The sequence below is a fragment of the Candidatus Krumholzibacteriota bacterium genome (assembly GCA_016932415.1).
Classification (GTDB): Bacteria; Krumholzibacteriota; Krumholzibacteriia; order Krumholzibacteriales; family Krumholzibacteriaceae; genus Krumholzibacterium.
Genome location: JAFGCX010000026.1, coordinates 1 through 57,671 on the forward strand (window position 1 = coordinate 1; position 57,671 = coordinate 57,671).

47 protein-coding genes and 1 tRNA gene (1 of these 48 running past the window's edge) are annotated in these 57,671 nt (G+C 50.4%); 28 read left to right on the forward strand and 20 right to left on the reverse strand.

Annotated features, from left to right (window positions below):
* Both JW814_09320 and JW814_09325 read left to right on the forward strand, forming a co-directional pair.
* The coding region (locus tag JW814_09320) for a hypothetical protein (protein MBN2071642.1) at positions 1-353 on the forward strand (353 nt) is incomplete at its 5' end.
* 138 nt (positions 354-491) lie between these two features.
* Positions 492-2,021: a YifB family Mg chelatase-like AAA ATPase gene (locus JW814_09325; GenBank protein ID MBN2071643.1), complete on the forward strand. Its 1,530-nt coding sequence runs from the start codon at positions 492-494 to the stop codon at positions 2,019-2,021.
* A 15-nt stretch (positions 2,022-2,036) separates the two neighbouring features.
* On the opposite strand, the gene JW814_09330 is transcribed toward JW814_09325, so the two are convergent.
* Positions 2,037-3,188, reverse strand: a complete 1,152-nt coding sequence (locus tag JW814_09330; GenBank protein MBN2071644.1) for an acyl-CoA dehydrogenase family protein — start codon at positions 3,186-3,188, stop codon at positions 2,037-2,039.
* Positions 3,189-3,573: 385 nt separating this feature from the next.
* Between JW814_09330 and JW814_09335 the strand changes: the two genes are divergently transcribed.
* Together JW814_09335 and JW814_09340 are read left to right on the forward strand one after the other, a co-directional pair.
* On the forward strand, positions 3,574-4,206 hold the full coding sequence (locus JW814_09335; protein MBN2071645.1) for an endonuclease III: 633 nt from the start codon (positions 3,574-3,576) through the stop codon (positions 4,204-4,206).
* Between the two features lie 75 nt (positions 4,207-4,281).
* Positions 4,282-5,574: a peptidase M64 gene (locus JW814_09340; protein MBN2071646.1), complete on the forward strand. Its 1,293-nt coding sequence runs from the start codon at positions 4,282-4,284 to the stop codon at positions 5,572-5,574.
* Positions 5,575-5,690: 116 nt separating this feature from the next.
* Here JW814_09340 and JW814_09345 read toward each other — a convergent pair whose 3' ends face one another.
* The 3 genes from JW814_09345 to JW814_09355 form a co-directional block, all read right to left on the reverse strand.
* Positions 5,691-6,440, reverse strand: coding sequence for an SDR family oxidoreductase (locus JW814_09345; protein MBN2071647.1), 750 nt, complete (start codon positions 6,438-6,440; stop codon positions 5,691-5,693).
* Between the two features lie 37 nt (positions 6,441-6,477).
* Entirely contained in the window at positions 6,478-7,395 is a 918-nt protein-coding gene (gene trxB / locus JW814_09350) for a thioredoxin-disulfide reductase (protein ID MBN2071648.1), read from the reverse strand.
* A gap of 139 nt (positions 7,396-7,534) precedes the next feature.
* Positions 7,535-8,380, reverse strand: coding sequence for a deoxyribonuclease IV (locus JW814_09355; GenBank protein ID MBN2071649.1), 846 nt, complete (start codon positions 8,378-8,380; stop codon positions 7,535-7,537).
* A gap of 137 nt (positions 8,381-8,517) precedes the next feature.
* On the opposite strand from JW814_09355, the gene JW814_09360 reads away from it, so the two are divergent.
* From JW814_09360 to JW814_09385, 6 genes are all read left to right on the forward strand, one after another.
* On the forward strand, positions 8,518-8,763 hold the full coding sequence (locus JW814_09360; GenBank protein MBN2071650.1) for a DUF2007 domain-containing protein: 246 nt from the start codon (positions 8,518-8,520) through the stop codon (positions 8,761-8,763).
* A gap of 148 nt (positions 8,764-8,911) precedes the next feature.
* Positions 8,912-8,987, forward strand: a tRNA-Val gene (locus JW814_09365).
* 196 nt (positions 8,988-9,183) lie between these two features.
* Entirely contained in the window at positions 9,184-9,858 is a 675-nt protein-coding gene (locus JW814_09370; protein ID MBN2071651.1) for a hypothetical protein, read from the forward strand.
* Entirely contained in the window at positions 9,855-11,099 is a 1,245-nt protein-coding gene (locus tag JW814_09375) for a glycosyltransferase (protein MBN2071652.1), read from the forward strand. Before JW814_09370 ends, JW814_09375 begins: the two co-directional genes overlap by 4 nt.
* 28 nt (positions 11,100-11,127) lie before the next feature.
* Positions 11,128-11,922 (forward strand): trehalose-phosphatase, encoded by a 795-nt coding sequence (otsB, locus tag JW814_09380; GenBank protein MBN2071653.1) that lies wholly within the window; start codon positions 11,128-11,130, stop codon positions 11,920-11,922.
* Positions 11,919-13,397 (forward strand): trehalose-6-phosphate synthase, encoded by a 1,479-nt coding sequence (locus tag JW814_09385; GenBank protein MBN2071654.1) that lies wholly within the window; start codon positions 11,919-11,921, stop codon positions 13,395-13,397. Before otsB ends, JW814_09385 begins: the two co-directional genes overlap by 4 nt.
* A gap of 97 nt (positions 13,398-13,494) precedes the next feature.
* Here JW814_09385 and JW814_09390 read toward each other — a convergent pair whose 3' ends face one another.
* Positions 13,495-14,982, reverse strand: a complete 1,488-nt coding sequence (locus JW814_09390) for a DUF4070 domain-containing protein (GenBank protein MBN2071655.1) — start codon at positions 14,980-14,982, stop codon at positions 13,495-13,497.
* Positions 14,983-15,286: 304 nt separating this feature from the next.
* Between JW814_09390 and JW814_09395 the strand changes: the two genes are divergently transcribed.
* The gene (locus JW814_09395; GenBank protein MBN2071656.1) at positions 15,287-16,780 is read left to right on the forward strand and encodes a DASS family sodium-coupled anion symporter; all 1,494 of its coding nucleotides are present in this window, start codon (positions 15,287-15,289) and stop codon (positions 16,778-16,780) included.
* Between the two features lie 31 nt (positions 16,781-16,811).
* On the opposite strand, the gene JW814_09400 is transcribed toward JW814_09395, so the two are convergent.
* A complete protein-coding gene (locus JW814_09400) occupies positions 16,812-18,452 on the reverse strand; it encodes a Na/Pi cotransporter family protein (GenBank protein MBN2071657.1) in 1,641 nt (546 codons plus the stop codon).
* Between the two features lie 236 nt (positions 18,453-18,688).
* On the opposite strand from JW814_09400, the gene JW814_09405 reads away from it, so the two are divergent.
* Positions 18,689-20,071, forward strand: coding sequence for an alpha/beta fold hydrolase (locus JW814_09405; GenBank protein MBN2071658.1), 1,383 nt, complete (start codon positions 18,689-18,691; stop codon positions 20,069-20,071).
* A gap of 130 nt (positions 20,072-20,201) precedes the next feature.
* On the opposite strand, the gene JW814_09410 is transcribed toward JW814_09405, so the two are convergent.
* From JW814_09410 to JW814_09435, 6 genes are all read right to left on the reverse strand, one after another.
* Positions 20,202-20,504 (reverse strand): RNA-binding protein, encoded by a 303-nt coding sequence (locus JW814_09410; protein MBN2071659.1) that lies wholly within the window; start codon positions 20,502-20,504, stop codon positions 20,202-20,204.
* Positions 20,505-20,870: 366 nt separating this feature from the next.
* Positions 20,871-22,340 (reverse strand): ABC transporter permease subunit, encoded by a 1,470-nt coding sequence (locus JW814_09415; protein MBN2071660.1) that lies wholly within the window; start codon positions 22,338-22,340, stop codon positions 20,871-20,873.
* A 26-nt stretch (positions 22,341-22,366) separates the two neighbouring features.
* Complete coding sequence (locus JW814_09420) at positions 22,367-23,779, reverse strand: ABC transporter permease (GenBank protein MBN2071661.1); 1,413 nt, start codon at positions 23,777-23,779, stop codon at positions 22,367-22,369.
* Between the two features lie 24 nt (positions 23,780-23,803).
* Positions 23,804-24,532 (reverse strand): ABC transporter ATP-binding protein, encoded by a 729-nt coding sequence (locus JW814_09425; protein MBN2071662.1) that lies wholly within the window; start codon positions 24,530-24,532, stop codon positions 23,804-23,806.
* Positions 24,533-24,606: 74 nt separating this feature from the next.
* The gene (locus JW814_09430; GenBank protein ID MBN2071663.1) at positions 24,607-26,166 is read right to left on the reverse strand and encodes a hypothetical protein; all 1,560 of its coding nucleotides are present in this window, start codon (positions 26,164-26,166) and stop codon (positions 24,607-24,609) included.
* On the reverse strand, positions 26,135-26,587 hold the full coding sequence (locus JW814_09435; GenBank protein MBN2071664.1) for a hypothetical protein: 453 nt from the start codon (positions 26,585-26,587) through the stop codon (positions 26,135-26,137). Before JW814_09435 ends, JW814_09430 begins: the two co-directional genes overlap by 32 nt.
* A 218-nt stretch (positions 26,588-26,805) precedes the next feature.
* On the opposite strand from JW814_09435, the gene JW814_09440 reads away from it, so the two are divergent.
* The 3 genes from JW814_09440 to JW814_09450 all read left to right on the forward strand — a co-directional run bounded on the left by JW814_09440 (position 26,806) and on the right by JW814_09450 (position 30,441).
* Entirely contained in the window at positions 26,806-28,470 is a 1,665-nt protein-coding gene (locus tag JW814_09440; GenBank protein ID MBN2071665.1) for a HAMP domain-containing histidine kinase, read from the forward strand.
* Complete coding sequence (locus JW814_09445) at positions 28,467-29,162, forward strand: response regulator transcription factor (GenBank protein ID MBN2071666.1); 696 nt, start codon at positions 28,467-28,469, stop codon at positions 29,160-29,162. Before JW814_09440 ends, JW814_09445 begins: the two co-directional genes overlap by 4 nt.
* 124 nt (positions 29,163-29,286) lie before the next feature.
* Positions 29,287-30,441: a hypothetical protein gene (locus JW814_09450; GenBank protein MBN2071667.1), complete on the forward strand. Its 1,155-nt coding sequence runs from the start codon at positions 29,287-29,289 to the stop codon at positions 30,439-30,441.
* Between the two features lie 83 nt (positions 30,442-30,524).
* Here the strand turns inward: JW814_09450 and JW814_09455 are convergent, their stop codons facing one another.
* Positions 30,525-33,821 (reverse strand): CHAT domain-containing protein, encoded by a 3,297-nt coding sequence (locus JW814_09455; GenBank protein ID MBN2071668.1) that lies wholly within the window; start codon positions 33,819-33,821, stop codon positions 30,525-30,527.
* A gap of 457 nt (positions 33,822-34,278) precedes the next feature.
* Between JW814_09455 and JW814_09460 the strand changes: the two genes are divergently transcribed.
* On the forward strand, positions 34,279-37,815 hold the full coding sequence (locus JW814_09460; protein MBN2071669.1) for a response regulator: 3,537 nt from the start codon (positions 34,279-34,281) through the stop codon (positions 37,813-37,815).
* Between the two features lie 25 nt (positions 37,816-37,840).
* On the opposite strand, the gene JW814_09465 is transcribed toward JW814_09460, so the two are convergent.
* Entirely contained in the window at positions 37,841-39,934 is a 2,094-nt protein-coding gene (locus JW814_09465; GenBank protein MBN2071670.1) for a S9 family peptidase, read from the reverse strand.
* 256 nt (positions 39,935-40,190) lie between these two features.
* On the opposite strand from JW814_09465, the gene JW814_09470 reads away from it, so the two are divergent.
* The 4 genes from JW814_09470 (at position 40,191) to JW814_09485 (ending at position 42,499) form a co-directional block, all read left to right on the forward strand.
* Positions 40,191-40,541, forward strand: a complete 351-nt coding sequence (locus tag JW814_09470) for a hypothetical protein (GenBank protein ID MBN2071671.1) — start codon at positions 40,191-40,193, stop codon at positions 40,539-40,541.
* Between the two features lie 33 nt (positions 40,542-40,574).
* Complete coding sequence (locus JW814_09475) at positions 40,575-40,901, forward strand: hypothetical protein (GenBank protein MBN2071672.1); 327 nt, start codon at positions 40,575-40,577, stop codon at positions 40,899-40,901.
* A gap of 76 nt (positions 40,902-40,977) precedes the next feature.
* A complete protein-coding gene (locus JW814_09480) occupies positions 40,978-41,697 on the forward strand; it encodes a SagB/ThcOx family dehydrogenase (GenBank protein MBN2071673.1) in 720 nt (239 codons plus the stop codon).
* A 181-nt stretch (positions 41,698-41,878) separates the two neighbouring features.
* Positions 41,879-42,499, forward strand: a complete 621-nt coding sequence (locus JW814_09485) for a TonB family protein (GenBank protein ID MBN2071674.1) — start codon at positions 41,879-41,881, stop codon at positions 42,497-42,499.
* Positions 42,500-42,945: 446 nt separating this feature from the next.
* Here the strand turns inward: JW814_09485 and JW814_09490 are convergent, their stop codons facing one another.
* The 3 genes from JW814_09490 to JW814_09500 are packed head-to-tail and all read right to left on the reverse strand — an operon-like array spanning position 42,946 to position 46,305.
* The gene (locus JW814_09490) at positions 42,946-43,971 is read right to left on the reverse strand and encodes a flippase-like domain-containing protein (protein ID MBN2071675.1); all 1,026 of its coding nucleotides are present in this window, start codon (positions 43,969-43,971) and stop codon (positions 42,946-42,948) included.
* Positions 43,952-45,211: a polysaccharide pyruvyl transferase family protein gene (locus JW814_09495; protein ID MBN2071676.1), complete on the reverse strand. Its 1,260-nt coding sequence runs from the start codon at positions 45,209-45,211 to the stop codon at positions 43,952-43,954. The genes JW814_09490 and JW814_09495 overlap by 20 nt, the downstream gene beginning before the upstream one ends.
* A 17-nt stretch (positions 45,212-45,228) precedes the next feature.
* Positions 45,229-46,305 carry a Coenzyme F420 hydrogenase/dehydrogenase, beta subunit C-terminal domain gene (locus tag JW814_09500; GenBank protein MBN2071677.1) on the reverse strand — a complete coding sequence of 359 codons (1,077 nt, stop codon included), beginning with the start codon at positions 46,303-46,305 and terminating at the stop codon, positions 45,229-45,231.
* 231 nt (positions 46,306-46,536) lie between these two features.
* Between JW814_09500 and JW814_09505 the strand changes: the two genes are divergently transcribed.
* The 5 genes from JW814_09505 (at position 46,537) to JW814_09525 (ending at position 50,836) form a co-directional block, all read left to right on the forward strand.
* Positions 46,537-47,253: a hypothetical protein gene (locus JW814_09505; protein MBN2071678.1), complete on the forward strand. Its 717-nt coding sequence runs from the start codon at positions 46,537-46,539 to the stop codon at positions 47,251-47,253.
* Between the two features lie 201 nt (positions 47,254-47,454).
* Entirely contained in the window at positions 47,455-48,708 is a 1,254-nt protein-coding gene (locus JW814_09510; GenBank protein MBN2071679.1) for an aspartyl protease family protein, read from the forward strand.
* 148 nt (positions 48,709-48,856) lie between these two features.
* The gene (locus tag JW814_09515) at positions 48,857-49,780 is read left to right on the forward strand and encodes an energy transducer TonB (GenBank protein MBN2071680.1); all 924 of its coding nucleotides are present in this window, start codon (positions 48,857-48,859) and stop codon (positions 49,778-49,780) included.
* Positions 49,764-50,432 carry a MotA/TolQ/ExbB proton channel family protein gene (locus JW814_09520; protein MBN2071681.1) on the forward strand — a complete coding sequence of 223 codons (669 nt, stop codon included), beginning with the start codon at positions 49,764-49,766 and terminating at the stop codon, positions 50,430-50,432. Before JW814_09515 ends, JW814_09520 begins: the two co-directional genes overlap by 17 nt.
* Positions 50,423-50,836, forward strand: coding sequence for a biopolymer transporter ExbD (locus tag JW814_09525; GenBank protein ID MBN2071682.1), 414 nt, complete (start codon positions 50,423-50,425; stop codon positions 50,834-50,836). The genes JW814_09520 and JW814_09525 overlap by 10 nt, the downstream gene beginning before the upstream one ends.
* Before the next feature lie 95 nt (positions 50,837-50,931).
* On the opposite strand, the gene JW814_09530 is transcribed toward JW814_09525, so the two are convergent.
* The 3 genes from JW814_09530 to JW814_09540 all read right to left on the reverse strand — a co-directional run bounded on the left by JW814_09530 (position 50,932) and on the right by JW814_09540 (position 53,336).
* On the reverse strand, positions 50,932-51,522 hold the full coding sequence (locus JW814_09530) for a hypothetical protein (protein ID MBN2071683.1): 591 nt from the start codon (positions 51,520-51,522) through the stop codon (positions 50,932-50,934).
* Between the two features lie 34 nt (positions 51,523-51,556).
* Complete coding sequence (locus tag JW814_09535; GenBank protein ID MBN2071684.1) at positions 51,557-51,970, reverse strand: type II secretion system protein; 414 nt, start codon at positions 51,968-51,970, stop codon at positions 51,557-51,559.
* A 256-nt stretch (positions 51,971-52,226) separates the two neighbouring features.
* Complete coding sequence (locus tag JW814_09540) at positions 52,227-53,336, reverse strand: hypothetical protein (GenBank protein MBN2071685.1); 1,110 nt, start codon at positions 53,334-53,336, stop codon at positions 52,227-52,229.
* A gap of 229 nt (positions 53,337-53,565) precedes the next feature.
* On the opposite strand from JW814_09540, the gene JW814_09545 reads away from it, so the two are divergent.
* The 3 genes in view from JW814_09545 to JW814_09555 are tightly spaced (at most 29 nt apart) and all read left to right on the forward strand, a layout consistent with a single transcriptional unit that may run on beyond the window.
* Positions 53,566-55,575 (forward strand): hypothetical protein, encoded by a 2,010-nt coding sequence (locus JW814_09545; GenBank protein MBN2071686.1) that lies wholly within the window; start codon positions 53,566-53,568, stop codon positions 55,573-55,575.
* Positions 55,576-55,586: 11 nt separating this feature from the next.
* A complete protein-coding gene (locus JW814_09550; protein MBN2071687.1) occupies positions 55,587-57,104 on the forward strand; it encodes a C10 family peptidase in 1,518 nt (505 codons plus the stop codon).
* Positions 57,105-57,133: 29 nt separating this feature from the next.
* On the forward strand, positions 57,134-57,671 hold the beginning of the coding sequence (locus tag JW814_09555; GenBank protein MBN2071688.1) for a C10 family peptidase. Its footprint extends 989 nt past the window's final position; the window shows 538 of its 1,527 coding nt (coding positions 1-538); its start codon is at positions 57,134-57,136; the stop codon falls past the right edge of the window.

Genomic DNA, 57,671 nt, shown 5'->3' on the forward strand with positions numbered 1-57,671 from the left:
ATGTTCGATGGCGGGCTTTCAACTTTTTCAAAGGGGTGGGCAAGATGGCTACAAAGGCTAAAGCCAAAAAGAAAGCCAAAACCAAAGTGAAGGCGAAGACCAAGGCGAAGGCCAAGGTCAAAGCCAAAGCCAAGAAGAAGGTCAAGGCCAAGGCGAAGGTCAAGGTCAAGGCCAAAGCCAAAAAGAAGGTGAAAGCCAAGGCCAAGAAAACAGTAAAGGCCAAGGCTAAAAAGAAAGTAAAAGCCAAGGCCAAGAAAACAGTAAAGGCCAAAGCGAAGAAAAAGGTCAAAGCCAAACCTAAGACAAAGGCTAAAGCTAAAGCAAAGACGAAAGCGAAGACCAAGAAGAAATAATAATATCAGGAGTGAATGATATTATTTGCTTGGCTTGAATAAGCGGGGAGGGACATCCTTCCCCGCTTTTTTAAAAGACCGGGGTTTTCGCTGGAATCATTGTCTGGGGTCGTGTGAGGATACAGGCGGGAGGTAGTGATGACCACAGAGATATCTTCGGGTGCTGTGGAAGGGATCGACGGGTATGAAGTACATGTCGAAGTAGATCTTGCCAGAGGGCTTCCATCATTTACAATCGTCGGCCTGCCCAATGCCGCTGTTCGGGAAAGCAGGGAACGGGTCTGTGCCGCGTTGAGGAACTGCGGGTATAAGATCCCACAGAAGAAGATCACGATCAATCTCGCTCCTGCCGATGTCAGAAAAGAAGGAGCGGCTTTCGACATGCCGATAGCGGTCGCTATCCTTGTGGCGAGCGCTCAGGCCCGGGGGAAGAATATCAAGAGCTGTATTTTCCTCGGGGAGCTGACACTCGACGGAAGACTCAAACCGGTCAAGGGAGTTCTCCCGATAGTCTGTCACGCCAAAAAACGAGGGTACAGGTTCGTGATCCTTCCCGTTGAAAACGGAAAGGAAGCTTCATTCGTCAGCGGGATGGATATCGTCTGTTGCAGGGATATCAGCGATGTTCTGAATTTCATTGATCGATCCATAATCCGCAGACCGGTGATGGCAGCGGATGAATTTCCCATCAGGAATCGTTACCTTGATTTCAACCAGGTCATCGGGCAATCCGTGGCGAAGAGGGCGATGCAGGTAGCGGCAGCCGGAGGACACCATCTTCTGGTCGCCGGGCCTCCAGGAGCGGGGAAGACGATGCTGGTGAGAAGGATCGTTTCCATTCTTCCACCCCTCAGCGAGGATGAAGCTCTCGAGTGCGCGAAGATACGCAGTGTAGTAGAAGGGCCCGCGATGGGGGATCTAGATAATGAGAGGCCTTTTCGAGCGCCTCACCATTCCGCCAGTGACGCGGGACTGATAGGAGGAGGGAGGAACGCCGCTCCGGGAGAGATCACTCGCGCGCATAACGGCATCCTTTTTCTCGATGAGTTGACAGAGTTCAAGAGGAACGTCCTCGAGACGCTCAGGCAACCTGTCGAGGAGGGAACTGTACTCATATCGAGAGCGAACGCGACATTCAGGTATCCCGCGAAGTTTCAGCTCATAGCCGCGATGAACCCGTGTCCCTGCGGATTTTTCGGAAGTGGCAGCCGCCAGTGCCGCTGCAGCGAGATCCAGGTCAGAAGGTATCTTTCCAAGATCTCCGGACCGCTTCTCGACAGGATAGCTATCCATCTATCCGTGACAGCTGTTCCTCAAAATGAATTGAACAGGGCAGGTGAAAACGAGCTGACCGGTTCGGCCCAATTAAAGGAGGGTGTTATCATAGCGGCTGGCATCCAGAGGGAAAGGTACGCGAAAGAGACTGGAAGATACAGAAACGCCGATGTCGAGATGGAAAAGATAGATCATTACTGTCCCATGGCGCGCGGGGCGAAGGCATTTCTCTCAAACGCGCAGAAAAGGTTCCGTTTCAGTGTCAGGACGAGAAAGAAGATAATCCAGGTGGCAAGGACTATAGCAGATATCGACCAGGCCCGGATCATATGTGAAGAGCATATAGCTGAAGCGATCCAGTACAGATCGCTTCAGCTATTTTCCATGATTTAACAGAGAGACCTTCATCTACAGATCATTGGAGTGAAGGACGTCGCGCGCGATGATCATCTTCTGGATCTCGCTTGTTCCTTCGAAGATCCTGTTGATCCTGGAATCGCGATACATCCTTTCAATCGGGAATTCGCAGGTGAATCCATATCCTCCGAATATCTGCATTGCCCGGTCGACGATCCTGTCGAGAGCTTCCGAGCAGAAAAGTTTAACTATCGAAGATTCCTTGGTGATGTTCATTCCCTCGTCGTACATCCAGGCGGTGCGATAGAGGATAGATTCCATATTGTAGATATCGGTAGCCATCTCGGCGAGCATCCACTGGATCGCCTGGTTCTGGGAGATCTTCTTTCCGAACTGTACCCTTTCCTTCGAATAGGCCGCGCTGAGGGACAGAGCTTCCTTTGCAGCCCCGAGAGCTGCGGCACCGAGACCGAGGCGGCCGGTATTGAGGACTTTCATCCCCACAAGGAGTCCGCACCCTTCCCTTCCGAGGAGGTTCTCTTTCGGGACTTTTACGTCTTCGAAGATCAGCTCCGCTGTTTCAGAACCCCTTATTCCCATCTTTTCCTCGATCTTGCCGACCTTGAAACCCGGGAAATCCTTCTCGATGATCACGGCTGACATCTTACCGTCATTCTTTCCGCCGGACATCTTGACGAAAGTAGTGAAGTAATCGGCAAAACTTCCGTTCGTTATGAAAATCTTGCCGCCGTTGACGAGATAATGGTCTCCCTTGTCCTCTGCTGTCGTTTCCGGCTTGTACGCGTCAGAGCCCGCGTTAGTTTCGGTAAGCGCGTAAGCGCCGATCTTTTTCCCCTCGGCGAGGGGGACGAGATATTTCTGCTTCTGTTCTTCCGTGCCGAAGTGGTATATCCCGGACGACCCGATACTCTGGTGAGCTCCAACGAACGTCGCTGTTGATGCGCATCCGCGACCGATCTCTTCCTGCATTATGCAGTACCCGATCTCACCCATGCCGGCGCCACCGTATTCGGGAGGGAAGGAGATACCAAGAAATCCCAGTTCAGCCATCTTGTCGATCAGTCCGCGGGGTATTTTTTTCTCCTCATCGATCTTTGCCGCTATCGGTTTCAGTTCCTTGTCGACGAATTTTTTGACCATGTCTTTGAGCATCTTCTGTTCATCGGTAAAGGTCCAGTCCATTTCTTCCTCCTCAATCACCTCGGAACAGGTGGTATATATTTTCTTTAACGCACTGGACCGGTCTTTCCTGGTCTTCGATGATCAATTAATAACAGGATCGGTCCGGCTTCAGTCTCGCGCAGTAGACCGGGAAACGGTAGGATAAACATCGGGTCTCGGTGATGTCAAGGAAAAATCATTTGAAAGGATTATCGATATTGTAGTATATTCCATATTCTAAAGGCAGTTACAGATAACTGCCGGCAGGTGCCGGGGCTTTTGTTCCGGCATCGGTCCTCTTTTCAGTTTTCAGCGAGAAGGCAAGCGAGGCCTGATTTTGGGGAAAAAGTACGATCCGGACTGGTTTCCGCGTGGAGAAGAAACGGCTTCAAAACTTCTTCGATCGATAATAGTCCCGTTTAGAAGATCGGTCAAGGGGGAGAGAGATCCTTCGGTCTCTATCATCGCCAGGGAGACAAGATCCCCTTTCCGCGTACTCGTATCGACCGTTATAAGCGCCAGGACAAAGGACGAGGTGACGGGTAAAGCGAGTGAGAGGCTTTTCGGCCTGGCGGCTACTCCGGAGGATATGGCGCGTCTTGAAGTTCAACTGATCGAAAAGGCGATATACCCGGCCGGATTTTACAAGACGAAAGCTGTGGCAATAAGGGATCTCGCTTCAATGATAATTTCCAGGTTCGGCGGATCAGTGCCGGATAATATAGATGATCTGGTGACGCTTCCAGGCGTGGGAAGGAAGACGGCCAACCTTGTAGTAACCCTGGGGTTTGGAAAGCCGGGGATATGCGTCGATACCCATGTCCACAAGGTCTGCAACAGGCTCGGCGTCCTCAGGACGAGGAATCCGGAAGAGACGGAATACGCTCTGAGAAAGGTCCTCGACAGGAAACACTGGATAGAGATCAATGATCTGCTTGTGATGTACGGGAAAAAGGTATGCACCTCAGTCTCTCCGTGGTGTTCTCTGTGTCCAGTAAACGACAGATGTGATAAAACCGGAGTCACGAGATCAAGATGAATCGACATTGGAAAACAATCAGGAAGAAAGATCGATTTCAGAAAAGGAAAAGATACGTTTCAAAAGAAGGAGCCGATGATGATTAGGACCCTGCTGGTATTATTTTTGATGATCCCCGTTCAGATTGCCGCCTTCACCCAGCCCGAATTTGATAATTATTTCGAAGAAGGGGCGCTCCGCGTCGATCTCTACCATACCGGTGTGGGGGGTGAAGAGGTCTACGCGATAGATGAGATAATAAGAGAACCTTTCTGGGGCGGTAATCCACGTCATCTTGCCGATGACATGAATCTCGGGGGCAACATCTTCAGGGTCTTTGATCTGGAGACGAATGCCCTTATCTATTCAAGCGGGTACTGCACCCTCTTCAGCGAGTGGGCGACAGTCGACGAGGCTCTTGCCGGAATCGCCAGGACATTTCACGAATCTCTGATAATGCCTTTTCCAAAAAGACCTGTCCAGATAAGGATCGATCAGCGGGACAGGGAAAATATCTTCAGAACGGTCTATGATCTGATAGTCGATCCGGGCGACTATCATATAACGACCGAAACCAGGTATTCCGGTTTCAAGACAAGAAAGATGATCGACAATGGTCCGCCTGACAGAAAAGTCGACATAGCGATCCTCGCCGACGGATACAGGCAGGACGAACTGCATAAACTCAGGGACGATGTTGAAAGATTACTCGCGATACTCTTCGACGTCGAACCGTTCAGCAGCAGGAAAAGGGATTTCAACGTGACACTCATCGAGTCGGTATCGGCCGAGTCGAATGTTGACGATCCCAGGTCAGGCGTGTACAGGGACAATCTTCTCGGCCTTTCGTTCAACAGTCTCGATCTCGACAGGTATATGCTCTCTCTTTCCAACAGGACGATACGCGATGTGGCAGCGAAGGTTCCATACGACCAGATCATCATTCTGGCCAACGAGGAGAAATACGGGGGGGGAGGTATATTCAGATTGTACGCTACCTGCGTATCGGATAATCAGTTCGACGGGTATGTGTTTGTTCATGAGTTCGGACATAATTTTGCCGGTCTTGCCGATGAATATTTCTCGTCGAAAGTCAGCTATAACGATATCTACCCTTCCGGAGTGGAGCCATGGGAACCGAACATAACGGCTCTGCTTGATGCTGATAATGTAAAATGGGGGTATTTAATAGATGAAGGCACTCCCATTCCCACTCCTGATGATTCTCTTTATACCGGGGTTACCGGTGTTTTCGAGGGAGCCGGATACTCGGCGAAAGGCTTGTACCGATCAGCCCACGACTGCATCATGAAATCGAAGACGCTTGAGGGTTTTTGCCCTGCCTGCTCGACAGCGATCGAACGGATGATAGATTTTCACACAAAGTGAAAGTCATGTGTTTTTGATCAGCACGGTCAAAAGAGAGTGCCTCATCGCGACAGAGACCGGATCTGCTTCGGCATGAAGTCCGGCCCGGATCTGTCGATGGTAATATAATACGCCGGTCAGAGAGTCATCCCGCCATCGGCTATTATCGTCTGTCCCTGAATCCACGACGCTTCATCCGAGAGAAGGAATCCCGCCACGGAGGCGATCTCTTCGGGGCGCGCGATCCTGCCGGCCGGTGAGCGCGAAGCCCATTCTTCGACTGTCTTTTCCTTGTCGGGAAAGAAATCGAGAGCCGTCGTGTCGACCGGACCTCCCGAGACTGCGTTGACGTTGATTCCCCGCGGCGCGAGCTCCCTTGCGAAATATCTGACGAGAGTCTCAAGGGCGGCCTTGCTTGCTCCGACGGCGGCATATCCGGGCAGGCAGATCCTGTTGCCGATCGATGATATTGCCACGATCTTGCCGCCCGAAGCGGGGAAGAGTCTGAGCGCCTGCTGGGTGAGAAGCAGGAAGGAGCGGGCGTTGGTGTCGATTGCCCTGTCCCAGCCGAACCTGCCGATCCGTTCGGCCGGACCGATCACTCCCGAGACGGCGTTGGAGACGAGGAAATCAAGAGATCCGAACTTACTGCTGATCGTCGAGAATATCGATTTTATCTCTTTTGGTTCTGAGACGTCGGCCTTTATGGCCAGCGATCGGCATCCGAGTTTTTCAATCTCGGAAACTGTCGCAATCGCCGACTCTTCATCCTTGACGAAGTTGATGGCGACATCGGCTCCTCTTGAAGCGAGCATCAATGAAATCGCTTTTCCTATCCCTCTCGAACCGCCCGTGACGAGGGCTTTTTTCCCTTCGAATCCGTTCATGCAAGACCGCCTCGATTATTATTTCCAGAAGCCTTGATCATCCTTCGGTTATAAAGGCCAGGGCATCGATCGCCGCCATGCATCCCATGCCGGCAGCCGATATCGCCTGTTTGTATCTCGGGTCACTGACATCGCCAGCGGCGAAGATACCGGGTACTGATGTCCTGGTTCCCTTACGGACAACGACATAACCATTACCATCGAGATCTACCTTCCCCTCGAAAGGCTTCGTCGCCGGGGTATGGCCGATCGCGAGGAAGACTCCCTCTACCGGGAGCACTTTCTTTTCGCCGGTCTTCACGTTGCTGAGAGCAAGGCCGGTCACCCTGTCCTGGCCGACGTCGAGTATATCGTCTACCACCGAATCCCACTCGAATTCTATCTTGTCATTATCAAAAGCCCGTTTTTGCATCGCTTTCGATCCGCGGAGCTCGTCGCGGCGATGGACGATCGTCACCTTCGAGGCGAACCTGGTAAGGAAGGTCGCTTCCTCAAGGGCGGTATCTCCCCCGCCGATGACCGCGATCTCTTTACCGGTAAAGAAAAATCCATCGCATGTCGCGCAGGCAGAGACTCCCTTTCCTCGAAGCTTGACCTCGCTGGCCAGACCGAGCCATCTCGCCGATGATCCGGTTGCGATTATGACTGTCTTCGTCTCGATCTTCTCCTTGCCGATAGTGAGGGTAAAGGGTGAGGCAGTGCCTTCTACAGCCGAGAGTTCGCCCCCTTTATATTCCGCCCCGAATCGTCCGGCCTGTTTCCTCATCGCCGCCATCAGTTCGGGACCCTGGATACCCTCGGGGAATCCGGGAAAGTTATCGACTTCTGTCGTAATCATCAGCTGTCCACCCGGCGCCATCCCGTCGATGACCAGCGTCTTAAGATCCGCTCGGGTCGAATAGATCGCCGCTGTAAGTCCTGCGGGCCCCGATCCTATGATCGTAACGTCGTACATAGCGTTCCTCCATATTCGTATCTGTCCCGGTGGGGGGACGAAAAATCGTTGTTGAATTCAATCTGATCATTCAAGAGTGAAATGGATCAGTGAAAGATTATAGTCAAGGTACAAATGAATATCAAGTGAGTTCCCGATATTACTTTCTTAAAGCCCGCAGGATCGCGAGGTTCTCGACATCTTCCTTCAGGTCGGGTCCTTTCGGCGTCTCAAGGACCATCGGGATATTGCTGAACCTTCCGTCGTTGACAAGGAACCTGAACGGCTCGAGGCCCAGTTCTCCCTGGCCGATCCCGGCATGCCTGTCTTTGTGGCTTCCGATCGGGCCGACAGAATCGTTGAGGTGAAATGCTCTGAGGTTTCCCAGGCCGAGGATCTTGTCGAACGATTTGAAGAGAGCGTCGTATTTTGTCTTTGTTGAAAGGTCATAACCGGAGGCTAACGCGTGGCAAGTATCGAAGCAGATCCCGATACGGTTTTTGTCTTCGACCAGTTCCATCATCGCGGCGAGCTGCTCGAAGGAGCGGCCGAGGGTGTTTCCCTGACCCGCGGTGTTTTCGAGGAGAACGGCGCTTTTAAATTCCCTAGTGTTATCGAAAATTATGTTGAGGCTTTCAGCGATCGATTTTATGCCGGCTTCCTCACCGGCTCCCCTGTGGCTTCCCGGATGCAGGACGACCCATGGTATGCCGAGCGCTTCGCTTCTTTCGATCTCTATCTGCAGCGCCCCCCGGGATTTTTCGAGGAGTTCTTTTTCGGGCGATGCTATGTTGATGAGGTAGCTGGTGTGAGTCATTATATATTCAGTGTTATATTCTTCGGCGTTCTTCCTGAAAAGCATGATATCTTCTTCGCTGAGAGGTTTAGCTTTCCACTGGTTGGAACTTTTGACGAAGAGTTGAACGGCGTTGCACCCTATGCTTTTCCCTCTCTCGAGGGAGAGGTGGACGCCCCCTGATATCGACATATGCGCTCCGAGGTTCATCGGGTCTTCCTTTCGATCCTCCAGGGACAATTTCGGAAAACTGTTTTTTATATCTTCACCGATTATCCCTTATTGAAACTGCGGCAATAATAGTATTATCATAATATATGATTAAGGACCCGAGCGGCGAGGTTAAAATGGAGCCGAAACAGCATGATGAGGAAAAACTGGTGGAGCTTGTCTCAGTGCAGGGAGAGATCGAGGCTAAGATCATATACGGTATCCTTGAAGCGGAGGGAATAAGGACCCTTATCAAATCGAATATGGCAGGCGGCGCGCTTCCCTTTACCGCCGACGGAATGGGAAATATCAAGCTTTTTGTGACAGAGGACGACTTGGCGAAAGCCGGGGAGATCATAAGAGAATACAGGAAAACGACCTGAATCTTCTCCGGGCCGTATAGCCCCCGGCACAAACGGCGCGGGGAGCGGAACGGAATATCTGCCGTTCTTACCGCGACATCGCGAAACATTTCGAATCCCTTGCAACGCTTCGAAAAAAGTCTTATAGTATTTAAGCGTAATATCGGGTGGGAGCTTAACTCAGTGGTTAGAGTGCTACCTTCACACGGTAGAAGTCACAGGTTCAAATCCTGTAGTTCCCACCATTTCGATTCTGCCTGAGCCATAATCTCACGAATAGATGTTGCGAAATTATCTCTGATCATTTTACGACTGGTTATGCCCGATCACTATCTAATGGGGAGAGGCGCCATACGAGTCGTCGTACAACAAGGGATAAAGTTTATTAATTGGTTGACCATGCCCGCCTGAATAGTTAGACTGGTCCTTCCGGGAGTTGATATGTCGAAGAAAGCGACGAAACATCTGCCTTTTGAGATCAGAGATTGCGCGCTCGCAGCGATCGCGACCGGGGAAAAAGCGCAAAATCTAAAAGAACTTAAAGATATAATTGTAGACATAACTCCCGGGTGCATCTATTACCATTTCTGGGGGCAACTGCTTCGGCCCAGATTTGACGATCCCGAATATCATAATGACTTCGCTTCCTGGGCAAGACACGCTCTTCATGACAAGATTCTCGCTGAAAAGCTGGCAGTACTTGATCCGACGGAACTTCCGGATATCGAGATGCTTAGAGCGGAACTGATAGACATCATCGAAGAGAGGCTTGATGAAAATGAGCATGTTCCATGGTGCAAGCAGGACCAGCAGTTTCATTTCGTGACTTCTCAGATAGTGATATTCAATACGCGCCGAGTAATCAAAAAAGCTGAAGAGATGGTATCGATAATCCCCTCATTGACCTCAAGCAGCATATTTTACCATTTTATAGAAGCAAGAAGACGGACATTCGGAAATATTGACGATTTCAGCAGTTGGTTGTACGGATTCGATGGCAGGTACCGCGACCTGTGCGACATGTTTGCCAACGTGGATCCCTTTTTCTCGACACTTCCGGAACTTAAAAAGCAGATCGCGTCTCTCGTAAATAATTATTTCATGGAGAAAAAATGACCCATACTACCCTCGAAAAGTACGCCGAAATCGTGGGAAATGATGTTATCGATCAGTTGCATCAGCTCGTTACTTCCCTGAAAGATATAAAAGTCGTGCATATCAATTCGACCAAAAGTGGTGGTGGAGTGGCTGAGATCCTGAATAAGCTGATTCCATTGAAAAACGAACTGGGTATTGATGCCAGGTGGGAAGTGATAGAAGGGAATGATGATTTTTTCAAATGTACAAAGAATTTTCATAACGCCCTTCAAGGTAATAATGTTGAGATAACCCGCACTCTTCTGGAAGAATACGAAAAGGTGAATTCTGATAATGCTGATAGACTCAGGGATATTCTGACGGATGCTGATATCGTTTTTATCCACGATCCACAACCGGCACCCTTACTGAGAAACATACCTAAACGGCGGGGTAAGTGGATCTGGAGGTGTCACATAGACGCGAGCCATCCTTATCGGCCGATTTGGAAATACCTGCGGGAGTTTATAAAAGATTATGATGCCAGTATTTTTTCTCTTGCAGCTTTCGCCCAGCCTCTTCCGCACAAGCAATTTCTCATAGCGCCAAGCATTGATCCGTTAAGTGAAAAAAATATCGATATTGATCTCCCGGAAATTGAAGCGATCGTATCAGCCTTTGGGATAGATCTTTCCAGACCAATAATGACTCAGGTTTCCAGGTATGATTATTTCAAAGACCCTGTCGGAGTGATCCAGGCCTACAAACTTACAAAAAAGTTCGTACCTGATCTTCAGCTTGTACTTGCGGGAGGAGAGGCGACGGATGATCCGGAAGGACAGGCAGTGCTTGAAGAAGTAAATATAGCCGCGGAAGGTGACAGTGATATTCACATTCTTTTGCTTGCTTCCGATGCTCACAGAACGATCAACGCTCTTCAACGGGCATCAGATATTGTTCTTCAGAAATCAACGAAAGAAGGTTTCGGCCTGACTGTCACCGAGGCGATGTGGAAAGGAAAACCTGTTATCGGGGGGGATACTGGAGGAATACGCATGCAGGTCGTAAACCATCAAACAGGTTTTCTCGTCAGCACACCCGAAGGCGCCGCATTGAGGGCGAGATACCTGTTGTTCCACAGGGATCTGCTCGAGGAAATGGGACGAAAGGCAAGAAATTTTGTTAAGGAGAATTTTCTACTTACACGACATCTAAGGGAATATCTCACAACTATGGTTTCGATACTTCACTCAAAGGGGGATAGGATCGAACTCGAATAATCCATGTTTTATTCGAGTGTTTGATTTTATGAAAATCCTCAATTCCAAATTCGATCTTGATTTATTCTTCAGGCAACTTTCATCGGCGCCGGATAATCTCCTCCTTCTGGATTATGACGGAACCCTCGCCCCCTTTACCGAAAAAAGAATGATGGCTCATCCCTATCCAGGAATAGAAAAACTGATTTCAAGAATCATGAACGTACAGGCTGGCAGGGTCATTATTATAAGCGGCCGGACTATTGAAGATCTGATGAAACTGTTGAAATTCTCTTCAATGCCTGAACTATGGGGCTGTCATGGGTGGGAGAGGATGCTCCCCGGGGGGGAAATGATTTCCCGGGAACCTGATCACGAAGTAACATTGTTTCTGGATAAAGCGTCAGAATGGGCTTGCAGCAACAATTTAAAAACCAGGGTTGAGAGAAAACCTGTATCCGTAGCCTTTCACTGGCGTGGTGGAGAATCGGGACTCGAGGATAAAATGACCGAGATTATCAGTCAAGGTTTGTCAAAGCAGGCAAGCGATGCGGGAATGGAAATGAAACGGTTCGACGGAGGCATCGAATTTATCGTTCCGGGTGTCAACAAAGGTAAGGCGGTAAAATCAATTCTGGAGAATCATGATGAAAATACTGCAGTAGCGTATCTTGGAGACGACAATACAGATGAGGATGCCTTTTCGGCACTTGAAGAGAGAGGACTGAGCATTCTGGTTGGACCGGAGCTTCGTCCTACCAGGGCGGATATATGGATTAAACCTCCGGAAGAGCTGTTTTTATTTCTGGAAAAGTGGGCTGAAACCTGCGGAAAAGTGAAATGAACAGGGAATTCGCGAAAAGACTGGTTATTATCTCGAACCGTCTTCCATTCCTGATTGAAAAGCAAAGGAAGAAGTGGAAGATAATTCCCGGAACAGGCGGCCTGGTTACGGCCCTGGCGCCGGTACTGAAAGACCGGGGAGGATTATGGATAGGATGGGTTGGTATCGATTCGAGTGAAGATCTATCCGATTATATTCAGTCATCTGCGAAGACAGCGGGATTTTCGATGCTTCCGGTGGTGCTTTCAAAAGAGGAGATAAATCTTTATTACAAGGGTTTATCCAACGAAGTGATCTGGCCTCTTTTTCACGATATGCCATCCTTATGTCGTTTCGAGCAAAAATACTGGGATGCTTATGTTAAGGTGAATTCAAGTTTTGCCTCTGTAATTTCAAAAAATACTTCTCAAGACGATTTCATATGGGTACATGATTACCACCTTATTTGCGTTGCCTCCGAGCTCAGGAAACTTGGAGTGAATTCCAGGGTCGGGTTCTTTCTTCATATTCCCTTTCCATCACTGGATATTTTTATAAAACTGCCGTGGCGATCGGAGTTTTTAAAAGCGTTGCTCGATTATGACCTGCTTGGATTCCAGACTGCCCGCGACCGGAAAAATTTCATCCAATGTCTACAGATGTTTGTTAAAGATGCCAGGGTGCATGGGAAGGGGCAGGTAGTTTTTGTCAACTTTGAGGGCAGGGAAATCCGGCTCGGATATTTCCCGATAAGTATCGATTACAGGGAATTTAACAGAATTGCCAGCAGTAAGCATGTTGCTGACGCGGCCTGGTTTATTCACGAGCATATTCCGGATCGCAAGATAGTACTCGGTGTTGACCGTCTTGACTATTCGAAGGGAATTCTGAACAGGTTCAAGGCTTTCAGCAGACTTCTTGAGAAATATCCCGAAATGATGAAGAAAGTCACCCTGTTCCAGATTGTCGTACCCAGCCGGAGGGATATTCCGGAATATGAAGACCTGAAAAAAGAGATTGAGCGTCTCGTTGGTGAAATAAACGGTAAGTACACAACGTCGGGATGGATTCCGATTCATTATACTTTCAGTTCGTTAAACCAGAGAGACCTTTTGGCCAAATACCGGTCATCGGAAATAGCACTGGTAACTCCATTGAAAGACGGCATGAATCTCGTCGCTAAGGAATATTGCGCCTCCAACATTGAAAAGACCGGAGTGCTTATATTGAGTGAATTCGCTGGAGCAGCAGCCCAGTTGCACAAAGGGGCTCTCCTGGTCAATCCTTATGATATCGAAGAGATTGCTGATGCAATTTACGCGGCCTGCAAGATGCCGGAAAGAGAAATCAGAACAAGGATGACAACAATGCAGAAATCGATCGAAAAGCAGGATATTTATTGGTGGGTAAACTCATACCTCCAGGCGGCAATATCGAGTGACCTTGAAGATTTTCCCAGCATCGAAGATTATGATCCCAATATGAAATTATTCTGATTCTTCGCAAAGGAGAGCGCTGACCCGAAGTAACCATTATCTTTATTCCGACGGGAAAGCCTGTCGATAGAGATCTCTCCCGAATACCCTTAATGTTCTATTTCATCATCATCGGCTGAAAGACCAGCCTGAAGTGCTGTCCGTAGACGGCCAGGGTGATCGCAAGGGGAAAGAGCCTCGGTTTTCTGACCAGCGACCAGGCGAAGAGTTTCCAGTAGTCCATCCTGCTGCTGTCGATCATTCCAAGTTTGAATATAGATTTGATGAGAGCGAGGACGTCCCTGGATCTGAAGCTGGCAGCCTGTCCCTTCGCTGGTTCGAAATCCCTTAGAAAGTTCCTGACTCTGCGGTAATAAGGTTTCGCAGAGTATATATCGTTGATTATCTTTCTGTACCCCTCGATAAGCTTCTGCTTGTCCATCTTTGGAGTGAAATTCATCGTCAGATCTGTATTATTCCCCGAGATCTCTTCAATCAGCCGGCCTTCATCCTTCAGCCGGTTATAGAGTTTCGTCCCGCGCGGGGCGTTAAGGAGCCCTACCATCGCCGTAACGATACTGCTTTCTCTTATAAATTCGCTGAGACGATCGAATATCGATGAGGGATCGTTGTCGAAACCTACGATAAACCCGCCAAGGACTTCAAGGCCTGCGCTCTGTATCTTCTTAATGCTGGCGATCAGGTCGCGGCCCCTGTTCTGCACCTTGTTGCATTCCTTCAGGCTCTCGTCGTTGGGGCTTTCTACTCCGACGAATACCGAATTGAATCCGGCCTGGGACATCATCGACATCAGCTCGTCGTCGTCGGCCAGGTCGATCGAAGTCTCGGTAGTGAGATAGTATGGATATTTCCTCTTTTTCTGCCACGATATCATCGCCGGCAGGACATCTTTCTTGAGTTTTCCCCTGTTGCCGATAAAGTTGTCATCGACAAAGAATACTCCTCCGCGCCATTTGCGCTGATAGAGCTCCTCCATCTCGGCGATTATGCTTTCGCTGCTCTTGGTCCTGACCTTGCGGCCGAAGAGGACCGAGATATCGCAGAACTCGCAGTCGAAAGGACACCCTCTCGAGTATTGGACGCTCATCGACATATAATCCTTCATCCTGATGAGATCCCAGTCGGGCATCGGAGTGAGCGACATATCGGGGCGTTCATCGGCATTATAGATATGTTTCGGTTCTCCCCTCTCGAGATCGGCGATAAAAAGCGGAAGGGTGATCTCCGCCTCGTCGAGCACTAAATAGTCGACGTTATCGAACTCGTCGTGCGACGCGGTGAACAATGGGCCTCCGGCCACGATCTTCTTGCCCCGGTTCACGCACCGGCCGATGATCTCGATGGCCGAATCCTTCTGTATAGACATCGCCCCGATGAATACGAGATCTGCCCATTCGATCTCTTTATCGGAGAGTTTTTTAACGGATAGATCGACGAGCCGCCTCTCCCAGCTTTCAGGGAGCAGCGACGAAACAGTGAGAAGTCCCAGGGGGGGATGAGTTGATTTTTTATTAACGAATTTCAGCGCGTGTATAAAGCTCCAGAAGGTGTCAGGGAATCCTGGCGCTATGAGTAATATCTTCAATGTAGTCTCCTTGCCGGAATATATCCGGGTCTCTGCCCAGGACCATGTTCCTATTCCGAGAAGGTTCCGGCGGTTCCGGCAACGGCAATGGAAAGTGGAGAAAGGCTATTTATAATATAGCTCTGATCGTTGTTTCTTGCAAGGTATATCAAATGTCATAAGAGTTTCCAGGTTGACGCTCAGGCACATGGAACGGTCATTTGGAGACAGGGAAAATGAGATCGATTATCCGCCGATCAGCGGAGAGTTGGATCTTTGAAGTTGTGGTTGTAATCAACGGAATGTTTAAAGTAAAATCACACCCATGTATGGAAAGAGGCAGAAAACAGGGTTTTTCGCGGGTCCTGCCGCCATGATACTGCTGCTTCTTTTCGCGCGCCCCGGGGGGATGAGTCCCGAAGCGCTGAAAGTCGCGTCTGTAGTTATTTTGATGGCTATATGGTGGATAACCGAAGCTGTCCCGCTTGCCGCTACGGCCCTGCTTCCCGTCGCTCTGTTTCCCGCTCTCGGTATCATGAAAGCTTCTGAGGCGACATCTCCTTACGCGAATCACCTTATATTCCTTTTCCTGGGCGGATTCTTTATCGCCGTCACGATGGAAAAATGGAATCTTCACAAAAGGATCGCCCTTTACACGATAAGGGTTGTCGGCACCAGTCCCGCCAGGATAATCCTGGGATTCATGGTAGCTTCGGCATTTCTTTCGATGTGGATAAGCAATACGGCGACGACGATGATGATGGTCCCGATAGGTCTTGCCGTTATCGCCCAGGCGGCGGAGAATATCCAGGCAGAGGGAATAAAAGGCATTGATACCTCACCGACAAGATTCCGGTTCGGTACTTCGCTGATGCTGGGAATCGCCTACGCCTCCTCGATCGGAGGAGTGGGGACGCTGATCGGGACCCCTCCCAACGTATTTCTCGCCGGGTTCGTCGAAAACACCTGGGGAGTGCAGATAAGTTTTCTGCAGTGGATGACCCTTGGCGTACCGCTTGCGATCATTATGGTAATTCTCACGTGGGTATACCTGACAAAGATCGTTTTTCCGCTGGAGATGAAGGAAATACCAGGCGGAAAGCCTTTTATAGACGCCGAGATCGCCAGGCTCGGGAGGATGAGCGGAGCGGAAGGGAAGATCCTCTTAGTCTTTCTGCTTGTCGCGGCGTCCTGGATAGCGAGGGGATTCGTAAAAACCGGATTCTTCCATTCGATCTCCGATTCTACGATTGCCGTCATAGGGGCTCTTCTGCTCTTCGTCATACCGGCCGATTTCAGGAGGGGAGATTTTCTGCTCGACTGGAAGACGGCGCTGAAGGTCCCATGGGGAGTGATCATCCTGTTTGGCGGGGGGCTTTCACTGGCGAACGGATTCAAGGTCAGCGGGCTGGACAGGTGGATAGGAGGCCAGCTTGTGATTCTTGATAGCTCGAACTATATTCTTCTGATATCGATTATAGTTCTTGTCACGGTATTCCTTACCGAGATCACTTCCAATACCGCTACCTCGGCGATGCTCATTCCTATCGTGGCCAGTATCGCGGTGGCGATGTCGATCCATCCTTACGGGCCTATAATTGCTGTGGGGATATCGGCGTCCTACGCCTTCATGCTGCCCGTTGCCACCCCTCCGAACGCCATCGTTTTCGGCAGCAGGCAGGTGACGGTGCCCCAGATGGCCAGAGCCGGATTTTTCCTGAATATTCTCAGCTGGATCATCATAACCCTCTTTATAACTTTCATCCTGCCTGTCTTATGGAAGATCGATCTTTCGACGCTCCCCGCGTGGGGAAAATGACAGAAGTTTTATGAAGAGGCGCGATTGTCAATTATTTCTCGCCGGCGATCACTTCCGCGATATTAAGCGCGTGGTCTTTTATCCGCCGATATGCGCTCAGAATGTCCATGAATACGAGACTGGCAAGAGGTTTTGTCTCCCTGTTCTCAAGGCGAAGAAGATGGCTAGACCTGTAGTGCTTCACCCGGTGGGTTATAGCGTCCCCCTGGCTGAGAGCACGGGAAAGGATCCCCTTGTCTCGATTCTTTACAGCCTCATGGATCATCTGAGTATATTCCGAGACCATATCGTGGAGTTGCATCAGCTCTTCGACACCTTTTTCGGCAAAAACAAGCCCCTCGTTTCTCATCCGGCAGCGAAGTTTTAAGATCGCTGTTATATAATCGCTTATCGATTCAAATTCGTCTGCCACACGAAGCTGCATGTGAGCTTCCTTGGTCACATCATGGCTGAGGGTCCCTGTCATCATCTTGCTTATGAATTCGACGATCTCTTTCTGGATCAGGTCGAACATCTTTTCTCTATGAAACAGCTTTTTTTCAAGCGATTTGTCCCCATCGTTGTTTTCAATCGATACGCGAAGCCATCCCATCATCTTCTGTACGCCTTCTCCCATCAGTACTATTTCGCTGAAGGACTGCTGGATGCCTATCATGGGGGTGTCGTATATCCTGACATCGAGATAAGTCAGATGGTGCTTTTCCGTGTGGAGCTTAGAGGGCGCCAGGAACTCTATGAATCTAGTGAACGGATCTATAAGGGGCATGAACAGGGCGACAATAAAGATATTGAATCCGGTATGCGCGAAGGCTATCCTTGTCGCGATTGCCAGGTGCTCCGGGACAATAAATTTCAACAGCCCGATATATTTAAAGAAAAACGGTATCATGATAGAGACACCGATGGTTTTGATCAGAATATGGGCATAGGTTGTCCGTTTGGCGTTGGTGATCGCTCCGAGAGAAGCAAGAAACGCGGTAACAGTCGTTCCGATATTTTCCCCGAGAACGAGGGCGACGGCAGTCTCGTACCCTATAACTCCGGTTCTGGCCAGGGTGATCGTTATCGCTACGGTGGCTGAAGATGACTGAATGACCGCTGTAATGAAAGCTCCGACAAGCACGCATTTTATCACTCCGACGATCCCTCTCGGTTCGAATCGGGAAAAGAGGGAGATGAATTCAGGATTGTCCCGGAGAGGCATGAAGCCATCCTTCATGATCGTAAGGCCAAAGAAGACCATCCCGAGACCGAGAGTTATCATCGCGACATAACGGACCCTTTCATTCTTGGAAAACAGGTAGAAAAACGCGGAGAATCCCAGGATCGGCAGACCATACTCGACGATTTTCAAAGCGACAAGCCATGCTGTTATCGTCGTCCCGATATCTGCGCCGAGGATGACCCCGATCGCCTGCCTGAGCGACATCACTCCGGCATTTACCATACCGACGATCATAACAGTCGTGACCGAACTTGATTGTATAAGAGAAGTTATAGTCGCTCCCACACCGCAGGCGACAATTCTGTTATCGGTAACGGCATTTATAAGCTTGCGCAGGCGATTCCCCGCTACCGCCTGCATTCCCTCTGACAGGAGTTTCATGCCTACGAGGAAGAGTCCAAGCCCTCCGATAGTCCCGATGATGATTTTGAGATAATCAACGCTCATTGAATGCCTTGTTCAAGCTTGAATATACCACAGCGTGTGAAGGATAATCTGAAAACCTTATAATGTCACCTGGAAAACGAAAAGAATTTACCCATGCGGACTTTTTTTGATCAAGGTATATATGGAAATCCAGCGAGTAAATATTGAATAATCCGCAACGGCAGGTGTAATATTACTGTAATTCGCTATATAGAATGGAGATATGGCTAAGTGTATTTTCAAGAGAGGCAAATGAAATGAAAAGAATTCGGCTCGTTTTATATTCAAGTTTATCTCTTATTATTTTTGTCGCGGCAGGGGCCGCCGCAAATCCTCTGCTGGAGAATGGACCCGACCTGGAAACCATGGCCCGCGGGTTCGTCTCGACCTGGTCAGGAGGCGATTACGAAGGCGCCACTGCCACCTTCGACAAGACGATGCGGGGCGCGATGCCGCCCGAGATGATGGAAAAAACGTGGGATGGCCTCATCGACCGGATGGGCGATTTTAAAGAGATAGCCGGCGCGCGCTCTGAGAAGTGGGAGGACAGCGATATCGTATTCGTCACCTGCATTTTCGCCAATGGACCTGTTGATATAAAGCTTGTTTACAATTCTGATCAAAAAATATCCGGTCTGTGGTTTGTGCCGACACAGTCGCCGGCAGACGTGGAAAAGACCGATAAGGGATCCGGTACGGAAACGGATTATCCCGCATACGCCGATCAGTCCACTTTCGAGGAATCGAGCGTGACGGTCGGTTCAGGCGAGTGGGAACTTCCTGGCACTCTTGCTGTGCCAAAGGGCAAAGGCCCTTTTCCTGCCGTGCTGCTTGTGCACGGCTCCGGCCCCAATGACAGGGACGAGACGATCGGTCCGAACAAACCGTTCCGCGACATCGCCTGGGGGCTCGCCTCAAGGGGCGTCGCAGTACTCCGTTACGATAAACGGACGAAGACCCACGGTATGCGTATGGCTATGGACAAAGTTGAACTTACTGTCAAGGAAGAGGCGATAGATGACGCGGTCACTGCGGTGAGGCAGCTCCGCGAGACCGATCGGATCGATCCGGGCAGGGTCTTTGTCCTTGGCCACAGCCTCGGCGGAATGCTCGCCCCGAGGATCGGCGCCAGGGAACCGCGCGTCGCCGGGCTGATAGTGATCGCAGGCGCGACGCGGCCGCTCGAGGACCTGACGATTGAGCAGTATAGATATATCTTCTCGCTTGATGGCGAGATCTCTGCCCAGGAGCAGACCCAGCTTGACACGCTTGTGGCGCAGGCGGCCCGTGTCAAGGACCCCGCCCTTTCCGCGGACACTCCCGCAGAGCTGCTCCTCTTCGGCGTGAGCGCGCCGTACTGGATCGACCTGCAAGACTACGATCCTGTCGAGACAGCAAGCGAGCTCGATATGCCGATGCTGATCCTTCAGGGTGAGCGGGATTACCAGGTCACGATGGAAGATCTCGCGAGATGGCAAAGCCTGCTTCCTTCACCCCGCATCGAGTGCAAGTCATACCCGCGCCTGAACCATCTGTTCATTACCGGCGAAGGCAGATCGGTCCCCGCCGAGTATGGAACGGCGGGCCATGTGGCAGTGGAGGTCATAGACGATATTGCCGGCTGGTGCGATCGGCACTGAATAAAGAAAACTGTTGTCTTGGGATCCACTGGGGAAGAAAAAAGGAAGCCGGGAATCCGGCTTCCTTTTTTTATTTTCTTAACCGGTATGCCGCCCTATCCTCGGTAACCGGTACTGATCAGGTCAGGTTTTAGTAGCCGCCTCTGCCGAAGCCGCCGCCTCTGCCGCCGCCACCGCCGCCACGGTTATCCGTGCGGGGTTTTGCCTTGTTGACCTTGAGAGTGCGGTCCTGCAGCTCTTTGTCATTCATTGCATCGATGGCAGCCTGTGCCTCGGTATCATTCGACATCTCGACGAAACCGAATCCCTTCGATCTGCCGGTGTCCCTGTCAGTAATAACATTGACGCTGTCAACCGTGCCGTGCGCTTCAAAAGCGGTCCTGAGATCGCTTTCGCTTGTATCAAATGACATGTTTCCTACATAAATCTTCATTACAGCCTCCTCTAAGGGCGTAGACGAAAAATAAATCAAACAGATATTTTCCGGAAAATTAAGAAGTCCCTAAAGAGAAGATCAACAGGATAGGTCTCGTTTATCGTTCTTTTCGGTCAGCATCCGAATTCATCCGTTTCGCCGACAATATACTATAAATTATTTGAAAAGCAAGAAAAATATCAAGTTTTTCGCAAAATATCAAAAAAACAGGATTTCGGGTTAATATCCATGATCGGGCTGTTTTGTCTTTCAACGACCGGGCAAATGGTCATATTCTTTCGAAGGATATTCATGCCCACCCTCTACCGACAGGAGTCAGTATTGGATAGATCTGTTCAGTTCACTCAAATGGATCACCCCAGTCTACCTTACATCGTACCTTAGAAACGCGACGAAGGCAGCGGCCAGCACCATGGATGTATAAATGATCAGCAGTACGAAGTCGGTTATAGTGCTGGAAAGAACAGTGCCGAGAGATATCTCCGGAGGCATGAAGAGAGGCATATCGCTCGTTTCTATTGTTGGCCTGCCGCGGGGCGTCGAGACCGAGATCCCCTTCTCAGAGTCGAAGTTGATATTGATCCCACCCATCCCACCTCCGGTCGCCTTTTCTTTCACTCTGGCGTGATCGAGGAACAGGTCCCTGTATTTTTCAATCGATTCCTGGTACCTCGGTTTAAGTCCTGTATCGGTCCCGGCGATTTTCATTGCGGCGAGTTGAAAGGCCGAGGCGGGAGAGAAACGTGATAGAGTGAAAGCAAGGCGCTCCTGCCCGGCCAGCCTGTTCCGCTGCTCTTCCTGGAGCCGCCGTGTATTATCCTTGATGTCAGATTGAAGTTCCTTTCTCATCCCGTCACTCTCTTCCATCCATGTCCATTCGTTCTCTTCGCGATATGCTTCACGCTCCTGTTCAGTCATATCCGCCATGGCTGTATTTCGCGCTCTCGATATTTCTATCATCCTGTCGGTGTAATCCTTCCAGCGGCCCTTCGAATAAGCGTCAGCGATGGAATTTATCTCAGCGGTCGAGGGTACCGGCATGATCTTGCCCGCGGCCATAACGCCAAGGCGAGGCACGATAAGTGTCAATGACACCCACGCGACAAGCAAAACAAGGAATGATGTACTTGCGTGCCGGGTAGACGCTGAGACGAGTATTCCCAGGGAGATAAAAAAGGTGAAATAAACAAGGGAGATTCCTATAAAGAGTGAGAAATCGAACCAGTGAGCGGCCGAAAATGGGATCTTCGCCAGGATCAATAACAACACCACGACAAGTAAAGGTATCAAAAGAGGGATGACAAGGCCGAGCCAAGCTCCCGCGAACTTTGCCGCGATATAGCTGACTCTTGGAACGGCATTGGAGAATGTCAGCCTTAGTGTGCCCGACTCGCGTTCGCCGTTGATCGCGTCGTATGTGAAAAGGATCGCGAAGAGGGACAGGACCACGAGAAAAATGAAATTCAAGTCAAGCAGCCGGAAGACGGCGAATATCGGATCGTTCGAATAGGCGCTGCTTCTAAGAGCCACCTGTTCGGTAGCGCTTACAAGAGAAAACCGGCCTATGTCATTGGTGACTCCCGCGACGATTATCCTCATGGGGTCGGGATAGATGAATGTCCTCGTCGCGAGAAAGGCCCAGGACGTCCTTTCCGCGAGAACCTGTTTTTCGAGCGCCCTTGACGTATCGTACTGTCTGATGTCGTTTTTATAGCCCTGTATTCCTATGCTCACGCTGAGGAGTATCAGCAGGCCGCAGGCGGCAAAGGTGAATATAAATTTAGGGCTGGTAAAGTAAAATTTCAGTTCTTTCAGAATCAGAGTACGCAGCATGTCGATCCTCCCCGGGGCCACTATGACTACCTTACGTCGTATCGCAGGAAAGCCGCGAATGCTCCCGCGAAAAATATTATATTGAAAAGTGCGAGAAGTCCTATATCCATCGAAGCGATGCTCAGGTCGGCTTTCAGATCGCTGCCGTGATAATCGAACTCCGGAATCTCTCCCGGGTCGATCATAGTCTCTTCCGCATCATCGTCGTTTACCATAAGCATGACAACTCCGCCTCTAGGGCTCATTCCGGTCTTGTCCCGGATAAACTCTACATATGATCTTTGATAACCATACGCTTCATCAATAAAGTGTTCTTTCAGCCCGAGGGATGTTCCTGCGAGCCGAGTCGCTGCGAGAGAAAATGATGCGCTCGGGCTGACGCGCGCAAGGTTGAAAGCGTATTTCTGTTGCACAAGCTGCCGGTTTCTGCGGTCCTCGTTCAGGCGGTCGGCGAGTTCCTGCTCTTTTCTATCCCTTTCGTCGTGGATCTTTTCCATAAGCTGGTTGAATTCCGCCATCGCTTTTTCGGGATCGTCTTTGTTTTCAGGCACGAAGCCATCCATTTTCTCAAAATCCTCCATAAACGACTGCATCCTGAACCGTGTCTTCTGGGCCTGCAGCTGATCGACCGAAGGCACCTCCACGGCGTTTCCGGCAAGAAGTACGGCCGAGCGGGGTATGATCAGTACGGCAAATATCCATAAGACAAGAAGTATCAGGAACGCGTTCGATGATTTTTTGGACATCGTCGAAATAAAGAGCGAAAGGGCGACGAAGGCGCTGAAAAAGAGAAAGCCGGTAAAGACTATAATCCCGAGTCTTGTCCATTCGCCCGCAGTCAGATCGACCCCGGATAGAGGGAGGATGAGACAACCTGTCAGAACAGGGATGGTCATTGGCAAGCATACGGCGAGCATCGTGCCCGCCCATTTCCCCAGTATGAACTTGTCGCGTGGAAGGGGGTTGGTAAAAATGAGACGGAGCGTGCCTCGTTCCTTTTCCCCGCTTACCGCGTCGAAGACGAAGAGTATCGCGAAAAGGGAGAGAACGATCTGGAATATGAAATCAATATCAAGGAACCTGAAGACAGCCATCACCGGATTGTCATTGTAGCGGCTGTCTTCCGTGACGAGTTCCCCTGTCCCGGAGATTTCGATGGTCCTGCCTATATCGTTCGAGACTCCGCATACAAGAGCCTCAAGAGGACCAGGCGGGAGGAATACGCGTGTGTTGCGGACCTGGGTCCAGTCGGTCATCCCATTCATCTTGCCCAGGTTCTCGCGGACTGCCGCTTCATGCCTTACGATGTTAAGCTGATGGTTACCGGCGCCGACGAAGAAGGTGAGGATTATCAGAAGGGAACAGACGATGAAACTGAGCTGGAACTTTTTCGATCCAAGCATGTCGCGGAGTTCTTTCATAATTATCAGTTTTATCATTCATTTTCTCCGTTATTCCGCGCGTCAGGACGCGACCGCGTCGGAAGCGCTGCCTATGTACTGCATGTAAAGACGGTGAAGGTCCTCGCTTTCGAGTTCCTGGCGAGTGCGCCGCATTACAAGTCTGCCTGCGCTCATGATACCTACTATATCTGCTATTTCCTTCGCCCTGAAGATGTCGTGAGTCGACATTAGAACCGATTTTTTCTCTTCCCTCAGTGATTTGATAAGTTCGATGAACTCGTGTCCCGCTCTGGGATCGAGACCCGACGTCGGTTCGTCAAGCAGGACAGCGGGAGCGTCCTTGAGGATGGCGATAGCGATTCCGCACTTCTGGCGCATCCCCTTGGAGAAATCCTTGAGTTTCTTGAAATGGCTTTCCTCGTCGAGACTTACCCTTGAGAGGACTCGCCTGTAATCTTCAGTCGTGTAATCGGTTCTGCCTCCCAGCCTGGCAAAGAAATCGAGGTTCTGGATGGCGGTGAAATTTTCGTAAAGCATTACGTTCTCGGAAACGTATGCGGCTTTCTGTTTTGCCTTGAGCGGCTCGCGGGTCACATCTATTCCATCGATCCTCGCTTCTCCGGATGTAGGTTCTATGAAATTGAGAAACAAGTTTATAGTGGTTGTTTTCCCCGCGCCATTCGCGCCTAGCATGACGAACACTTCTCCTCTGTCTATGGAAAAGGAGAGATCGTCGAGAGCCAGTACGCCATCGTTGTAGCGTTTCGTCAGACCGACCGCCTCGATCATCCCGCCTTTACACTTTCCGGGGTTTCCCCCGATTGACGATTTATTTATCGCAGTAGCCATTACATGCCCTTTCGTTACCTTCTGGAAAGTTTCACTCCAAAAATCACTATTCCCGTCACGGCCCCGAGTATGATCAGGATCAACGCGAATACTCCGCCGATGTTTGCCGTGGCTTTGATCTCCACCGTCACCGTCTTGTCTTCTCCCCGGACAGGCTGGTCGTCGGAGAGCGATGAAGACTGTATCCTGAATTCGTATCTGCCGACTGCCACTTCGCCCGGAGGTGTGAAACGGAGCTGGACGGTGCGTTCTTCGCTTACCTCCAGAGACGGTATCAGAGACGGCTGAGCCTGTTTTTCCCACTCGAACGGAGCGTCGATCTGGACCTCGATATTGTCGAGACGGCGGGTCCCTTCGTTTACGAGGACTATGCTCATCTCCACCGAACTACCTGCTTCGATCGAATGATATAACTGGGGCGCGCGTACGAGCAGCCTGCCGATACCCCGGGGGACAAGCTCCAGCTTTACAAATCCAACATCGAGACGCTCTATATCGTCCTGGGTTATTTTGTCGTTGATCTGGCCGGCGATAGATTCCGATCTGTCACGCGGCACGGCCAGGACGTAGAAAAGTATAGGTTCTCCGGGAACTACCTGTTCCGAGGAGCGGTCAGGCATGAAGATGCGCAGAGCCGCCGGGACCGAATTAGTCCGCTCGGTGAACTTCAGCTGGCTCAACCGGGCGTTTCCTTCTCCGCTTACAAAATACCGGGTCACTTCCCGCGGAAGACCGATGACTTCGAGTTTGTAGGTGTTGGCAGTGGAACTGAATAGCTCCAGATTCAGATCGAATGACGCCGAACCACCGAGTTCCACTTCCTGGGAAAACTGTTCGGACTGCACGATGACCCGGTCGACCGAGGAATCTTTCTGAAGGAATATCCTAGGAGTCCTCCTGCTGCCGTTTCCATACACAATATCGACCGTGAGCGCGTCAAGGTCCTGCAGGATCTCAAAATCGAGTTCACGGGGGGCTCCGAAGCGAAGCTGTTCCATCTTCATCTCATAAGGCTGGCTGATGATAGCCCCTTCGTCGTTCAGCAGCGAAACATAGATATCGTTGACTACGTCAGGCTGGAGAGAACTGAAAAGTTCCTCGTCGACGTTTACGAGTTTGCGAAAATCACCTCCACCACCTGAAGTATTTGCCAGTTTTATCTTTACGTGTTTGCTTCCGTCCTCCGCCTGGTACTTTACAGCTTCCAGGACAGAGATGAACTGTTTTTCAAACAGGACGGCAAGCAAAGACTGTTGATAGTTAACCTCGGCATCGGCGAAATTATTCCTCGCCATCTCGTACTCCTGGAACGATATGAGGCCTTTTTCGTACATCTCTTCTTTTCTCGCCATCTGGGAACGCGCGAATTCGAACGCCTCTCTCGCCCTTTTAAGGCCGAGGAGTGGATAAGTGTCGTCACGTTCATTGAAAGGCACTCCTGTCGTTTGTGCCAGGACGTCGCTTGAGAGTCCTACACACAGATGCACGAAGGGCATCAGGTAAAAAATTGTCAGGCTGAGGAAGATCATCCTTTTTCCCATATTATTCTGCCTCTGCCTCTTTTCCGTTTTCATCTACGATCACCTTGCGGATCATCATTCCCTCCTGAACTTTCTCCGGATCAGCTTTCGGGAAACTGACGATGAACATCTCCTCGCCTCGCATTATGCCGAACTTGATTTCTTCGCCAGTCTTTAGTTTTTCGTAGATCTCTTTAACGGCAGCGGTCGTGACGACACGTTTTCCATTCATCATCCTGATGACATCTCTGCCACGGATATCGATATCCTTGTACTCTTCAGGCAGCGAGCCTTCCGGTGGAGAGAGATTGACGACGACCTTTCCTTCCTCCTCGGCAAGGACCAGAATAAATTCCTGAAGCATGAAAAGATTTTCCCCTTCGATCTTCAGGACGGTATTCTTCTGTTGCGCGCCGGCGGCAGCGGCAACAACAAGCATTGACAGAATTGTCAGAGCGATCTTGTATCTCTTCAAGACGAACCTCCTTTTCACTGGTTCTGAATAATCCTCTGCCCGTTTTAAGACAAGTGCTGGAAACGTATATTCACAGCCGGGCTTTTTGGCGACGTGCTTCCTCGTCACAGTTGATTATATTAATGTAGTGGCTTGTGTGATCCGCCAATTAATGTTATCAAGTGTTAAAGTGTGTTAAAATGGAACCTTCCACGCGGTGGTTGTTGTAGAATCATATTATGGGATCACGGAAAAACAATTTTATCATCCTTGGTTCTCTCGTCGCAGCGGCGCTTGCCGGGTTGATCATAGTCCAGGTGACATGGCTTAACCATGCGTACAACCGGGAACTCGGCGTATTCTCCCGGAATGTGGGAGGGGCCCTCAGCGCAGTCATCAGGAAGATCGAGTCCAACGAGGCATGGGTGATCGTTAGTAATCTTGTCGTTGACGATTCGGGTAGATCCAGTGAGCGAACGATGAGCTTCAAGATCAAGAAGGGTGATATATTCGAACAAGGAGGTGTGACCCGTGACGTGGAAGGTGGTGGCTACAGGTTTCATAATGTTCTTGTCAGCCCCGATTCTACGCGCGGCGAGAGAGGCGGAAAAAAAATTATATTGGATAATGACAGCTACTCCTACAACATGGAAAACAATTTCATCACGATCATGCTGGTCGATACTGCAGCGGCCGTCGCCGACACGACCATCTTTTCGCAGATGATCGAGGATACACTCCTGTCAGCTTCTACCTCCGCCAGCGATACGATCCCATTCCTTGAGCGACGATATATAATCGAAAAAGTAGTCGAGGAGATGGATGGAAAGAACTCGGCTGCCGTAACAGACAGAATTGAACCTTCATGGCTCGATTCTGTCATCGCCTGTACTCTCAAAGAAGCAGGGATCGAAACTCCCTATGCTTACGGTATAACCATGACCGGGGGAGATTCCATTATCATTGCCATACCGGATGAGTACAGAGACGGGTTATCGAGATCGGAGTTCAGGACGCCGTTGTTTCCTCATGATCTTGTCAAAAGGGGAGAACAGCTTGTCCTCTATTTTCCGGAAAAGTCAGGGTATCTTCTCGGACGTGAGAGGGTTTTTCTTGTTGTAGCGCTGCTGTCGATCGTCATGCTTGCCGGATGTTTCATATATATCATACGCGCGATGTGGAGGCAAAAGAGGTTTTCCAGGCAAATAGTGGATTTTATTAATAACATGACCCACGAATTCAAGACTCCGATCTCGACAGTTGCTATCGCGGGAGAGAACCTTGGGTCGATGGATGAAGGGATTGAGCCGGAGCGGATCAGGAATTACGCGCGTATTATTTCCCAGGAAAGCCGGAGGATGAGGCATCAGGTCGAAAAAATACTCGAAATGGCCGCCCTGGAAGAGGGTGATCTTAATCTTTCTCCCGTACGAGTAGATATCCACACTCTTCTCGAGGGCGTGGTAGATGGTATTTCGGTGAGGATCAATAAGGCGGGTGGACGGATAAACACCGTGTTTTCGGCATTCGATCCAGGGATAGAAGCGGACCCTACGCATCTCAGCAGCGTTTTTCACAACCTTCTCGATAACGCCCTTAAGTATACTGACGGTGATCCTGTCATAGATATCTCAACTGAAGGCGACGAAAAAGTGGTTGTTGTTTCTATAAGGGATAACGGTATCGGGATGCAGAAGGGGGAGTTGCGGAATATTTTCAACAGATATTACCGCGTCAGCACGGGAGACCTTCATGATGTGAAAGGGTTCGGGCTGGGGCTTTCATACGTCAGGCTCATAGTGGAAGCACACGGAGGTACGGTCGCCGTGACAAGTTCGCCCGGGAGGGGATCGACCTTCAGGCTGACCCTTCCAAGGGTACTTCGCAAAGAGGATCAGAGATGAAAAAGGTCCGTATACTGCTGGCTGAGGATGACCTCAATCTCGGATTCGTGCTGGAGGAATCACTCGAAAGGCAGGGTTACGAGGTCGTAAGGTGTGCCGATGGGACTGAGGCTGGTGAAACTTTCAGGACGGGAGATTTCGACCTTCTCATTCTCGATGTGATGATGCCGAAGAAAGACGGGTTCACTCTGGCCAGAGAGATAAGGCGGCTCGACAGCAAGATCCCCGTCATCTTTCTTACCGCAAGGTCTCTGAAAGAAGACAGGATCAGGGGATTTAAAACCGGCGGCGACGACTACCTTACAAAACCGTTCAGTATGGAGGAACTGCTCCTGAGAATACAGGCTGTCCTGCGAAGGACTGCAGGTACAAAAACGGGTTCCGGCTTTAGTAGATATGAGATAGGTGACTATCTTTTCGATCATGACCGCCGTGAACTATCTTGGGGCGGTTCGATAAAAAAACTGACAGACAAGGAAGCTGATCTACTGGGACTTCTCTGCGAGCGTCTCGAATCGGTACTCGACAGGGAAACGGCGCTTGGCAGGATCTGGGGAGAGCAGGGATATTTCACATCGCGCAGCATGGATGTCTATATTTCGAAACTTCGAAAACACCTCTCCGGCGATCCTCGCATCGAGATTATAAACGTCCGCGGCAGGGGTTTCAGGCTTGTCGTAAGGGAAGATTGACAGGGGTGTTCAATTCACTTTCCGATTCACCGACCGGATTGCCTCGAAAAAAACAATCAATATAACAGTTTACTAAAACCATGAATTTGCTAGTATAACGCGAGCGAAAGGAGATAATCAGATGATGAGAAAAATAACAATGCTTCTGGCGATAGCAGGCCTTTTATTCTGTTCATGCAGCAAGTCGGACAGTCCAGCGAAACCTGACCCGTCGGATCCGGTCTACAGGTTTTACTTCAATCAGAATATCAGCACTTCGGGGTGTGCCGATCTCGAATTTTTCACGATCGCGGCTGAATCATACCTGGCTGTGGCGAATTCATGGAATGGCGCAACGGTCAATATCGATTCAAAGATCTACAGGTGGGCCGATACCATATTCGTCGATTTTCAGTCGATTCCGACGTCCCAGGCATCCGACTGGGAATTTTTCACTATAGGTTCGGAATCATACCTCGCCGTCGCTAATCAGAGTATTGTAAGCACGTACAACATCGATTCGAAGATATACCTGTGGGACAGCGCCGGTTTCGTGGAATTCCAGTCTATTCCCACAAACGGCGCCTGCGACTGGGAATTCTTTTCTATCGGGGCAGAGTCGTATCTGGCTGTGGCAAACAAGTGTAATGACGCGACGTCGAACATCGATTCGAAGATATATCGCTGGAATGGAACGGCATTCGAAGAATTCCAGTCGATCCCGACGCACGGCGCCTCCGACTGGGAATTTATTACCGTAGGAACCGATTACTATCTCGCCGTGGCGAACAGGTTTAACGGTTCCACAGGTAATATCGATTCAATAATATACAGGTGGAACGGTTCGGCGTTCGTCGATTTCCAGTCTGTCGCGACAAGCAATGCGGCAGGGTGGGAGGTGTTCGTCATCGACTCGGAGATATACCTTGCCGTGGCTAATTTCAGCGACGACGATTTCAATGAAATAGACTCTAAGATATACAGATGGAACGGTTCTACGTTCACTGAGTTTCAATCTGTTCCGACTCAGGGCGCTTCTGACTGGGAGTATTTTTCGATCGGCGCGATCTCATTTCTCGCCGTAGCCAATTACAGCAGTGAGATCTCCCGTAATACCGATTCGAAAATATATATATGGAACGAATCGGCCTTCGCAGAACACCAGGCCATCGCCACAAGCGGAGCGGTAGACTGGGCATATATGGAAATAGAAGGCGGTCCTTATCTGGGATGCGCCAATCTATACAACGGATCGACACATAATCTCAACTCGATTGTGCTTGAAGGGGTCGAAGAGTGATATCTACAGGGATGGAATGGGAGTTTATTCCCCGGGTGAAAGGATTACCGGGATAAATCAGGTATAAAGGATCGGGATTTTAATTACCGCCAGTCTCCGATTGCAATGAAGGCGCCCCAGGTCGCAGGATGATCGACTCTCCCTGCCGACCGTATCTCCCGCAGCTTCTTGAGTTGAGCGTTGCGGATTATAACAGGCATAGTATCGTCCCTTCTTCCATACAGATTGCTCATAATCTCGGCTGTTGCCTGATCTGATACTGGCCACAGCGAACTGATGACAGTTCCCGCTCCTGCCATCTGAAAGGCCCGGCGCAGACCGTAAACGCCCTCTCCTTCCTTAACCTCGCCAAGGCCGGTCTCGCATGCAGACAACACTACCAGTTCAACGCCCCTTAGATCGAGAGTTGATACTTCATAAGCGGTCAGGATCCCATCTTCAGCGCCCGTGTTTTTGCCGTCCTCCTTTCGGAGCTTCGCGCCGGCAAGGAAAAGTCCGGATTGCAGCAACGGATTTTCGCCGATAACCGCTGCTTCAGACCGGGAGTTTTCCCCGTGTTCACCACGGAGGCTTTCATGTTTCAGAAAGTACCCGTGAGTGGCAAGATGGATCACCCGGGTACCGGAAGCCTCTGCCTTGAACCGTTCCTCGCTTGCGTCCAGTCCGAAATGAACCTTGGCCTCCTCATCGGTCATTTTTTTCCACTTTTTTACAATCGCTTCGATTTCGTTCCTGGAAGCCGGCAGTGGACTCAGATCAATAGAATTGAAGTCTCCGGTGAATGATCTGGCATCCCGGCTGGCAACAATAACCGGTCCGGTCTGTCCAATTGAATCATGTTTAGAGGGTTGCGGTAGCTTATTGGCAGGTGAGCCGAAATCCGGGTCCCCCAGAGCAAGTAGTCCTTTTGCCTGATTTGTCTTCCTGCCGTTCAATCGGGTCAGGTCGCGCGCCGAAGAAAGATAATGCAGCGGCCGGTGTTCGATAAGGTAGGAACCGCTTCGATCGACAAGTCCGGCAAAGGAGACGAGGTTCAACGCTCCATCGGGAGAAATCAATACTGTCGTATCGTCGCCCAGCTGTTTTTCAACCGGTTCCCAGAGTCTGGCGTAAAGTTTCTGGCCAAGTTTTTCGTAGATCCGTTTGTCGAAAGTTGCAGGTTCTCTTCCCAGTGTTGATTCAATATTCTGGCGATACTGTGTTATGAGCGGTTCCAGCTCGGAGGCCTGCCCGATATCGAAAATCCTGGGTGGTTTACCGTGAGCAATCAAAAGAGCGAGGTAACGTGGAATCTCATCGGATAAATCAGCAGGGGCGTACGAGTACTTTATATATTCGACGAGTGCGGCTCCTTCCGGCACGAGGGAAGCTATTCGCTGAGTATTTATTTTTTCATACTCTCTTTTTTTGCCCTTATCTATACCCTGGCGTAATAGTTCTGCTTCCAATTCACGTGCATCGGTGCTCAACGAATCCAGTCTCGCGCGATAGGAATCAGGATCATTCTGGGCCCCCAGAGTGAACAGGTTGGCCAATTCGAATCTCGTAAGTCTGAGCGATTCAAACAGCCTCGCTGTTATAGCATCTGTGTCACGAGCAGTTGCCATCTGCGCACGCTCATACATCTGATCGGCAATCTGTCCCTTACTTGATAACAGCACATCGAACAATTGCCTTTTTCCCGGCATGATATCGAATCCTGCATCGGCGCAGCAGGTTATATAATTGTCAATGGCAGAGCTACAGGTCTGGGAGTAGGTCAGAGCATCCTGCTCGGAAAGCACCATCGCGTTTTCCCTGAACATCTCAAGCCACATCAGGCAGTCCTTTTCAGCGTGGTTGATCGCTTCCACGTATCTTTCCTGTTGTCTTAATGTTATGCACATTGATCTGTGAACGAGGGCCACCGTGGAATGTTTCTCCCCGAACGACTTTTCAACTATCGATAGAGCCTTTTCCTGCAAAGTCAGCGCTTCTTCATCTCTTCCCTGTCTCAAATAGAGGAATGCGAGCTGGTTCAGATCTGTCGCCAGTGTTGGATAATTACCGCCAAATGATTTTTCACGGAGTTCGACCACTTCCATAAGGTATTTTTCAGCTTCACCAAACTTTTTCTGGAGCTGAAGTACCACAGCAAGTTCGCTCAGATTATATACGCGGTTAGGGTGCTCGAGGCCCTGCGCCTTTTCCCTTATCGCCAGCGCCTGCCTGTTCAGCTGCTCAGCCTTAGAGTAATCCCCCCTGTACCTGGCAACGTATGCCAGGCCCGTTATTGCCCGGGCTACATCGGGGTGTTCGGGGCCCAGTGATCTTTTCCGAATGTCAAGGACTCGCTGATATAGCCTCTCTGCGTCGTCCAGTTTGCGTTGAATCAAGTATAACCATGCCATTGAATTCAGAGAAGCCGCCACCATGGGATGTTCAGGTCCGAACAATTTCTCACGAATTGCCAGCGATTCCCTATAGAACAGCTCCGCCTCTACGAGTTTTGTCTGAAACCCGCAAATCCTTGCGAGATCAGAAAGGGATTGGGCAACCAACTCGTGTTCGTTCCCGAATTCCTTTCTCCGAAGCTCGACAGCGCGCCTGTGCATTTCCTCTGATTCGGAATATTTCCCAATTTTTCTGTATACAGATCCGAGCATACTGTAATAGAGAGCTATATTGCGGTAATCGGATTCGTCGTGTTTCACTTTCAGTTCCAGCGCTTTTACAAAATTCGCTTCGGCTTTTCCATATTTACCCTGCGAGTAATTGAAATATCCATAGCGACCTAGCACATCGGGGATCAGTGGAGAACCAGGGTCCAGTTCGGATTCAAAAATAGATATACTCTCTTTATATAAAGAATCAGCAGACCCGATCCGGTTTTCCTTATTAGCTATATAAGCAAGATTGACCAATGCGCGTCCTACATCTATATGCCTTCGATACGAATCCTCTTTTCGTAATTGAATGGTTCTTTCGGACAGGACCTTTGCCTTGTCGAACTCTCCCTTCGACATATGACAGTTGGCCAGATTCTGGAGCATCTGGGATAGTTCCGGGTCATTGTCGCCCGAGATCTTCTCTTTGATCTTTACAACACGGGTAATCAAGCTTTCCGCCTGCGCATGATTTCTGAAATAGTGAGGGACTGATTGTTCATCTTTCCACCATATTCTAAGGGCGATTGTCGAATCCGATTTTCCATAGACCGACAGGGCATGGGAAACAGCCATCTCAAGAGCGGTTCTCGCTGAATCGATCTGGCCTTTCAATACAAGTGAATCCACGCGGTCAAGGAGTGCCTCTGTTGTCTCGTTTTTTGCCGGAGCAGAGCCATAGACGATAAAAAGACAAAGAAAAAAATACAATAAGAATGTTTTCGCGAAAGGCATACTGTGATCCCCTTATATAAACCTCAAGAAAAACCGGGTATTGGAGCAGTATAAACCAGGGAGAATGGCGCATAAACTAAAATATTCATAGCAGTTCAAGGGAGAATCGATTCTTGGGAATCCGATTTCCTGCTAAAAAAGGGATGATGAGATTCAGATGAAAAAAGCTGCTGTAACTTTCGTACGATTACTCCGGGACCGGAGGGTCCCGGAGTCCTTTTTGCAGGCAGGAAAATGCTGATAGGTTTCCAGGGTAATACCGGGATTGACTTCTAAGTATCTATTTGATAGCATGTCAATAATATTTTACAGATGAACGTTCCTGTTGATCTCTCCGAATACAGGAAATTTCAAATCTTTTACTTTATGTAATTATATTCAGGTAATGATCAAAAATCATAATATTGTAAAAGATTCGCTACGGACAGGATCCGGCTCGCATCGGCCGGTATCTTTTTTGACCCTGCATTTTGTTCGACCGGCCCGAAATCTTCTCCGGGCATCTCTCAGTCTGTTCTTCTATCTTCTTCTGACCTTTTCCATACTGGTCGGACTGCTCGCGCCTGCCAAAGCGCGGCAGTATCCAATCAAGACATATACCGAGGCGGATGGTCTTCCCAGCGCAGGGATCAAATCGATCGCTCAGGACCTTACCGGGAGAATGTGGTTTGCCACCCGTTCGGGGATAGTCTCTTATGACGGTAAGGATATGACCGTCTATGGAGTCCAGGACGGTCTGCCCGCGCTTGATCACAGCGCGGTCGTTCTCGACCGGCATGGAGTAGTCTGGGTCCTCTCTTCACGTGGAGTCCTCTCCACATTTGAGAACGGGGTCTGGAGTAGAAGAGCGACGTACAGAAAGATCGATTATTACAGCGATCATCACATCCTTATGAGCTCGATGGAGAAAAATGGCAGGACAGAGATCGTATTTACAATGAGTGGAAATGACCTGGTCCTCTACAGCTGCGAAGATAACAGCATGATCGATCTGCGTTTTAAGGATATCGAAAGGCCTGTCACTATTTTTGCCATCACGGCAGTCGATAACAGGCTTTTTGTAGCGACTTCAGAAGGACTTTTCGACGCTGTCGCAGATTCGCTCGACACCGGTCTGCGCAGGACGGACTGGGCGTCTGATCTGCCTGTATACAGTGTTGTCTATGATGAGAATAATGATGTCCTCTGGCTGGCAGGCCGGAGTTGTATTTGCAAGTACAGTGATGGCAGGATTGATTGTTATGATGATATCAAGGAACTCTCCAGGGTTTTCACGGAAGGTTTTTTTTCGGGAGTGGCAGATAATCTGGGAGGATTTTATTTTGGCCAGACGACAAATCTTTTCAGATTCGATGGAATTGGCTTGATCGAATCGATTGGAAGGGTAAATGGTCTTGTGGATGACGGAACATCGACGCTCTTCCGGGACAGGGAGGGGAATATCTGGGTCGGAGGGTTGCGGGGACTGTCAAAGATCACAAGTCTTCGTTTCACCAGCTACACCAAGGATAACGGGCTTTTCGAGGATGAAGTATCGGTAGTCCTGGAGAGGTCTTCAGGTGATATGGTCCTTGGTCATCCCACTGGACTGACTTTTCTTGGTACTGATATGAGGACAATGAAGATAACTTCCAGGCAGGATCTTCACAGGATCCTCGATATGGCGGAAGATGCCTCGGGAGCGTTATGGATCGCGGCGAGTTATTCGGGACTGGTAAGACTCGATCTGGATGGAAAGAGGACTGATTACGGAGTCGAGTGCGGTTTCGAATTGCCTGTCACTTCCGTCCTCTTCGATCGAGAGGGGCGTCTCTGGACAGGAGGAATGAATCATCTTTTCCTGTATGAATCCGGAGAATTCGTACCTTTCCCCTTGCCGGAAGCATCTGTAAAAAGGCCTGTTTTTATCAAGCGGTTGTTTGAGTCTGATGATGGTACTATTTATTTGGCGACAAGTACGACCGGCATTTATTCCATCAAGGATGGAGACGCGAAGAATATCAACGTCTCTGATAATCAATCGGGCGATAATGTATATTCAATATACAAGACCGATGAAGGCACGATCTTTGCGGGAACAGGAGATGGACTCTACGCCGGAAGAGGCGGTGAATTCGAAGAAAGCTTATCTCCCCTGCCTGAGATCGACCGCCCCGTTTATTTTATAATAAAAGATCAACAGGAGAGAATATGGTTCGGAACAGATAACGGGGTCTTCCGGTGGAGTGGAGAGAGTCTTGATTATCTCACAGTCGAGGATGGACTGGTCGGCAGGGAAACCAACAGGGCTGCCGGACTTGTCGACATGAATGGAGACGTATGGATTGGGACAGATCGTGGAGTCTCGGTCTATCGTGAACAATACGATGTGCAGAGTGATATCACTCCCCTGGTAGAACTTGTTTCTTTGGAGGCGTCGGGGAGGGAATATCCACTGACTGAACCAATCGAACTCGATCATGAAAACAGATCGTTCACTATCAATTTTCGCGTACTGTCTTTCGTCAATGAGAAGAAAAACAGGATAAAAAGCCGGCTGGAAGGTTATGAATCCGACTGGCTCGATCCATATATATCGCCACAGCAACAGATACGTTATACTAATCTCCCGGCCGGAAAATACAGGTTTCATATAATGGCTGCTGGATATGAACAGTCCTGGAGCGACGTGATAAGTTCTCCCGTTATTAAGATCAAGAAACCTTTCTGGGCCGAGATATGGTTTATCATACTTGCAGTTCTGACAGTGATCCTGTTCGTTCTGTTTGTTTCAGGCTACATCCTTCAGCGCAGATCTGCCGGTTGGCTCAAACGGGAAGTCGAAAGAAGAGTCGAGGAAATGAAGATGGTCGAGAAGGAACTTGCCAGCGCTCGGCAGATGAAATCGATCGGAGTGCTCGCCGGAGGGATCGCCCATGATTTCAACAATTTTCTAGCTGCCATGATAGGAAATCTTTCGATGCTTGAGATATCGACCGACCTGACGCCAAGGGACAGGGAACTCGCTTCGGAAGTCCTGCAGGCGGCCGAGAGGTCGAAGTCGCTGACAAAGCAACTTTTGACTTTTTCGCAAGGTGGCGCTCCGGTACTGCAACCGGGAGATATCAGGGATGTGATCAGGGATACGGCCACATTTATACTCAAGGGAACGAATTCGGTCTGTTCATTTGAATTCGCGGATGATCTGAAGAAAGTCGAAATGGATCCCGATCAGATCAGCCAGGTGATCGATAATCTCCTGTTGAACGCCCGCCAGGCTATGCCTGGCGGAGGAACCGTGATTATAAGAGCGGAGAACTATGATCATAAACGAGGCACTGGCAGGCACCGACTGCTGGAAATCGGCGAGTACGTGAAAATAGAGATCGAAGATGAAGGCGAAGGGATAAGCGGGGAAAACCTCGGAAGTATCCTGGACCCATACTATACGACAAGGGAGAGTGGGTCAGGCCTGGGGCTTCCCATGGCTTATTCAGTTGTCAAACGCCATGGCGGCATTCTGGAAATAATGTCAGAACCCGGAAAGGGTACAGTTGTGACCTTCTATCTTCCTGTCTCGGAAAAAAGATTAGAGCCGGTCAGCGATGTGGATAATGTTCTGGCCGGGAAAGGCCCCGCGCGTATACTGATTATGGAAGATGACGACCTTGTCAGCATGCTTGTCGTCAAGATGGCTGGAAAACGCGGTTTCAAGACCGAGGTCGTCAAGGATGGGGCGGAAGCGATAAAACGTTACAGAGAGGCTCTGGAAAATGGCATGCGCTGGGATATGGTGATTATGGACCTTACCATTCCCGGGGGGATGGGTGGCAGGGAAACGATAGGCCACATACTGGAAATGGATCCCGCCGCGAAGGTGGTCGTATCGAGCGGCTATTCAAACGACGACGTTCTGGCGAAGTATTCGAAGTACGGTTTCGTCGGCCGCCTGGCCAAGCCGTTCACCTTCGATGATTTTAACAGGGTCATCGACGGTATCCTGGCCATGACGTAACTGATCGTGCCAGCGAAAAGAACAGCTAATCTTCTATTCCAACCAGATCGAGAATGAAAGCGTATTCAAGTGCTGTCTCCCTGTACCTTCTGAACCTGCCGGAGACTCCTCCGTGCCCGGCGCCCATGTTTGTATGAAGCAGCAGGATATTACCATCGGTCTTGTTCGCTCTTAGCCTCGCAACCCATTTCGCCGGTTCCCAGTATTGCACTTGGGAATCGTGCAAACCTGTCGTTACAAGCATTGCGGGATAGCCTGCCTTCTTCACGTTGTCATATGGAGAATATGAAAGCATATATTCATAATATTCGGGGATATTCGGATTGCCCCATTCATCATATTCCGCAGTAGTAAGCGGGATACTCTCATCGAGCATCGTGGTGACTACGTCGACCCATGGCACCGCCGCTACTACTCCCCTGAAAAGGTCTGGCCGCATATTTATCACAGCTCCGATAAGAAGTCCGCCGGCGCTGCCTCCCATCGCGAATAATTTATCAGGAGAAGTATAGTCCTTCGAGCAAAGATATTCGGCGCAATCGATGAAATCGGTAAATGTGTTTTTCTTTTTGAGAAGTTTTCCATCTTCATACCAGTCTCTGCCCATCTCCTGACCGCCCCGGATATGAGCTATCGCGTAGATGAACCCCCTGTCAATCAGACTGAGCCTGTACGATCTGAATGACGCGTTCATGCTGGCTCCATAAGACCCATATCCGTAGAGCAGGAGAGGGTTTTTCCTATTTACCCGGATTCCCTTACGGTAAACAAGCGATACGGGGACTTCGTCACCGTCCCTCGCCGTCACGATCAACCACTCGGAATGATATTGGGATCGATCAAATCCTCCGAGCACTCTTTCTTCTTTGAGAAGGATCTTCTCTTTCGTCTCCATGTTGTAATCGAAAGTCGAATTGGGAGTAGTCAGCGAGGAATAATTGAACCTGACAAGCTCAGAATCGAATTCGGGATTTATCCCGATATATACTGAATATGTATCTTCCCCGAAATCGATATCGTGTTCTGTCTTGTCCTGCCAACTGATAACCCGAAGCCTCGTCAGACCTCTTCGTCTTTCGTTGACCACGAGGAATCTGTCGAATATCTCGATCCCCTCGAGAAGGACATCCTTCCTGTGAGGAATCACCTCGACCCAGTTTTCTTTCGTTGTTTTTCCGACAGGAGCCTTCATCAACCTGAAGTTGCGTGCCATACAGTTGGTCACAATATAGAAATCGTTTCCGAAATGTTCTATTTCGTATTCCAGATCTTTCTCACGGGGATGAAATATCATGAATTCGCTTTCCGGCCTGTCAGCGTCGATAAACCTGTACTCGGTCGAGAGAGTACTTTCCGAGTTGATAAAAAGATATTTTCGCGATTTGGATCTGAATACGTACGTGTTAAAGGTGGGGTCCGTTTCGTGATATATCTCCCTGTCGAGTGACGCGTCAACGCCCAACCTGTGGCTGGCGATCTTGTACGGTCTGAGAGTCTCGTCTTTCATGGAATAAAATACGGTCCGGTTGTCGTTAGCCCAGACAGGCCGGCCGGTGGTCACGGGGATCTGGTCCCTGAGGATCAGACCGGTCGTGAGATCCTTGAAATGGATAGTATACTTGCGCCTGCTGACACTGTCGACGCCGTACGCGAGGATCCTGTTATCAGGGCTCACCGCAAGTCCGCTTACATTGTAATATTCGAATCCTTCAGCCATATCGTTGACGTCGAGCATAACTTCTTCAGCCGCGTCAAGGGTCCCCTCTTTTCTGCAGTAGACGGGATATTCCTTTCCTTCCTCATACCTCGTATAATACCAGTAACCCTGCTCGAGATAGGGCACAGTTTCGTCTTCCTGCGTTATTCTCCCGATTATTTCGTTAAAAAGTTTTTCCTGAAGAGGTCCGGTGTGCTCCATTATCGCGTCGGTATATTCATTTTCCGCCGTCAGGTAGCTGATCACTTCGGGGTTCTCCCGTTCCCTCAGCCAGTAATATTCGTCGATCCTCGTATCGCCGTGGATCGTCAGTTTCTTTTCTACCTGTTTAGCGACCGGCGGAACGATCCTGGGTTGAACATGGATCGGTATTTCAGCGTTCCTGCATCCCGGCAGGGGCATAAACGAAAAAAGTGTCAGGACGCTGAGGATCAGAACCAGGAAGAGGAGGCGCTCACGTTTAATTTTTGATCTGAGAGCTCGTAAAATCATTTTTAACCCCGCCTTTCGACCGACTGTTGAATTATCAGGAGGAGATTATACATCTTCCCCTTCGATTCTGCCATAAATTAGCTTCCAATAACATTGACCAGAAGCTATTATCGCCTTGCCGGATCAAGGCGCCCTTGTCCGGCAGATTAAGGAAAAGGGAGAGAAGATGATAATACTTGAACAGCCGATGACGGTTAGGGAATTACAGGAAACGGCGAAAAACCTGTTCGGTGAAATGATCAAGGCTGTTGTCGACATCAGGCTTGGCCTGTTAGCGATAGATGCCGAAATGCATTCAGACCTCGAGGCGCTGCTTCTTGACAATGGATCGGCGCAAGCCGACTTGTGGGGGATCAATTTTTATCCTTTCCTCGAAAGGGACGATTTTCTGGAATTTGATTCGATGATAAACATGCGTCCTTCCCAGGGAAATATGAGCCGGGGAGTCGAAGACAAGGTAATACGCGACAGCATCGTCGAACTGGTTGACAGGTGGATATCACGGGACGATAAATAATCGACACGAGCAGCCGCTCGGGCGGGATGGTAGATGAATATTCAGCACAAAGATCTTTCGGCGGGAAAGTGGAATGATATGACTATACCCGCGCAAATGGCGAATATAGGAAGCGAGGTCGGCAGGGCTATCAACTGGCGGAAAAAAGGTAACATGGAATACAGCCTGAAAGCTGCCGCGAGAGCTCTCGAACTGCTTGATCTGAGCCTCGATGCCGCCGTTTCCTATCCCGCGCTGAAGGAGTTTGCCCGTGTCAGGGAAGCATTGGTCGATTATTTCTATGGATCTAACGAGTATTCTTCCTCGGATCTCCTCTGGTTGAAATATTTTGATCATTTCAACTACGCGGCCAGGAAATGAGAGAGTGAAATAATCGGAGATCATGGTCCCGAGGCTTGCCATAATTGACATTTCAGTACTGCGAAAGGAGATATCGATGAGACATTTGACTGTTTTGATACTGACGGTCATGCTGCTGCCGGTATCACTGGTGAGCGGCGAGCTTTCGCTCAGGCACAAGGCTCTGGCGACGATAGATCTTCCAGTGCCTGCCCTGGACAGCGGGTATTCGATAGAAAAAGCCCTCCGGGAGCGCAGGTCGGTCAGGAAATACACAAGCGATCCCGTGACTCTTGAAGAAGTATCCCAGCTTCTCTGGGCGGCGTACGGTATCACCTATACGAGGGATGAAATGCCCGATTTCATTCGAGGCGGGTTAAAGACTGCGCCGTCAGCCGGGGCCCGCTATCCGCTCGAGATATACATGGTCGCGGGAAACGTCACAGGGCTTGAGGCGGGTATCTACTGGTATATCCCGGATGGGCACAAGCTGATAAAGCTCGCCTCCGGCGACATCCGGAGCGATCTTCAGGAGTCGTGCCTCGGTCAGAAGTTCGCCGGAGAGGCGCCGGCCTCGATCGTCTGGTCGGCGGTCTATGAGCGATGCACCGAAAAATATGGCGACCGCGGCAGGGACAGGTATGTCTGCATGGACCTCGGCCACTCGGCCGAGAACGTATACCTTCAATGCGGATCTCTCGGACTCGGCACTTGCGCTATTGGCGCGTTTACCGACGAGTCGCTTAAGGCCGTGATGGGTATGACTGAAGAGGAAGTACCTCTATATGTAATGCCGGTGGGGAGGCTCACCAAGTAGATTGAAAATAGTTCCGACTACTCATCAGGCAATGGTTTAAATCGATTGCGCCGGGTTGCTTTTTGTCCTTTGTCTTATTATATTGATAACGGGCCCCACGAAAAACTTATCCACTTCCTTATTGTGATCGTACCAGAGATCGATAACTTACCCCACCATGGCGTTTTCAGTGGAGGTCGAAATGGATACCGTTCACACAAGACTAAGGCGAAAATACAATACGTATCTGCTCGATGCTTTATTTGCCGCTCTTGTCCTGCACTTTCTCATATTCTACCTTATCCCTCCTTTTGAGTTTACTCCGTACAGGCCTTTTGAAGACTGGACCACCGTAATCGTCGATCTTCCCGACCCGGTTCCTGAGATCGAGGATCCTGATATTATAAAAGAGCCTGCAATCAAACCTGTTCCCCTCATCAGTGATGAGACAGGGGATGATCCCGTAGATATTCCGATCACTTCTCCCGACAAGATCAGCAGTATGGTCTTCACGGCGATGCCTGTTCAGGAGAAACAGGAATTTATAGCGTGGGACCGGATGCCCGTGCTTCTGAAATATTTTTCACCTGTCTACCCGCGTCTGGCCAGGGAAGGTGGGATCGAGGGCACAGTCCTTCTGAGAGTGGCGATTGCTGCTGACGGGAGGGTCGAGGCTGCTTCGATCATCCATTCCAATGTCACACCTTCCATGGAAAAGGCAGCTCTGACGGCTGTAATGAAATTCGAATTCGAACCGGCAATGCAGGCACACGTCGCCGTAAGATCGCTTATGGCAGTTCCGATAACGTTCAGACTGCATTGATCGGTACAGGCCGCGCCAGCACAACAGAGATCAGCATCACGGGAACGCACATACTATTAAATGTTATTATCGCTTACGATCGTGAATGATACAATGCGCCTGCTTGAATCAATAATATCAATTCCCTTGAAGACAGAAAAAAGAGCAATAAGGACCCTGTGGATAGTGCTTGATGAACTTGACCTGATGTGGATACATCTCGAGCGCTCACGGAAACAGCCTGAGGGCCCTGGTCAAATATCTCGATCAGGTCTCGGACGAACAGATAGCCGATATCGAGATACCGACCGGTACACCACTCGTGTACGAGCTGGACGAAGAGCTCAACCCGATGAAGCACTACTATGTGCGTCGATGATTCAGAAAGATTGACCAAAGAGTGATGTATGGGATTATTCCAGCCGCACGAATCAGTCAGACTGAGAAGCCTTTCTACAGGATAGCAATCATCCGTTTTGATCCGGGGATAGACTTTGCACCTCTTTCACTCCCGCTGAAGCGGAAATGAAGAGAGGCAGCAGCAGAGCTAGCAGAAAACAGATCAGCTCGACCAGGGTCATCAGTATCCTCGAAGCGAGTACAAGAGAGATCAGCGCCGCAGCGGAAGGAAATACCGGGCCCAGGCCGAACGCGAGGATTGATTCCCGCACACCTATTCCCGCGGGTACAAGGAGCATGAAAAATCCTATCACCCAGGCGGCTGCAAAGACTCCGGTGACCACAGGGAACAGGTCGGCATTGATATCGGAAAAATTACCTGCCAGGACAAGGAACCCCGCCGCCCAGAGCAGAAAGGTCGCCATATTTCCCGCCATGACCGCGAGCATCACTCTATACCGGGGCCTTCTTTCTATACCAGGCCTGCGCATCATGGCAAGAACGAAGTTGGACGCCCTGAAAAAGATACCGGGGTGGCAGAGGGCGATCCCCACGACAAGCATCGCTGCCATCAGGAAGAGATTGGTCCCCTGGATGAAAATGCTCCGGGAAAGCAGGAGCATCACTCCCGCAATAAGAACCCCACCGAGCTGAAACCAGAGTATCTCCACGATGACTGCCATGCCTGTCATCGGGATCATCTCCCTGTCGCGCGCCGAGAGATAGGCCTTGCCGGCGACCGACCATAATTTGCCCGGTATATACCTGCCCATCCAGGCTATGGCAGAGACCCGGAACGCCCGCGATACCGGTATACGCTGACCGGTCAGCTCGTAGAGCATCGGAGCCCAGAGGCAGGCGCGGAGAATATATCCTGAAAATACCAATGTGGCTGAGACAACGGCTGTTTTCCAGCTGATATCCCAATGGCCTGTAGAGAGATCACTCCAGTTCCTCCGCACGTACCCGTACCAGAAGTATATGACTGCCGCCATTATCGCTACCTTGGCGAAAAGGATCAATCCGGCCTTCCAGCGCGGCTGCCTGCGAGCAGAAGGGACAGTCTCATTTTCATTATTGGTTTTTGTATTCATCTAGAAGAAGGTCCCCACCTTTGACCAGCCTTCCAGCGACGAGGTGCATATTCATTGATGACGCTTTTACCCGTTCTATATTGGCACTGATCTTTTCCCTGATCTTTTCGCTGTCAAGGACGACCTTCTCAAATCCTTTTATTAGATTATCGCCGGATATTTCACGGCTGTCGTTATAATATTCCTGCAGATCGAATTCTTCGAGGACTTCCCTGTATTTCTGGCATCCCCATCCGAAGACCGTGACGGGGACACCGGCGCATAGCGAGGAGATCATTGAATGAAATCTCGATGCCACGTAATAATCGGCCAGACCCACTACGACTCTGAGCTGCTTGCAGTCGTAAGGTTCCTTGACGACGTGGATACCCTCTGTCGAATCGAGCATCTCGAGGATATCGGCTACGGTGAAGAGGTCGTTGTTATGTCTGAGCCTGCTTTTCTCTCTCATGCTGTGGGGGACAAGGAGGACAAAGTACCCTTTTGAACGGAGGTGTTCGATAAGCGCGGCAAAACTTCCATTATGATCTATACCGTGTTTCCTGCACTTTCGCTCGACTATGGAGTTGATCGAAAGTCCAACGACTTTTTTACCGGCAAGTATCGAAGCGTATTTTTCCCTGATTCTTTTTTCAACTTCTTCAGGAATTTGGAGAGTAAAGGCTGAATCGGTAAAATAGATGGCGTTGGTCACGCCTGTCCCACGCACGTTTTCAAGGCTTTCCCTGCCTCTTGCCACGACAATCGATATTTTTGGCAGAAATATCCTGCAGGCAAGCCTGTTATACCACTTTCCGAATGGTCCAAGGGTCTGCGAATACATCATCGATCTCTTGCCGAGGATTATGGCTGGTATGAGACACGCCACGTTGTAGACTATCTTCACGGGCTGTTCATCACTGAATGTCGTTCCACCGATTATCAGTACGGCGTCGCTGGAGAAGAGGGCTTTCATGGCTTCTCCACGTCCCGGGAAGGGGATACGGAAGAAGGAGAGGAACCTGCGCAATATGCAGAGAGGAATGATCTTCAGGACAAGGTTTCGCGGAGTTCCGTCGAAGAGCCTCACACCGGGGGTCCTGGGAAATTCGCTGTCATCTCCGGGGTATACTGTGAATATATTGAAATCACACCCTTCCGGCCCGTGGGAGAGGTTGTCGATCGCGCTTTCGAGCATAGATGCGGCGCCCCTGTTTCCAGTTCTCGAAACGGCAAATACTGAAACCGATGATCTTGCCATCAAAAATCCTTCTCCCGCTATTTTTCGACCGCAGCGCCGATAAAGATACGTGATAATGCCTTTACAGCTATTGCCTCAAGCCGTATGATCCACGGCGGAAACCCGAAAAGCAACCTTCGCCCTTGCACCGTTCTTGACAATCGGTTGTTGGTAAATATTATAGTCCATGCGAGGGAATGGAAGATATTAAAAAAGCCGCTTAAACTGATCTCTGACCTGCTTCCCGTAAACCTGGCTGCCACGACGCGCGCCCCCGTCCGGTTGCTGAAAGCTTCGATCGCCGAGAAAGATCTCCTGTATCGCTTCGTCCCGAAATATTCCGCTGTAACGGTCTTTTTATTCACCATCTTATTCATCAGGAAGGTTCCCGCCTCTGTCCAGCAGACGTACGCTGAGTGCTTGATATCCTTCTTCCTGTATTCTCCCGTGAAGATATCCCCCACTGCGATATCGGCATCGGCGGCGAGATGTTCATCGCACCACAGGCATCGTGGCATCAGGTCGATGCCGGCTATCCTGTAGCTGTTCAACATCGCGAAGGGGATCGTCGTGGAATCTCCGTCAGTGAGGTCGATGATGACTTCACCGCTTACATGCCCCCTCCGGACACTGACAGAGGTGACTTCAGAAGTTGTTATGCCGTATTTGCAAAAAAAATCATCGTATAGTGAACCGTTCACCGTTCCACGGCAGAAAAGGCCTATGATATACCGTATTCTTTTTTTCAGGCCGGGTCTTGTCGAAAGGTATTCCCGAAGGGCGCGTACCTGGCAGGGCAGCGCGACAACAGCGAATCTGCCCTCTTTATCCCCGAGGCGCGCAGCTTCCTTAAGGACCGGAGTCTCTATATAAGAACTTCCAGCGCATCGAAGAACAGAATCCCTGTCAGTGGCAAGTTCTGTCTGCCCTTTGATATGGCCATCGATCGAGACTATCCTTGATACGAGAGCGCCATCGATCTCGCCAGACTCGATCAGATCGATGAGGATAGCAGAGACAATCCCTCCCGAGGAGGCCGGGGCGCGGATGCCGGCTTCTGTGGCATAACCGGCGTAAATCTCTGCCCTGTTTATAGTTCCATCGACTTTATCCATTTTTCTCCGAATCCTTCAGGACAAGTTTCCCGATACGATCGTAATCGAGGCCTGACGTAAAGTCCACTTGCATTTTCAAATTACCCGCTATCGGTTTTTTATTAATAATCATTACCAAATAATATTTTTATTGAATAATGTTTTATCCTGTGATATAGTTTCACATACTCGCCAGGAATGGTGCCGAGGCACCTGTGCAAAGGACATCTAACATTTTCTGGAGGTTGTTATATGAGACTGTCTGGTATAGTCTTATCGTTCTTCTCGGTTCTTCTCCTTTCAGGCATGGTAAACGCGGGCGCTCCGATTGATGGAAATTATCAATCGACCGATCTCGGTGGTCCGGTATACGTTGGGCGCTATTCCGAGGGCTGGGATTCTGGTGGCAGCGCGTTTTTGGTCGGTACGACGTTGAACGCGCAATCCTGGAGTGGGACTGAACTCGCGACACAGTGGAAGTACTGGTGCGGAACTGAAACAGGCCCCGCGGTAGTATTGACCAATTTTGTCAACGCAAGTGGAAACGGTACAAAGACATTCATGAAAACGTTCAGCGGGGGGTATATCTGGCTGAGCGGATCGGGTCCATGGGCCAATGGAGATCCCGAATATATCGGCACGATCAATTACTATGTCGAATTCGAGACTGTCTCGTACACCAACTGGGTCCCTGTAGCGGCGACGACAAATACGCAGGCCAACGCAAGTTTTGACGAGTATCCCAATCTGTGCATGGCTTTTTACATCGGTAACGGATCGAGGGTCGCCACGACCGAGATCGGGGAGACGATCCCCGCCGGTTACCCGGAGTTTCTTGATACCGATTGTAACGCTACCCGGACTGAAGGGGCTGTCTGGGATTTCTTCTCAGTCACCCTCTCGATCGTCGATTGCGCTGTCGATACCGAGGATGCCAGCTGGGGCAAGATAAAATCGTTGCACGAATAGTCGCAACGGGTACGATACAAAAGTTGAGTGAAGATGGAAGACCCGGCAGTTTTGCCGGGTCTTCACTTTGTCGACCATCCGCACCGAGCTGCTCCGGGTATCGAACGTCCTTACGCTCAATATGAGCTTTCATTGCATCGACTTTTCAAGCATCATAGGGAAAACGGAGAAAAAGCAGCTGGAGCTGGCAGGGAGGCTGACATGAGAAAAAGTTATCTATCGTTTTCAGGCAGGATCATCATGGCGGTATTTCTGGCCGTCGCTTACTGTGTCGATGATTCAGTGGGAGAGCTCAAGCACCAGATCACACCTCTATTCGAATATGGAGACAGCCTTGCGGTCAAAGGGGTCGAAATATTCGATAATATCATTTATTTTCCCGTCCTGGTCAACGGCTCGGCGCCATTTATGTTCGTTCTCGATACCGGCGCGGGAAATCTCTCCGCGTTCGACCAGGGTGAAGCAGATATGCTTGGCGTTAAGTCAACGATCATCGGGGAAGGGGGAGGAGCTGGAGAGGAGATCGTCAGCTTCGGCCTTACTGATTCAGTGACCATATCCCTGCGGGGTCTTTCATTTGAGAACCGTCCCCTGGTGACTGTTCCCCTCAGGAGGCTCGACGCGCACTGGGGTAAGCGTAAGGATGGCCTGATCGGCGGCGATCTTCTTTCAACACTTGTCACAACAATAGATTATGAGAATGCGCAGGTAGTCTTCCACGACGCGGCTGCTTATCAATACATGGGCCCCGGCGAACGGATCCCGGTTATGATCGAAAACAATTTTCTTATGGTGGATGCCGAAGTGTTCACCTATGGCGCGAAAGATCATCTGGACGCGTTGTTTATGATCGATACTGGCGTGCGGCTTTCGACCTTCAACAGTCCCTACTCGAGAAAACATGGTCTCGCCGAACAAAGCCCTGGAACGCTCTCGGGGATGATCGGTTATGGTATGGGGGGCGCGGCCGGTGGGGTTGCCGGCCGGGTCAGTGGGATCCGAATCGGTTCGATCCTCATGGAAGACCCTGTCATTTCTTTTTCGACAGATAACAGCGGAATACTCGCCGATACAAGTTTCGCGGGGATAATCGGTGCCGATATCCTGAGCCGGTTCACTGTTGTTTTCGATTACAGCCGGTCGGAGATATTTCTCGAAAAAAACAACCGCTTCGCTGATCCGTTCGAGTTCGACATGTGCGGAATCAGGTTCAGTATGGATGGTCAGTGCTTCAACTTTCTGAATGTGTTTTCTGTTTTCAAGGATTCTCCCGCGGCCATGGCGGGGATCGAAAGTGGAGACATTGTAAGGAAGATCGACGGGATCGAGGCTGGAGATTTCACATGGGAGGAGCTCCGCGACTATCTGCGGCGTGATGGGAAGAAAGTCCGTTTTACGATCGAACGGGATGGCAGGTTGCGCGATGTCGCCGTACGATTGAAGAGGATCGTTTGACCGGACCGCGCGATCAATCGTGGGATTTTCCGGAAAATGGAGCGGTATTGCGGTTAAAAATGAAACATCGTTGTAACTTGCGTGTTTAATATTGCGACTGATTCAATGAAGGCTGGTCGGGCGTTCCACTGCTCCGGAAGATGACAGATTGCGAAACAAAAGATTACAATTGATTGCTCTTGCAATATCGGTTGCAGCCCATCTTCTTCTGCTTATTCTTTACAGGCCGCTGGCTCTTGTCAGTTTGACGCCAGCAGATGCCGATCTGAAAGCACAATCACTTGAACCGTTCGTCTTCGATCTTGTCGAGACGCCTGACGACGCGATAAGGCGAAAACCTGATGAAGCAAAATCTGTCTCTGACAGGGACGCTCTTGCCAGAAATGAGGTGGATCGGGAGGAATTACCAGAAGGGGAAGCTTACAGCGAAGGAGTCAGCGAGTACAGGATCTTCCAGGGCGGTTTTCCAGTACGATCAGATGGCGATCCCGCGGAGAACTCGGGACGACAACTATCGGCAGAGCGGGGAAAGGATGACCAGGCGCCCCGGCCTGAAGATAAGAATGCTTCCGATGTTGCTGAACATGTCCGCGGTGACCTGGGGGAGATATTCAGAAGCAGCAGGATATCTTCAAGGGAGGGTGGAAGCGGCGAGAAGGACCGGGGGAGAGGACCATTTACCGATGGGATCGATTATGATCAGAGAAACGAGTCTGCCAGGGATCTTGGTGGAATAACTCTTAACACGTACAACTGGGCTTACGCCTCTTACATCCTCGAGATGAAGAGAAAACTGCGGTCCAATACGCATCCGCCTGGGGCCTTTTCCCCCCTGGGCCTTATCGATGGACAGACTGTACTTTCTTTCAAGGTCATGCCGGATGGCCGGGTAACTGATCTTGCCGTAATAGAGTATACGGGAGACAGGACACTGATGGAAACGAGTGTCGATGCGGTACAGAATTCATCCCCTTTCCGTCCCCTTCCTGAAGATTTTCCTATGGAGTACCTGGAGTTGACATGGACATTCATTTTCTACGTTTACGGGAGGCAGCATGGAACTTATCAATGAATTCCGGAATGGAGGGATAGTCATGTATCCCCTTCTTCTCGGATCGATAATGGCCCTGGCGATCGTCATAGAGAGGGCGTTTTGTCTTAGAAAGAAGAAAGTGCTTGTCGGCGAGATCGTCTCGGCGATAGCGAAGATTGAAAACGCTGAAGACATGAAGGTCGCCGAAAGGATATGCGAAGCGAATCCAGGCCCTTTCGCCAGCATAATCCTTGTCGCTTTGAAGAATCCAGGGCTGGTCATCGATGAATTGAAGGAAGCGATCCTTGACCAGGGAAGGCAGGAGATCAGGACGCTTGAACGCGGTCTTGTCGCTCTTGAGACTATTGCCGCGGCGGCGCCGCTGCTCGGGCTGATGGGTACGGTCATAGGGATGATCAAGGTCTTCAACGTGATCTCGAAGCAGGGGATAGGACAGGCGAGTGTTCTCTCGGGAGGTATCTCCGAGGCGCTCATAACGACCGTTACGGGCCTCGCTGTCGGTATACCCGCCCTGGTTGCTTACAATTTCCTCACGAACAAGGCTGAAAGCCTCGTCCTTGACATCGAGAAATATTCATCAGGGCTTATAAGGAATATAAGGGTGATGCGTTTGGCCGGCGTTCCTTCCGGTCCGGCCAGGGGCGTTTCGGAGGCAAGCGGATGCAGCTGAAAGAGAAATCGAAGAAGCGAGTCATTATAAGTATCACATCTCTTATCGACGTGATGTTCCTGCTGCTGATCTTTTTCATGGTGACATCCACTTTTCTTGAACAGCCGGGGATGAAACTCGACCTGCCATCGGCGCGAAGCGCCGAGACGACCGTCACTCGCAGGCTCGTTCTTCTTATCAACGCTGAAAACGAGATCGTACTCGGAGAGCGAGCTGTTCCTGCTGACAGCCTGGACTTCTTTATGAAGGAGGCGGCGGAAGGTTCGGAAGACGGGACCCTGGTGTTAAAGGCGGACAAGACAGTACTGCACGGGACAGTCATCAGGGTGATGGACGCCGCTAAACAGGCCGGTATAAAGAGGCTTGTTGTCGGGACGAAGGAAGATAGCCGCCAGGGCAGATGATAACTGGCAGCCAAATAGTATCTCCGGAATAATGATTCCCTTGGCCGCAGATTATCAGCGTCGCCTGCATACTGCTTGTCCGACCGGAGAATGACTCAGGGTCTCAACTTGAAGACCGAGAGACTCTCCCGGCAGCGATCGATCTCCCTGGACATCCCGTCGATTTTCTTTTCAAGGGTCGCTATGGCATCCCTGGAAAGTTCCGTCCTGAGATCTGTCCAGGTTTTTTCAAGCTCCCCGAGCTGTCCATCTGCCTGGGATATTTTTTCCCGCAACGATTCGACCATCTCGCTTGCTACTTCGGCTTCTTTTTTCAGATGATCCCTCTTGCGAAATTTTATCGAAGCCGACAGATCGCCTTCACCGACGGCCTTCAGATATGGGCGAAAGCGAAATAGCGGTCCTGCTATCCTGTGGGTGAAGAGGATGTTATGAAGCACTATCAGGACCAGGGAACCGAGCAAAGGGATCCATAGCCTGTCATGCAGGACAAGGAATTCGTGAGCGGCTGCCTGGACGCCGGGTTCGGTGATCTCACCGCCTTGAAGCCTTATTATGACGGGAACGAACAGGGTGGTTATAAAGATGAGAACTATGATAGTAAAATGGCAGACAGCAACACCGGCGAACCTCATCTGAAGAGGATCGACGAGGACTTTTCTGTTGTAGATTCTCCACCTTTTCATTTTTTCCATCTGCCTGCCTCGTTTCTCGATTGGCCTACTCTCCAGAGACGATATCGTCGAGAAGCATGTGATCGCCTCGCCCTCTCAGCATATACCCGCCCCCAGGAAGATTATAGATACTGATATCTCCGGGATCTGCCGGATCAGCGTTCCAGAGGACCTGGGTCGGCTGATTGGTAAAAGGATTATCGGGGTACTGGCCGCCAGGTAAAAGAATCAAAAAAGCCGCTTCGTCGGCTGCCTGGGGATAATTGCCAAGCTGATCGACTGAAAATGTTTCCATAGCCAATCGAATAGTATGCATGTTTTCCTGGACAACGGCGTTTTTCGCCTTTTTCGTGAATTTCATATAGTTCGGTATCGCTATCGCTGCGATGATCCCTATGATCACCACCACGAACATCAGTTCGATCAGAGTAAAACCCTTCGAATCATTCCTGACAAGCATACCTTTTCGAATACCTTCCTTTGGAAACCGTCGATATAGCCCGGTTTCAGCCCTTTCAATGATAGGATTGAAAGAAACATGCCATAAAAGGGTCATGACGGAAGTTGGGTATAAATGATTATAAGATAGTGAGTTGCGTAGTCTTAAAAAGCAATGGATATGTCAGGATACAGACTGTCGGTAGTAAAATCGAAAAATTCAATCTTACACTGCAATCATAAACGTTATGCCGTTGCCCGCATTAATCTGTGAACGGTCACTCCAGCTGAAAACCGGCATGGCAGAGATCATAATCGGTCTTGTTTGCATAAATGACATGTATCTTGTCTCCGGCATCTATAGCGACGGCGAGTTCGTTTCCGCCGATTTCCGTAGACAGGGCGGTATTTACCCAGGAACCGCTTTTATTTGTAGCATAGTTCAGGATATTCGTTCCATATTCCCCGAAAAATACGTGAGCGTATCCTCCGCTGTCCAGAGCTATACAGGGTCTTGTCCATCCCGCGACGGATTTCAACGTGACGGCGGAATTGGCGCTACCGTCCGAATATTGCAGGGTATTGTCCGTACTGTTCCAGAAGACTATGTTTGCCGCATCAGATATCTTATTGACAGCGATCGCTGGAGTCCAGCCGGTGTCTGGCTCATAGGGATATGAATCGGAACCTTCCAGCGTGAAAACGTTCCATGAACCGGTGATGAAGGCGTAGCGCAGGTTATGGTGCCCCGCGAAATTGAATATTACATGGGGATTATCGGAACTGTCGAAGTCTATATCGCAATCGGAATTAATCCATTCATCGGCCAGGATGATCGACCCTTCCCATGCAGCGCCTGATGGTTTGCAGGCGTACCTGATGTCGCTGTACGAGCCGTCATCGAAAGCGCAGTGGATGTCTCCATCGCTGTCAGATACTATGCAACATGATCCACCGCCCTCCATCCACATATCCTCACTGGTCCACGCGCCCGATTCGTCGGTGGCGGTAGATATGCCGTCATAACTTGAATATACAGTATGGACCTTGCCGTTCCCGTCAACGGCGATGTCGTTCTGCACTCCCGCGCTGTTTCCATCATCCTCGGCGATGAGTGTAGATACCCAGCTTCCCGATCTGTTCGTGATGAATTGAAGCCCCGTATTGAAGTCATACGCGCTTATATATAGCTTGCCGTTTGCGTCTATCGCGACGTTTATCTCGCCATTTGCGAAATTACCGCTTTTGACCAACTCAGTTGACCACCCGGATTCGTCATCATCGCCGGGCCCTGCGGGATTCGATGACCCGGAATCACCCGAACAGCCCTGAAGAACCAGCGTGGACATCAGGATGAACATTGAAATTGCCATGGATCTGTTGAACATCTCTGCCTCCTGGTACAAGTGCTTACCGGTAGAACGCAACTTTTGTACCATTTTGGCGATTAATTATTTTGCCTGTATCAGGAATCATCGTACCTGCATCCCCTCTTTATTGGTCTTTTTTGGACTTTTTTATTTTCTTATGAGATAATGTGTGCGTGATCAGCGGATTTTTTGGGGCTTATAAAAATAAAAAAGGTGATTCATTTCGTTTACATCGAGGAGGTCAGGAATGATCAGGGTGGCTTTCATTGTCATGGTCCTGCTTTGCTTGTTTTCCGGGACGATGCCGGCCGATGTGCCGATGAAGATTAACTATCAGGGAGTACTCACCGACGCGGAAGGTGCCGCCGCGACTGATGGTGACTATAGCATGACATTCAGTATATATGATGTTGCCGAAAGCGGGACCGCACTCTGGACTGAGACTCAGACTGTTCCGGTAAACAAGGCGATCTTCAGCGTAATGCTCGGCAACTTCACTCCTGTCGCTCTGCCGTTCGACCGGCAGTACTGGCTTGGCATAGCTGTCAATGGCGAAAGCGAGCTGTTTCCGCGTGTTACCCTTGGAGCTTCTCCATACAGTCTGAATACACTCGGAGCGCGCGGCGCCAATATTATTCCCGCAACGGGCAATGTCGGGATCGGCACGCTGACCCCCGCCGAGATGCTCGATGTCAGCGGCGGCATCCGGGTTGGCAATACCTCCGGTACGGCCGCTGGCGCCATCCGCTGGACAGGGAGCGATTTCGAGGGGTATAACGGAAGCTCATGGCAATCGTTCACCGAGATCGGAAGCGGAACTGTCCCCTCAGGGACGTCGGGACAGACTCTTCGTCATACGGGAAGCGCCTGGGAAGCTACAAACAGCCTCTTCAACAACGGTACACAGATAGGTATAGGGACGACGGCGCCTACCTCGGCGCTTGACGTCCTGGGCGGCGCGATCCGCGCGAGGCGAAACGACACGCAGTATACCGAGATACGTAACAATAACGCTGATGGCGGATATCTCACTGCCTATTCCCCCGAGAGCAATAAAAAACCTCTCTACATAGCGAGTTTCCATGACGGCAGCGGAGCGGCGTCCGGCGAGACATGGATGCGCTTTTCTGTCGGAAATTCAACGGCTCCGACACATGTCATGGCGCTTCGCGAGACGGGTCGGGTGGGGATAGGGACGATCAGCCCGGCCAGGCAATTCGAGGTCTTCTCAAGCCAGGCTTACGCGCGGCTGACATCGAGTACAAGTGCCGGGTCAGCTCTTGAATTCAGTAACACATCGACCGGGGCTGATTTTGGAAATTATGGTCAGATAAAATTCATGGATGCTTCAGACGTAGTAAAGGGATCGATCGCATCGGAGTTCCGCTCTTACGCCGGGGCATCCGGGCTTTACCTAGCTTCCGGCGGCCTGACCCGCATGGTCGTTACCGAAGCGGGCGATGTTGGCATAGGGACGATCGATCCTGATACTGATCTCGAGATCGTTGGAGCCCACTTCAGGGCCCGACGTACCGATAGTGATTACCAGTATGTCGAAATTCGCGATAACGATGGCATTGGAGCATATATCAGGGGATATTCTCCCCAGGACAACAAGAAACCGCTGTTCATAGAAGCCCTCCATAACGGGCTCGGGACTCCCTCAGGTGAGACATGGATGCGCTTCTCTGTCGGCAGCGTCAACGTTCCCAAGCACGTGATGGTGATCCGGGAGAGCGGCAACGTTGGTATCGGCACGCAGGATCCATCGAGAAAACTCACCGTCAGGGGCAACCTGCTTATAGAAAGTGCGGCGACAGGCGACCCGGTGGTCGAATTCGGCGAGGGCCTGGACTATGCAGAGGGGTTTGACGTGGCGGATGACTCGAGGATAGAACCGGGTACGGTGCTTGTCATTGATACCGGGACTCCCGGGAAGCTCGCTGTCAGTCGTCGGCCATACGACACAAAGGTGGCAGGCATTGCGGCAGGGGCGAAAGGCCTCGGTTCGGGGGTGAGGCTCGGTGTGGAACAGTACGATTGCGATGTAGCCCTTGCCGGCAGAGTCTTCTGCAACGTCGACGCGACAGGTTGCGCGATAGAGCCTGGCGACCTGCTTACAACGTCAGCGATACCCGGTTTCGCAATGAAAGCGTCCGATCAAGACGCATCGCGGGGCGCGATCCTCGGCAAGGCCATGGAGCGGCTTGAACAGGGCAAGAAGGGGCAGATTCTTGTTCTCGTAAGCCTGCAGTAGGTTGTGACATCATGAAAAAGGCATTTAAAATACTGGCTGTTTCCGTCTGCGTTCTGTCAATTCACGCGAAGCCTGCGACGGCGGGCGTCGTCACTTCCGATGAGGCGAGGATCGTAGCCGCGAATTATATCACGAATGTCATCAACAGTTCGGGAAGCTGGGGTGGGGAGGAGTACGCGAGCGTGGGTAAAATTGAAGAGTTAAAGCGCGGAGATCGGGTTCTCGGGTACTGGTGCCATATAGAACCGGACGGCCATGTGATCGTCTCACTCATATCGCAACTCGCGCCGGTCAGGGCGAGCTCCGAGACGTGGGACGGCGATCCCGCGTGCGATGCCGGCATCGTCGACATTATCAAATACAAGATCGGGCAGGAGCATGATTATATCGAAGCCCGTCTTGGCCCGGTCGCTGATGCTCCTGAAGATGCGATAGCAGGACTCTGCGAGTATAGTTGCTTGGGGGCGTGGAGTCTGTTGCTGAAACCGCCGGAACAGGAATTGAAAGAATATCTTGTGGATGACGCGCTTTCTGACTACCAGGAGAATGGTGTGCTTCTTACGACAAACTGGAGGCAGGGGGATCCTTATAATCTCTACATGCCCCCCGACCCATCCGCCTGCGGTGAAGACTACGGTTATCGTTGCGCGGCCGGGTGCACCGCTCTCGGCGCGGCGCAGATCATGAAGTACTGGGACTGGCCGCCCTATGGCATACCGGCGCCATACGACGATTATTATGACTGGACTTCAATGCCGGATGATCTGACGACAGAGTCGCCTTCGGCCCAGATCAATGCTGTCGCCATCCTTATAGCGGAGATAGGGCTCGCCTGCAATATGGATTACTGCATGGATGACGGTTGCGGTTCGGGAGCTTTTCACGAGGATATGCTGTCGGCGTACATTGCCAATTTCCATTTTGACTCTGGAGCTTTCATACTGCCCCGCGTGAGCCTCTCAAGTGCGGACTGGTTTATCAATATTCAGAACAATATCAATATGAACATGCCTCTGCAGTACGAAGTACCGGGCCACTCGATCGTATGCGACGGGTGGCGCGTCGTCTCCGGGCTCAAGCAATATCACATGAACTATGGCTGGGCAAATTCAGTGCCTGATAAATCGTGCTGGGACGCGTACGCGGCGGCCGGCAGCAATACATGGTTCACCCTGGATCTTCTGCCGTGTACGGATCTTGTTTCCGAGAATGTCATTAACTTAATCCGTCCTGCAGTAGCGCTGAATCAGACTCTGGGTGGCACTTATCCGCCGATCCCGAACTTTCCCTGGCGCTACGTCAATGTCGACGCCCAGGGGGAGAATGCTGTTTTCCAGGCGGGCCAGCTTATACAGGCGCTTTCGGACAAGAGGATCCTGTGCACCAGCGAAGCGGGCGGCGCCATAAGGTTTTACGGTTCGCCATCGCTGCACACCCGCCTCTTCACGAGAGGGGATACGGCGAAAGGAATTATTATAAAGGATGGCGCAGTAGTACTGTATGGAAGCGGAAGTATCCGATTGTTTTAGTATCTTTCAACAAAAGAAGGAAGGACTCGGTGAAAATGATATCAAGACTGGCTGTCGCCGCGGCTGTCATAATCTATTTTGCCGTGTTTTTTAATCCAGTGGAAGCAGCTGTTCTCATCGCCACGCAAGATGATGCCCGCACCGTCGCGGAGAACTGGATTGCCGCGCTTGTAACCGCGACAGGCGGATGGGGTGATTCACCCTCAGCGTCAGTAGGAGAGATCGAAGAGCTCACGCGAGGTAAACGCCTTCTGGGGTACTGGTGCCATGTGGAGCCTCATGGACATATCGTCGTCTCGCTGAGCAAAGCTCTCTCTCCTGTCAAGGCCGTTTCGGAAACATGGGATGGTGATCCGACTTGCGACACCGATATCATCGATGTCATCAAGTATAAGATCGAAAAGGAACACGATTTTATAGAAGCGCGCGTCGGGCCGATAGAAACGGCTGCGGCTTCCGATATCGAAGTCTTACTGGAGAGCAGGTGTCGCGAGGAGTGGATTCTCCTTTCCGGATCACCTGAAGAGTTCCATTCGAAACTTGCATCGAACCAGGCTATCGTAGACT

Coding starts and splice junctions, on each gene's coding strand:
- JW814_09325 (MBN2071643.1), top strand. CDS start 492: ATGACCACAGAGATATCTTCGGGTGCTGTGGAAGGGATCGACGGGTAT.
- JW814_09330 (MBN2071644.1), bottom strand. CDS start 3,188: ATGGACTGGACCTTTACCGATGAACAGAAGATGCTCAAAGACATGGTC.
- JW814_09340 (MBN2071646.1), top strand. CDS start 4,282: ATGATGATTAGGACCCTGCTGGTATTATTTTTGATGATCCCCGTTCAG.
- JW814_09345 (MBN2071647.1), bottom strand. CDS start 6,440: ATGAACGGATTCGAAGGGAAAAAAGCCCTCGTCACGGGCGGTTCGAGA.
- trxB (MBN2071648.1), bottom strand. CDS start 7,395: ATGTACGACGTTACGATCATAGGATCGGGGCCCGCAGGACTTACAGCG.
- JW814_09355 (MBN2071649.1), bottom strand. CDS start 8,380: ATGAACCTCGGAGCGCATATGTCGATATCAGGGGGCGTCCACCTCTCC.
- JW814_09360 (MBN2071650.1), top strand. CDS start 8,518: ATGGAGCCGAAACAGCATGATGAGGAAAAACTGGTGGAGCTTGTCTCA.
- JW814_09370 (MBN2071651.1), top strand. CDS start 9,184: ATGTCGAAGAAAGCGACGAAACATCTGCCTTTTGAGATCAGAGATTGC.
- JW814_09375 (MBN2071652.1), top strand. CDS start 9,855: ATGACCCATACTACCCTCGAAAAGTACGCCGAAATCGTGGGAAATGAT.
- otsB (MBN2071653.1), top strand. CDS start 11,128: ATGAAAATCCTCAATTCCAAATTCGATCTTGATTTATTCTTCAGGCAA.
- JW814_09385 (MBN2071654.1), top strand. CDS start 11,919: ATGAACAGGGAATTCGCGAAAAGACTGGTTATTATCTCGAACCGTCTT.
- JW814_09395 (MBN2071656.1), top strand. CDS start 15,287: ATGTATGGAAAGAGGCAGAAAACAGGGTTTTTCGCGGGTCCTGCCGCC.
- JW814_09400 (MBN2071657.1), bottom strand. CDS start 18,452: ATGAGCGTTGATTATCTCAAAATCATCATCGGGACTATCGGAGGGCTT.
- JW814_09405 (MBN2071658.1), top strand. CDS start 18,689: ATGAAAAGAATTCGGCTCGTTTTATATTCAAGTTTATCTCTTATTATT.
- JW814_09410 (MBN2071659.1), bottom strand. CDS start 20,504: ATGAAGATTTATGTAGGAAACATGTCATTTGATACAAGCGAAAGCGAT.
- JW814_09415 (MBN2071660.1), bottom strand. CDS start 22,340: ATGCTGCGTACTCTGATTCTGAAAGAACTGAAATTTTACTTTACCAGC.
- JW814_09420 (MBN2071661.1), bottom strand. CDS start 23,779: ATGATAAAACTGATAATTATGAAAGAACTCCGCGACATGCTTGGATCG.
- JW814_09425 (MBN2071662.1), bottom strand. CDS start 24,532: ATGATCGAGGCGGTCGGTCTGACGAAACGCTACAACGATGGCGTACTG.
- JW814_09430 (MBN2071663.1), bottom strand. CDS start 26,166: ATGAAAACGGAAAAGAGGCAGAGGCAGAATAATATGGGAAAAAGGATG.
- JW814_09440 (MBN2071665.1), top strand. CDS start 26,806: ATGGGATCACGGAAAAACAATTTTATCATCCTTGGTTCTCTCGTCGCA.
- JW814_09445 (MBN2071666.1), top strand. CDS start 28,467: ATGAAAAAGGTCCGTATACTGCTGGCTGAGGATGACCTCAATCTCGGA.
- JW814_09450 (MBN2071667.1), top strand. CDS start 29,287: ATGAGAAAAATAACAATGCTTCTGGCGATAGCAGGCCTTTTATTCTGT.
- JW814_09455 (MBN2071668.1), bottom strand. CDS start 33,821: ATGCCTTTCGCGAAAACATTCTTATTGTATTTTTTTCTTTGTCTTTTT.
- JW814_09465 (MBN2071670.1), bottom strand. CDS start 39,934: ATGCCCCTGCCGGGATGCAGGAACGCTGAAATACCGATCCATGTTCAA.
- JW814_09470 (MBN2071671.1), top strand. CDS start 40,191: ATGATAATACTTGAACAGCCGATGACGGTTAGGGAATTACAGGAAACG.
- JW814_09475 (MBN2071672.1), top strand. CDS start 40,575: ATGAATATTCAGCACAAAGATCTTTCGGCGGGAAAGTGGAATGATATG.
- JW814_09480 (MBN2071673.1), top strand. CDS start 40,978: ATGAGACATTTGACTGTTTTGATACTGACGGTCATGCTGCTGCCGGTA.
- JW814_09485 (MBN2071674.1), top strand. CDS start 41,879: ATGGATACCGTTCACACAAGACTAAGGCGAAAATACAATACGTATCTG.
- JW814_09490 (MBN2071675.1), bottom strand. CDS start 43,971: ATGAATACAAAAACCAATAATGAAAATGAGACTGTCCCTTCTGCTCGC.
- JW814_09495 (MBN2071676.1), bottom strand. CDS start 45,211: ATGGCAAGATCATCGGTTTCAGTATTTGCCGTTTCGAGAACTGGAAAC.
- JW814_09500 (MBN2071677.1), bottom strand. CDS start 46,305: ATGGATAAAGTCGATGGAACTATAAACAGGGCAGAGATTTACGCCGGT.
- JW814_09505 (MBN2071678.1), top strand. CDS start 46,537: ATGAGACTGTCTGGTATAGTCTTATCGTTCTTCTCGGTTCTTCTCCTT.
- JW814_09510 (MBN2071679.1), top strand. CDS start 47,455: ATGAGAAAAAGTTATCTATCGTTTTCAGGCAGGATCATCATGGCGGTA.
- JW814_09520 (MBN2071681.1), top strand. CDS start 49,764: ATGGAACTTATCAATGAATTCCGGAATGGAGGGATAGTCATGTATCCC.
- JW814_09525 (MBN2071682.1), top strand. CDS start 50,423: ATGCAGCTGAAAGAGAAATCGAAGAAGCGAGTCATTATAAGTATCACA.
- JW814_09530 (MBN2071683.1), bottom strand. CDS start 51,522: ATGAAAAGGTGGAGAATCTACAACAGAAAAGTCCTCGTCGATCCTCTT.
- JW814_09535 (MBN2071684.1), bottom strand. CDS start 51,970: ATGCTTGTCAGGAATGATTCGAAGGGTTTTACTCTGATCGAACTGATG.
- JW814_09540 (MBN2071685.1), bottom strand. CDS start 53,336: ATGTTCAACAGATCCATGGCAATTTCAATGTTCATCCTGATGTCCACG.
- JW814_09545 (MBN2071686.1), top strand. CDS start 53,566: ATGATCAGGGTGGCTTTCATTGTCATGGTCCTGCTTTGCTTGTTTTCC.
- JW814_09550 (MBN2071687.1), top strand. CDS start 55,587: ATGAAAAAGGCATTTAAAATACTGGCTGTTTCCGTCTGCGTTCTGTCA.